Source organism: Mycobacterium sp. 1245801.1 (assembly GCF_001673055.1).
In the GTDB taxonomy this organism is placed as follows: domain Bacteria; phylum Actinomycetota; class Actinomycetes; order Mycobacteriales; family Mycobacteriaceae; genus Mycobacterium; species Mycobacterium europaeum_A.
The window spans coordinates 1-47,945 of record NZ_LZKY01000318.1 but is presented as its reverse complement, the minus strand read 5'-3'; the positions used below and the strand labels follow the sequence as shown (position 1 = coordinate 47,945).

Below are 47,945 nucleotides of genomic sequence, written 5' to 3'. Positions count from 1 at the left end.
GCCGGTCGCCGCGCTCGCTTAAGTGTCTACCCCCGACCGAGCGCCATCCAGCGTCGCGTCGTTCACAGCGTGTTACGCCGGCCCGCCAGGGAGGTGGCCAGCGACGCGTTGTCGAGCAGCCTGCGCAACACCTCGACCGCTTGCATCAGCACCTGACGGTCCGCGGAGTCGAGCAGCGCCAATTGCGGTTCGATCGCGGCGGCGCGGTCGGCCCGGACCGCGTTGAGCGTGCGCCTGCCCTCGGCCGTGATCCGGATCCGGACCGCACGCGCATCTCCTGGGTCGACCATCCGGGTGACCAGGCCCGCCTCCTCGAGCCGGCGCACCTGCGTGGTCATCGTCGGTTGCGAGCAATGATCGACCGAGGCCAGGTCACCGATTCGGGCTTCGCCGTGAGCTTCGATGGTGGCCAGCAGCCTGGCCTGCGCTGCGGGCAGCGGCATTTGGATGCGTTGGGTGGCCAGCCGGTTGAGCCGCGCGACCACGGCGAGCAGATCGGCTCCCAGTCCCTGCGCTCCCTCGAGCTTTGCGGTATCGACGACATTGTCCATGTCTCCATGGTTGCATAGCTTTGCTAAGCGAGGCCAAAACGACGACGCGTGGCGCGCCAAACCCGTCTTCAGGGGACACTCCTGCGCCAGGCTGGCAGAATCGCCCAAGTGACCTTGCTGCGTTTTCGGCGATCTGGGGAAGGGTCCCTGCGGCCGAACGAGTTGGCACAGGCCGCGGTCATGGGGGCCCTCTGCGCGGCGATCGAGATCCTCGCCTCGGTCATCCCCTTCGCTCAGGGTCTGGGCGTGTTGGGCACGGTGCCCATGGGATTGCTGGCCTACCGCTATCGCCCCCGCGCGCTGGTCGCCGCGACGGTCGCCGGCGGGGTGATCGCCTTTCTGATCGCCGGGCTGGGCAGCCTGTTCATGCTCATCGACTGCGCCTGGGTCGGCGGATTGTGCGGAATCGTCAAGCGCAAAGGACGGGGCTTGCCGACGGTCGCGGTGTTGTCGTTGATCGCCGGAGTGATGTGGGGCGCCGGGTGGGTCGCGGTGCTGGCGGTGCTGACCCGGTTGCGGCGCTTGTTCTTCGATGTCATCACCGCCAACGCCAATGGGGTCGCGGCGTTCCTGAATTGGGTGCACCTGCATGGCGTCGGCGTCGGGCTGAAGCGATACGTCGCCGACGGCATCCAGCACTGGCCGTTGCTGATCTTCCCGTACATGGTCCTGTTGGTCGTCATCGTCTCGTTCATCAGCTGGTCGGCGCTGTCTCGCCTGTTGGAGCGGATGCGCAAGATCCCCGACGTCCACAAGCTGGACGCCTCCGACGATGCGCGCACCCGGACCACGCCGGTTGGGCCGGTGCCGGTGCGGCTGGACAAGGTGCGGTTCCGCTACCCCGGCGCCGAGCGAGACGCGCTGCGTGAGGTCAGTCTCGATGTGCGGGCAGGTGAACACATCGCCGTGACCGGCGCCAACGGTTCGGGGAAGACCACCTTGATGCTGATCCTGGCCGGTCGGCCACCGACGGCTGGCAGCGTCGACCGCCCCGGAACCGTGGGCCTCGGCGAGATGGGCGGCACCGCGATTGTCTTGCAGCACCCCAAAAGTCAGGTGCTGGGCACCCGGGTGGCCGACGACGTGGTGTGGGGTTTGCCGCCGGATGCCGAGATCGACGTCGACCGATTGCTGCAGGAGGTCGGCCTCGAGGGGCTTGCCGAACGCGACACCGGGAGTCTGTCCGGCGGTGAACTGCAGCGCCTCGCGCTCGCGGCCGCGCTGGCGCGCGATCCCGCGCTGCTGATCGCCGACGAGGTCACCACCATGGTCGACCAGCAGGGTCGAGATGCCTTGCTGGGTGTGCTATCCGGTCTCGCCGCACGGCACCAGACGGCGTTGGTGCACATCACCCATTACGACAACGAGGCCGCTTCCGCCGATCGCATCATCAAACTCAGCGACTCGCCGGACAACACCGTGACTGCCGAGACCCCGGCCGCGCCGGCCCCGGTCGTTGCGGTCAATCACAGTTCCAGCACACCGGTGCTGGAACTCATCGATGTCGGCCATGAATACGCCAGTGGCACACCATGGTCCAAGGTCGCCCTACGCGATATCAGCTTCGTGGTGGAGCAGGGCGACGGCGTGCTGATCCACGGCGGCAACGGCTCGGGTAAATCGACCCTCGCGTGGATCATGGCCGGCCTGACGAACCCGACCAGCGGCGCCTGCCTGATCGATGGCGAGCCCACTCACGAGCACGTGGGTGAGGTGGCGCTGTCGTTCCAGTCCGCGCGCCTGCAGTTGATGCGCGATCACGTCGACGCCGAAGTCGCATCAGCAGCGGGCTTTTCGCACCTCGACAAGGACCGTATCGCCGAGGCGTTGATCTCGGTGGGGCTCGACCCGGCGATGGGCAAGCGACGCATCGACCAACTCAGCGGCGGCCAGATGCGCCGCGTGGTGCTGGCCGGACTGCTGGCCCGCTCGCCGCGGGCGCTGGTCCTGGACGAGCCGCTGGCAGGATTGGACGTCGGCAGCCAGCGCGGCCTGCTGCGGCTGCTGGAAAGCCTGCGCAAGGAACGAGGTCTGACGGTGGTGGTGATCTCCCACGACATCGTCGGGCTGGAGGACCTCTGCCCGCGAGCCCTGTTCCTGCGCGACGGCTCGCTGGAAACGGCGTCGACCGCGGCGGGAGGGATGCCATGACCGCGCCGGCGGACACCAAAGCGGCGCCGGAGCGCACCCGCCGCACCCACCGTCCGGTGGTGCTGCTGGTACCGGTACCCGGGACCTCGAAGATCCACGAACTGTGGGCCGGCACCAAGCTGCTTGTGGTGCTGGCGGTGTCGATACTGCTGACCTTCTACCCAGGCTGGGCCACCGTCGGGCTGATGCTGGTCTTGCTGATCACTGCGGCCCGGCTTGCCCACATTCCCCGCGGCGCGGTGCCCTCGCCGCGGCGCTGGATATGGATTGTCCTGGCGGTGGGTGGCATCACCGCCGCGCTCGGCGCCGGTAGCCCGGTGATCGAGATAGCCGGACTGCACATCGGGCTGGGCGGAACGCTGCATTTCGTGCGGGTCACCGCGCTGTCGATCGTGTTGATCGGGCTGGGCGCCATGCTGTCGTGGACCACCAACGTCGCCGAAATGGGGCCTGCGCTGGCAACTTTGGGCAGGCCGTTGCGGTGGCTGCGGATCCCGAGTGACGAATGGGCCGTCGCCCTGGCGCTTGCGCTGCGCGCCTTCCCCATGTTGATCGAAGAATTCCAGGTGCTCTACGCCGCCCGGCGGTTGCGCCCCACGCAGGAACCGCGCAGCCGGCGCGCACGCCGGCGCCAGCAGGCCCGCGACATGATCGACCTACTCACCGCGGCCATCGTCGTGACGCTGCGGCGGGCCGACGAGATGGGCGACGCGATCACCGCCCGCGGCGGCATCGGCCAGCTGGCGGCCGCGCCAGCGCGACCGAGACTGGCGGACTGGGTGGCGCTCGGCATCACCGCCGCCGCGGGCGCCACCGGAGTGGTCATCGACTCGATACTGCAATTCCACTGAGCAGATGAGCGGTATCCAACCGACGGGCTGCTTCATAATCAGCTGATCCGGCCACAGGAGGGGCACTTGCCAGCCACGACGATCAGCCTCAAGCAGCAGATGCTCCGGCGCCGCCCCGTGACGGGTGCACACGTCGCACCAGGGGCCGCGGACCACCTCAAGCGCGGCATCGGCACCTTCCAGCTGACCATGTTCGGGGTCGGCTCGACGGTCGGCACCGGGATCTTCTTCGTCATGTCGCAGGCAGTCCCAGAGGCCGGCCCGGGGGTGATCGTCTCCTTCCTGCTCGCCGGCCTCGCCGCCGGCCTCGCCGCGGTCTGCTACGCCGAATTGGCTTCGGCGGTGCCTGTTTCGGGATCGTCGTATTCCTACGCCTACACCACGCTGGGGGAGGTCGTGGCCGTGGCCGTGGCGGCCTGCCTGCTGCTGGAATACGGCGTGGCGACCGCCGCGGTCGCGGTCAACTGGAGCGGTTACCTGAACAAGCTGCTGAGCAACGTCCTGGGATTCCAACTGCCGCAAGCCGTTTCGGCCGCGCCGTGGGATGCGCAACCCGGCTATCTGAACGTACCGGCGGTCGTGCTGATCGTCTTGTGCGCGTTGTTACTCGTCCGCGGCGCCAGCGAGTCGGCCAAGGTCAACGCGATCATGGTGATGATCAAACTCGGCGTGCTCGTCGTCTTCGGTGTTGTCGCGTTCACGGCGTTCGACGCGAGCCATCTGCGTGACTTCGCGCCCTTCGGTGTTTCCGGCATCGGCTCGGCGGCCGGCACCATCTTCTTCTCCTATATCGGCCTGGACGCGGTGTCCACCGCCGGCGACGAGGTGAAGAACCCGCAGCAGACCATGCCGCGCGCACTCATCGGTGCATTGCTGACCGTCACCGGCGTCTACGTCTTCGTGGCGCTGGCCGCGCTGGGCACCCAGCCCTGGCAGAACTTCGCCGGCCAGCAGGAAGCCGGGCTCGCGACGATTCTTGACAACGTCACCCACGGCGGCTGGGCCAGCACGATTCTGGCTGCCGGAGCGGTCATTTCGATCTTCAGCGTCACACTGGTCACCATGTACGGGCTGACCCGCATCCTGTTCGCCATGGGCCGGGACGGCTTGTTGCCCGCGCGGTTCGCGACGGTGAACGCGCGCACCATGACCCCGGTGAACAACACGGTGATCGTCGCCATCGTGGCCTCGGCCCTGGCCGCGTTCATTCCGCTGCAGAAGCTGGCCGACATGGTGTCGATCGGCACGCTCACCGCGTTCGTCGTGGTATCCGTCGGAGTGATCGTCTTGCGGGTACGCGAACCCTACCTGCCAAGAGGGTTCAAGGTCCCGGGTTATCCCGTCACACCGGTCCTTTCGGTGGCGGCCTGCGGGTACATCCTGGCCAGCTTGCACTGGTACACCTGGATCGCGTTCAGCGGCTGGGTGTTACTGGCGCTGGTCTTCTACTTCGTCTGGGGCCGCCACCACAGCGCGCTCAACGACCCCGCGTCTCCGGAAGCGATCTAGGCCCTCACTGGCGCGCGGCGGCGGTGTTGGCCGCCGCCTGAGCCCGCTGCAGCGTCGTCGCCACATCGCCGCGGCCCAAGAACATTTCGGCGAAGTACGGCTGCAGCGCGTCGTTGCCGGCGGCAAAGCCCGCACCGCCGGGGGCCGCGATGCGCGGACCGTTCAGCACGGCGAAGAACGGCGTGACGTCCACCCCCTTGGCGGCCCAGTACCGGAAGTAGACCGGTTGCGCCGAGGACACCGCGGGGATGGCCGCACCGTAGCGGCCCAGAAATTCGTTGCCCTGCCTGCTGCCCATCCAGGCCAGCACGTGGCGCACCGCGTCGGGATGCTTCGTTGCCGCATTGCCCGCCGCGGCAATGCCGTTGGTCACGCTGACCCGGCCCACCGGGCCGGCGGGCATCATCGCCACCCCCCAGTGGAATCGGGCATCGCGGGCCACCGGCGCCAGGTTGTAGGTGCCGGACTGGAACAGCGCCATCCTGCCGGCCAGGAACTGGTTGCGGGAGAAGTCGCCGTTGTCGTTGGTGTCGGCGGCGGGCGGCGCGACGTGGTCGCGGTTGATCAGGTCGACCAGATAACGGAAGGCCGCCACGGCGGCGGGGTTGGCGAACGCGAACGTGTCGCCGCGTTGGAAGACGCCGCCGGCCGAGCCGATGTAGTTCAGGTAGATGCCCTGCGGGTCGTTGGCCGCGTTGTATGCCCATTGCCGCACCCGTCCCGCATCGAATCGTGGTGTGTCGCCGCGGTTTCCGTCGGCGTCGACGGTGAGCCTGCCCAGCAGGGGGCGCAAAGTGTCGTTCCCGTCGGGACCCCACCGCAGGGCGTTCAGGGCGGCGGGATCGACGCCGGCCGCGGCGAGCAGGTCGGCGTTGTAATACAACGCGATTCCCGCATCGGTCAGCTGCGGCACTCCCCACAACGTGCCGTTGCGGGTGAACTGCTCGACGACCGGACGCTCCCAATCCGAGGCGGCCTGCGGCCCGAGCGCTTCGCCGATGTTCAGCAGGCGGCCGCTGTCGGCGTACGCCGACAGGTAGGCGTTGGACAGCCAGAAGATGTCGTCGGCGCTGCCGCCGGCCACGTCGGTGCGCAGGGTGTTGAAGTAGGTGGAATAGGCCACCAGGTTGAGGTGCACGTCGATGTCGGGGTGGGTGCGGGTGAAGGCCTGGAACGATTCTCGGTAGGCCGCGCCGATCTGGTCGCCCCAGATCCGCACCGTGACGACCGTCTTGCCGCCGTGGGGTTGGCCGGCGTAATCCAGCAACACCGCCGCCGCGGCCAGCAGCACCGCGACGAGCGCGACCGCGGCCGCGGCCAGGGTGGAAAAGCGGGGCCGGGTCACTTCAGTCCCGAAACGACGATCGAGGCGACGATGTGACGCTGGAACACGACGAACAGGGCGATGAGCGGGGCGATCGCGAGCGTGGTCGCCGCCATCACCAGCGTCCACTGGGAATTGAACCGCGATTGCAGATCGGCCGTCGCGACGGTGAGCACCCGCCACTTGTGCCCGCTGGTGATCACCAACGGCCACATGAAGTTATTCCACTGCGAGACCACCGTGATCAACGCCAGCGCCGCCAGGACCGGGCGACTCGACGGGATCACTACATGCACGATCACGTCCAACGTGTTGGCCCCGTCCAGGCGGGCCGCGTTGATCAAGTCGTTCGGGATGATCCGAAAGTGCTCGCGCAGCAAGAAGATCGCGTACGGCGAGCCGAACATGAAAGGCAACACCAACGCCCAGAACGTGTTGCGCAGGCCGAGCTGGGCCAGCATGAGATACATCGGCACCACCGTGACCGTCGCGGGCACCATCAACGTCGCGATGTACACCCAGAACAGCGCGTCACGCCCGGGGAACTGCAACCGTGCGAAGGCGTATGCCGCGAGCACGGAGAAGGTCAACTGGCCCACCAGGATTACCGCCGTCATCAACGCCGTCACCGCGGCCGCCCGGCCGAACCCGGCCCCGGCCAGGTCGGCGAAATTGGCCAGCGTGGGTGGTCGCGGCAGCTGCAACGGCGTGCCCGTGACGAATTGATGCGCGGAGGTGAACGACGTCATCAGTCCAAGGGCGAACGGCGCCAGCGTGATCAACGCACCCAGCGAAAGCCCGGCGTAGATCACCACATTCGTGGGTCGACTAGGTGAGGTCATAGCTGATCCGTCGCCGAAAATACAGATGCTGGACCAGGGTGACGCCGATCAGGATCACGAACAGCACCACGGCCATCACCGACGCCCGGCCGATGGCCGCCGAGCCGAACGCCTCGGCGTAGATGCGATGGGCCACCAGGTCGGTGCTGCCGGCCGGTCCGCCGCCGGTCAGTGCGTACACCATGTCGAAAACCTGTGCGGCGCTGACGATCCCGGTCACCAGTACAAAGAAGGTCGTGGGGCGCAGCATGGGCATGGTGATGCGCCAGAACCGCTGCCACGCGGTGGCGCCGTCGGTGCGGGCGGCGGCGTGGATCTCGTCGGGGATGGCCAGCAGCCCCGCCAGGAACGACAACGAAACGTAGCCGACGTTGGTCCACACCACCACGGCCGACACCAGCGGCAGCGCGAAGCTGGGATCCGACAACCATTCAATGCTGTGTCCCAGCACCGTGCTCACGGCGCCGTCGGTGGGGGCCAAAATCCACCGCCACAGCACCGCGATGGCCAGCGGAGCGCAAATCCACGGCAGCACATACAGGGTGCGAAACAGCCCGGTGCCGGGGAGCTGGCGGGCCAGCATGGTGGCGGCCAGCAGTCCCAGCGCGGTCTGCGCCGGCACCACGATGGCCACGAAGACGATCGTGACGATCAGGGAGTTGCCGAAGCCCGCGTCGGTCAGCACCGACCGCCAATTGGACAGGCCGACGAAGTGCAGCGGGCCCAGCAGATCCCATCGGCACAGGCTCAGCCAGAGCACCACCAGGATGGGCAGCAGCAGAAAGGCGAGCACGCCGAACAGACTGGGCGCCAGCAACGCGTAGCCCAGGGCGGTGGATCGAGGGACAATCCCGCGTACCGCGCCGGCCATGGGCTAATTAAAGCGGGCGCCGCCGCGGTTTGGGGTGAGCGGCCGTTACGGTGGAGCCGTGACACCGAACCGGGGGATCGATGCCGACTTCCTGGACCTGCCGCGCCACGATCTGGCCGAAGCCGCGCTCTCGGCGGCCAAAGCGGCCGGGGCCACGCACGCCGACCTGCGGGTTCACCGCATCATCACCGAGATCATCCAGCTGCGCGACGGCGAGCTGGAGACCGCGGTGATCAACCGTGAGGTCGGCCTGGCGGTGCGGGTGATCGTCGACGGCACCTGGGGATTCGCCTCGCACGCGGAGCTGGTGCCGGCGGTGGCCGCCGAGACCGCCCGGCGCGCGGTGCATGTGGCCACCACGCTGGCGACGCTGAGCAGCGAGCGCGTCGAGCTGGCGCCCGAACCGGTCTACGCGGACGCGGCCTGGGTGTCGAACTACCGGATCGACCCGTTCGACATCTCGACCACCGACAAGATCGCCGTGCTGGAGGACTACTCCGGGCGGCTGCTGAGCGCCGACGGCATCAATCACGTGTCGGCGCTGCTGACGGCCGTCAAGGAGCAGACCTTCTACGCCGACACCTTCGGCTCCTCGATCACCCAGCAGCGGGTGCGGGTGCTGCCCTCACTGGAGGCGGTGACCGTCGACCCCGCAGCCGGCAGCTTCGATTCCATGCGCACGCTGGCCCCGCCGATGGGGCGGGGCTGGGAGGTCCTCGCGGGCGACGAGGTGTGGAATTGGACCGACGAGCTGGCGCAGCTGCCGTCGTTGCTGGCCGAAAAGATCAAGGCGCCCAGCGTTGTTCCCGGGCCCAAGGACCTGGTGATCGATCCGAGCAACCTGTGGCTGACGATTCACGAATCCATCGGGCACGCCACCGAATACGACCGCGCTATCGGCTACGAGGCCGCCTACGCCGGGACGTCGTTCGCCACGCCGGACAAGCTGGGCACCATGCGGTACGGCTCGCCGGTGATGAACGTGACAGCCGACCGCACCCTCGAATTCGGCTTGGCCACCATCGGTTACGACGACGAGGGGGTGGCCGCGCAGAGCTGGGACCTGGTGCGCGACGGGATCTTCACCGGCTATCAGCTCGATCGGGTCTTCGCGCGGCGACTGGGGCAGCCGCGGTCCAACGGGTGTTCGTATGCCGATTCGCCGCATCACGTACCGATCCAGCGCATGGCCAACGTGTCCTTGCAGCCGGCACCAGAGGACATCAGCACCGACGACCTGATCGGCCGGGTCGAGGACGGCATCTACATCGTCGGCGACAAATCGTGGTCAATCGACATGCAGCGGTACAACTTTCAGTTCACCGGCCAGCGGTTCTTCCGGATTCGTGACGGCCGCCTCGACGGCCAGCTGCGCGACGTCGCCTACCAGGCCACCACGACCGACTTCTGGAATTCGATGGAAGCCGTGGGCGGCGCGTCGACGTGGCGGCTGGGCGGGGCGTTCAACTGCGGCAAGGCCCAGCCCGGGCAGATCGCGGCGGTCAGCCACGGCTGCCCGTCGGCGTTGTTCCGCGGGGTCAACGTGCTCAACACCCGGACCGAGGGCGGCCGATGATCACCCCGCAGCATGTCGTCAACATCGTGCTGGACGAGGCGGCCAAGCTCGGCCGCGCCGACGAGACCATGGTGCTGGTCACCGACAAGGTCGAGGCGACCCTGCGCTGGGCGGGCAATTCGATGACCACCAACGGGGTTTCGGTGAGCCGCAGCGTGACCGTGATTTCCGTGGTGCGTCGCGGGTCGATCGCGCGCATCGGCACGGTGGTGTCCGCCGAGGCCGATCCGCGGGTGCTGCCCGGGCTGGTGGCGGCGTCGCAGGAGGCGGCCGGCGCGGCGCCGGAGGCCGGCGATGCGGCGCCGCTGCTCGCCGACAGCGGGGTGCCCGTCGATTGGGACGCGCCGGTGCCCGGCACCGGTCCCCTGATTTTCTCCGACGTCGCCGACTCGCTGAGCCGTGGCTTCCGCGGCGAGGATCGGCTGTACGGCTTTGCCCACCACAGTGTTTCGACGACGTTCCTGGCATCATCGACCGGCTTGCGGCGGCGGTTCACCCAACCCACCGGTGCGGTGGAGATCAACGCCAAACGCGGCGACGCCAGCGCCTGGGCGGGCGTCGGCACACCCGACTTCGTCGATGTGCCAACCGATTCGCTGCTCGAACAGCTGTCGACCCGGCTGGGCTGGGCGCAGCGCAGCGTCGAACTGCCGGCCGGGCGCTACGAGACGATCATGCCGCCGTCCACGGTGGCCGACATGATGATCTACATGGCGTGGTCGATGGCCGGTCGCGGCGCCCAGGAGGGCCGGACCGCGTTTTCGGCGCCCGGCGGCGGAACCCGGGTGGGGGAGCGGCTCACCGACCTGCCGCTGACGCTGTTCTCCGATCCGATGGCGCCCGGCCTGGCCTGCACGCCGTTCGTCGCGGTGAGCAGTTCCTCGGAGACGGTGTCGGCGTTTGACAACGGCATGGCGATCACCCAGGTGGACTGGATCCGCGAGGGGGTGATCAACGCGTTGGCCTATCCGCGGGCCACGGCCGCCAAATACGACGTCGACGTCGCGGTGGCCGCCGACAACCTGGTGATGACCGGCGGGACCGCCAGTCAGGACGACATGATCGCGGCCACCGAGCGGGGCCTGCTGCTGACGACGCTGTGGTACATCCGTGTCGTCGACCCCACCACCTTGTTGTTCACCGGCCTGACCCGTGACGGCGTCTATCTCATCGAGGACGGCCAGGTGACCGCTGCGGTCAACAACTTCCGGTTCAACGAGAGTCCGTTGGACCTCCTGCGACGGGCCACCGAGGCCGGCGTCAGCGAAAAGACGCTGCCGCGTGAATGGGGCGACTGGGCCACCCGCGCCGCCATGCCGTCGCTGCGGATACCGGACTTCCACATGTCCTCGGTGAGCCAGGCCCGGTAATCCATTGCCGCCGGGCGGCACGCGTTCTAGCGTGTGACGAATGGCGGCCCCGGTGTCGGTTCGAGAAGACCAGCTCACCCGGCTGGTGGCGTTGTTTCCCGGGTCCCCGGCTCCTGGTCGCCTCGCGGCGTTAGTCCGCCGGGTGTGCGCGCAGACGATGTCGCTGCCACCGTTGCCCGCCAGCGTCGAGGTGGGCGAGCCGGAATCGGAGGCGGAGGCCGCCGTCGCCGAATTCGCCGAACAATTCAGCGCCGACGTCTCGTCGATCACCGCCGAGCAGCGATCACGGTTGTGCAAGCACCTCGGGGAGGCCACCTTTGGTGTCGTCGTGCAGATGTATATCGCCGACTTCATCCCCAGGGTGCGCGCCGGGCTGGAGGCGCTCGGGGTCGGTGCGCCATATCTGGGCTGGGTGGACGGCCCGATCAGCTGGGATCATACGACCGATCCGGCGGATCTCGTGTTCAATGACTTTTTAATCGCGGTGGCGCGAATGCGTGCGCTCGACCCGGTCACCTCCGAATTGGTCCGGTTGCGCGGGGCGGCCCAGCACAATTGCCGGTTATGCAATTCGCTTCGCGAGGGCGGCGCGCTCGATGCCGGCGGTTCGGAGACCTTGTATGAGGAGATCGAGCACTACGAATCGTCGAGTTTGCTCGACGACCGCGCTAAAGCAGCGCTGCGGTACGCCGATGGGTTAATTTGGACCCCTGCGCACCTCGTCGCCGACGATGTCGTCGAGGTGCGCTCACGGTTCTCCGAGGTGCAGGCCGTCGAGCTCACCTTCGACATCATGCGCAATGCCAGCAACAAGGTGGCCGTGTCATTGGGCGCAGACGCTCCCCGGGTCGAAAACGGGACCGAGCGGTACTTGCTCGACGCGGACGGCCAGACGGTATTTAGCTGATATCTGTCGGCGCCAGCCGAGCCGCTAGGGCCTTAGCTGTCGAGCCGGCGACGTCGTCCGCTGGCGTGTGAGGGACGACGTGGTCGAGCGGTCGGTGGTCCGCCTGCCCGGCGCCAAGAGCACGAAATGTTAACCATTCGTACACGGACGCGCAAGCGTACGTTTCCGCTGTGTGCGGGGCTCATTCGCTAACTTAAGCGCGGTCACTGAGACTTATGTGAACAAATATGTGACGGTGACGAGATGGCAGCGTGGCCCGAGCCGGATGGCCATGGATCGTGCGTCAGTGGCCCGCGGTCCGGGTGGCTTTCCGTGTCAGTTGTTTTGCAGGATTTCTAGCTTGGTCGCGTCGGAACGACTGCGTTCCCGCGCAGAGGGAGGTTCGGAAATGACAACCACCGGTACGCGCTCGCGAGTTCGAGTGTCATCGGTCTGGGCTGCCGGCGTAGCGCTGGGCGCTTCGATGCTCGGTAGCGCCGTCCTGTCAGCTCCGCAAGCGTCGGCTACCTGCAATCTGACTCCGGCCGACGACCAGTACATCAACCTGCTCGCGCAGAACAAGATGGTGCACAACGCCGATTACAGCGATTGCCACGAGGCCGCCGAGGGCCGTTGGTTCGCCGACCAGGTTCGGTCCAACCCCAATCCGTTCGGTGAGGGCCAAGAGTTGGTCAACATGATCACCAGTACCACGCCGTTGACTCAGGCCCAGGCCGAGTGGGAGGTCGAGTCGGCCATCTACGTCTACGCGCCGGACCTGATCCCGAAGATCAAAGACCAAGCCGCGAAGGCGAACTGGCCGACCGCTTAGCGAGAGCTATTGCTGCGCAATCCCTTCTGAGTTTCAACCCCAAGCGGTCGTGAGGGCTTAGCCCTCCGGCCGCTTTCGGTTTAGTCGGCTAACTCGACGGCGCCGTTGACGGTGAGCCCCGGCAACACCTGCAAGGGGTTGCTCGCCTTGGGTTCGCCGCGTTACTTGTTTGGACCCGAATAGTTTCTCGCACAGTAATTTTAGCTAGGCGCTGTTCACGAGCTGTTCGCAGAGATCGTCGTTTGTCGCGCTGTTTACCGGTGGTACCCAATCGTTGCCGCGAAAGAAAAGCTAGGAAACTTCGTGATAAGGGGGTTCGGAGAAGTGGCAACGACACGATCGCGCGTGCAGGTGCTGGCCGCGGGGGCTGCCGGCATTGCGCTGGGAGCCGCGATGTTCGGTGGTGCTGTGGTGTCAGCGCCGCGGGCTGCGGCGGCCTGCAATTTGACTCCCGCCGACGACCAGTACGTCAAACTGCTGGCGCAGAACAAGATGGTGCACAACGCCGACTACAGCGATTGCCATGAGGCCGCCGAGGGCCGTTGGTTCGCCGATCAGGTTCGCGCCAACCCCAATCCGTACGGCGAGGGGCAGGAGCTCATCAACATGATCACCCGGACGACGCCGATGAGTCAGGCCCAGGCCGAATGGGAGGTGGAGTCGGCGATCTTCGTCTACGCGCCTGAGCTGATTCCCAAGATCAAGGCTCAAGCCGGGCAGCAAGGGCCTGGGCCCGCTTGATCGCGGGGACATAAAGGTGCCTTGCCGGTGGGTGCTCCCGCAGCGGGGCGCCCACCGAGCGCGTCGGCTCAGCGCCGGCTGCCCGACGAACACCGGCTTCGGTCTTCAGCTACGGTTTCCTACGGAACTATCCCGTCGGGGCGGTAGCTCAGTTGGTTAGAGCCGCGGACTCATAATCCGTTGGTCGCGGGTTCGAGCCCCGCCCGCCCCACAAGATAAAAGCGCTGGTGAGAGCTAGTTTGACGGTTTGCTGGTCGCCCATCAAACGCGGCGAAAAGCCCGTTCTGTCAACAACCTGTCAACATACCAACGTTTGTACCAAGCGCGAGGCGCAGCGACAGCAAACGCCGAGTTAAAGCGCTGGAAATGACCCGCATGGAACGAATCGAGCGGCTTCTGCGTCCGAAGCGGTACAGATGAGATTGAACGCGCCGCGATCCGATCCGAAGATAAGTCTGTTCAGAACATGAGGTCGTGAGCTTCTAGGTACCCGCGTGCTCGCTGACCTGCATCCACGGCTAGGTCTGCAAGCTCGGTCAACGGAACCGATACACCGAACGACGTAAACCTATGGTTATCTTCAGGTTTGGTATCGCCTGTTTCATCCAGGCTGAATTCGACACCTTGCTTGATTTGAGTCTCGACCTCTTCAGGAGAAGCTGGAGGATGGTCTAACAACATACTTTCCCACTCGGAATCAAAGTGTTCCAATACGTTTCGTGCTGAACGTCTTTCCAGAAGCTGCCATCGCTTACCGCGAATACGCAATAGTTTGCGCACCTCTTTTCGGTGCATGACGGCTAGGGCATGTCGTTCGGGGTCATCACGGTAACTTGTAGGATTCCAGAGCACTTTGGACACTAGCGCCGCAGTTGTAAGGATCGATTGAATACCGAGCAACATGTGGGGAATGTTGGCCCGCGTCTGCTGCGGCGATCCGTGACCTTGTGCTAATACGGTTACCGCGTCGGTATACCGCTGACGCGCAATCTGCATAACTTCCCCTTGCAGAACAAGTTGGACCATAAACCCCACAACCACGCGTTCATCCATGCTTCAAAGATGCCGGATCGAACGGGAACAGACCAACAGGGTTACGGATGGACATAAAGAGCATCCTCGCGCGGCCTATACGATTCTGGTCGCGGCCAAGATCGGCGCGCAAGGATTGCCGGTTGCCGGGGCTGAGCGGGCCGCTCGCCGACGTTGGCCGCTGGCCGGAACCTGCTGAGTGCCAACGGTGCTGATCGGCTCATTGTCTCTAAGCTTGACAGGTTGGCTCGAAACACGATTGTTGCGCTTCAAATCGATTTGGCGGCAAGTCAATGCGGTTGGGCAATTGTTTTCGGAGACTTCGACATTGACACTTCAACTGCTGTAGGCAAGATGACTTTGACCAACCTTGCTGCTGTCGCCACATTTGAGCGCGACCGAATCAGTGAGCGCACACGAGAAGCACTGGCAGTCAAACGCGCTCAAGGCGTTGTGCTCGGCAGGCCAGCGGTTTTGCCCGATGAGGTTGTTTCACGCATCTTTTCAGAGCGTAAGCGCGGCAAGTCGATTCGGGCGATAGCCGCTGATTTGACCGCTGATGAAGTTCCGACAGCTCGCGGCGGCAAAGTTTGGCGTGCCAGCACGATTCAAAGGGTTTTGCAGTCCCAACGTCCAACCGAAGGGATTAGATAGATGGCATCGGTTCGCAGGGTTTCCGAGGGTCGCTATAAAGTGTTGTGGCGCGAGCCGGTACGCGATGACTACGGCTGCGCTACGGGCAAGTTTCGCCAGACCAGCGAGACAATCAAACGCGACGGCGACCGCGAAGCTCGGATTGCAGCCGAACAGCGCGCCGATGTCATCGAACGTGAGCTTGCCACGACGGTCACCAATCCCAGCGATACGAAGGCTCTGGCAGATAGACCGCTCGGTGGCTATGCCCGCGATTATTTCGACTCCATGCGCGGCCTGATCGCCAAACGAACGGTAGAGGGCTATGAGGCGTTGTATCGTGTCCACGTTGGCCCGACGTTGGGTAACCGTCCGGTCGGTTCAATTCGGGTCGCTGATGTCAAACGGTTGCGGGCGGAGCTTCTGACAACCAACGGCATCGGTCGTAAATCGACCCGCTCGCCCAAAACCGCTGCCCAAGTGCTCGGCGTGCTTCGGCGCATCTTGGATACAAATACGCCGAACCAATCGACTGTTCCAACGTTTACAAGCGCTACCTTGCACCGGCATTGAAAGCGCATAAGTTGCCCGCTGCCCGCTGGCATGACTTACGGCACAGCTTCGCCGTAATGAGCTTGTCGAGCGGTGAACACTACATGCAAGTCTCTAAATGGTTGGGCCACAGCACTTTTACCCTGACTTTGGACGTCTACGGCGATTACATCTCTAGCGCCGAACGTGGTAAAGCTGCGCCGTTGGCGCGTCCGGTTGCGAAAGTGGCTGAAAACAATGTCGTACCGCTGGATTCCAAGCGCTCCGGCTAAAAAGGTTCGGTAGGTTTCGTAGCGCAATCGGGCCAATTGGCTTGCCGCACCGCGATGACTGATTGTTCGAGGCCGCGCAACATTGCGTACGCTCCGTTGGCTTCCTTCAAGTAATCTGCTGACGCTTGCCAAGGAAATCCAATTGCCGTACTTCCCGCGTGCAAGAACCGTTGGTCGAATTGGTCTTTGTCTAGTCGAATCCAGTCGTGCACCAGCTTATAGGATTGACTTACGTTGCCGTAAGCGGTGCCCACACCCTCATCATGTATGGCCGAAAATCGAACGAGCGGATTACTGGTGCCCGACAGACGATCTCGGATATCCGCGTGTATGTCGCTGTCGAACCAAGGAAGGCTGCGCTCCAAGCGTTGCAATCGCACGTACTGGTCGAGCGTACTCCAATCCGTAAGAACCGCAGACCACAGTAATTGAACGTTATCCTGCGATCCAATGCCGGCGCTTACTACGCTTAAGGACTGTTGCCACTTTGGTAATTGCTCGTCAAAGAACGATCTCAATTTGTGGAAATCCGTTTCGGCATGGCCGCTGCCGCGGTACGCGCTGAATACTGTAACGGCAGCCGTGTAATAGTCATTAACTTGGTTTGCATGAATGCTAAGCCCGAGCATCCTAGAGTTTGAGCACAAATTGTGAACGGCCTCACAAAATTCGTTCCAAGCAAGCAGAGTCAGTCGGTTCACTCGCTCAAGAGCGGTTCGTTCTTCGCGTTCAATGGTGAAGCTAGCCAATAAGACTAAGGCAACTGGCGCACCAATGAGAAAACCTGTCAAACCCGCAGCGATATTGGGAATGTACGAAAGACCATGCCACCATTCCGATTTGCTTAGATCCTCATCAACTAATGCGACGAGCAGAATCCAACCGGAGAAAAACATGACAGTTAGCGTCCACTTGCTAACCGGCCCAAAGCTTTTGAATGTTTTGACCGGGCCGAAAGATTGCAATCTTCTACTGATTGCGCGGTTCTCGCCATCTGACACGCGCAGATAGTAGCTACCACACCCCCGCCCTGGTGGATGGCGCGCGGGTTCAATCTTGGGTTTTGAATCAGCAAACTTGCTCAGCTCGGACCAGCCGTCAACATGCCGTCAACATGGCGTGTTGACCCAGCTAACACCGCTCTGGCCTGCAAGTTTGCTGGCCACAGGTGAGATTAGATGCCGGTATCCATTGAAAAGGACTTAATATCAAGGTATTTAACTCGTGAGAATGAATCTGCGAAAGATTCAATTTTGCTTGCTGAATCGCGGCCAGCAACGTCGGATACGGACTCATAATCCGTTGGTCGCGGGTTCGAGCCCCGCCCGCCCCACTCGTTTCTGTGTGTGACTTCGGTTGATGCTTGACGGCTGATGCCTGACGGTGTTTCGGCTGATGCTTGACAGTTGTTTCGGTTGATCCTCAACGCTCCCCGCGAGCCTTTTGGAGCTGCGGCGTTCGCGTCGGTATTGGGGCACCGCACCGGCCGGTGTCTGGACTGGGTAGTTGTGATCCCGAAGTCAGTGCGTGGAATCGGCCTTGGTCAACACCATCGCCGCTTGGTTGTACGGAAACAGGCGGTAGAACATCCCTGATGGCCCCGAAACGATCGCTGCGCCCTCCGCCTTACTCACAAGACGAGGATTGACCAGGGCGATACTACTGCCGCGCCTGCGCAATACCGCCTGTCCGCCGGCCAGAACATTCTTCACCCAGTCCGAATGCAGCCCGTACCCGATGAGGACGACGAAGCCGTCGGGTGTGGGGAAAACCAACAGCGGCGTTCGATAACGCCTGCCTGATTTGCGTCCGACATGTTCGAGTGTGCATAGGCCTGGCAGCCACGGCGCGATCGACCGAGCCGCTGGATTGGTGACTCGACGATTGAATTTGGCGACGGCCCTTGGTACCCGCATGGCTCCTCATCCTCAGTTAAGTTCGAATCATCGATGCGCCAACTCATGCGGTCGCGGGCACCAGGGCGCTGATGTCCTCGCCTTGAAGCAGCTTGATCGTCAGATTCAGGTCGAAGTAGTCGGTCCAGCGTGTGATTTTCCCGTCGCCATCGACGACGAAGGTCCCCATTACGGGGATGGCCGGCTTGCGTCCATCGGGAGTCTGGATGTAATCCAGCCGTTCGGTGAGCACCACGGAACCCTCGCTGGCGAGGTTCACGATCTCGAAGGCGTAGGCGTCCGGGAACATAGCGAACTGGGCCGCCAGGTTCTCCACGATGGCGTCCGGTCCGGTGAAGGCAGGCATTCCCACGTTCTGATAGACGGCCCCTTCGGCGAGGAGGGGACGTAACGCTTCGGCGTCTCGCGTCTCCATCAAAGCGCAAAAGTGGCGGACGACATCGGCTGGCGAAGACATGAAATGAATCCTTTCGCTGCGAGTAGGTGAATCAACTGCGCGGACTGGAAGACGATGCGGATCTGCCTTTCGACACATCAGTGCTCGTGGATGATCACCCCGCGAATGTTGCGGCCGGCGAGCATGTCGTCGTAGGCCTCGTTGATGTCGTCGAGCTTGTACTCGGTGGTGACGGCTTCGTCGAGCAATAGCTTGCCGCTTCGATAGAGGCTGACCAGTCGAGGGATGTCGGCCCGCGGGTTGGCTTCGCCGTACAGGCTGCCCAGCAGGCGCTTCTGGAACAGCGTGAACAACGTCAGCGGCAGCGTCGGCGTCACGTCGGACATCGATGCCAGGGCGGTCGCCACCACGGCACCGCCCTTCCGCACCGCGTTGAGCGCGTCGTTGATCATCGTGCCTTCGAGGACACCTGGCGTGAGGATGGCCGAGTCGGCCATGATCCCGCGCGTGAGCTCACCAACTAACTGGGTTGCTTCCTGCATCGAGGTGGCAAAGTGCGTGGCCCCGAACTCAAAAGCCTTGTCGCGCTTGCTCGGTTCGATATCCACCACGACGATATGCTCCGCTCCTGCCAGCCGCGCGCCCTGAATGGCACCGCTGCCGATCCCCCCGCAGCCGACCACGAGAACCACGTCGCCGGGACTGACGTTGGCGGTATTCACGGCCGAACCCCAGCCGGTGGTGATGCCGCAACCGAGAAGACATGCGCGCGACAGCGGCACATCGTCGTCGATCTTGACGACGGAAGCCTCCGACAACACACCCCACTGCGCGAAACTGCCGACGCCCGAGAGCGCTCCGATGCCCCGTCCTCTGGCTCGGCGCCGGAAGGTGCCGGCGGCCTGGACCCCCGCCAGGATGATCGCCCCGTAATCACAGAGGTTCTGACGGCCCGTCGCGCACCAGCGGCAGCGGCCGCACGCCGGCAGGAACGACGTGACCACGTGGTCTCCCACCGCCAGATCGCGGACTCCCGGACCAACCTCGTGAACGACGCCCGCCCCTTCGTGCCCACCTATCAAGGGGAAACTCACCCCGAACATGTCGCCGGTGCGGATGTGGTGGTCGGAGTGGCATAGACCGGTGGCTTCGAACTCGACGAGTAGCTCGCCTTCCTGTGGCGGATCGAGTTCGATCTCTTCCACCGACCACCTCTCGTTCAGCCCCCACAGAACTGCTCCCTTGGTCTTCATGGCGACTCCTCGAGGATATGTATGGCACGCTCCGGGCAGTTCGCGATTGCGTTGTGCGCCCGGTCTTCCCACCCGGACGGGATATCTTCCACAATCACGAAGGCGGTCCCTTCGTCGTCGATGTCGAACAATTCGGGATACGCCGCGTAACAACGGCTGTGGCCTTGGCACGTTTCCCTGTCCACATGAAGTTTCACGTTGTCTAGTCCAATCCGCCTGGCCTGGTCCCGATGACTCCTTTTTCTGTCAGCGCTGCAATCGATGCGGCGTCGAGGCCCAGTAGGTCGCCGAGGATGCTCGCGTTGTGCTGCCCTAAGGTCGGCGCTGCCGACCGATACCACGCCTCAACGCTGCGGTACCTGAAGGGAATCGCCGGCACGTGATGCCGTCCCACGACGGGATGGTCGAGGCTTTCGAAGAAGCCCCGTGCTGCCAGCTGGGGGTGCATCGAACCGACCCTGGCGTCTGCCAAATCCGCAGCCGGAACACCACATTCAACGAGTAACTGTGCGGCGGCCGTGGAATCGTATTGGGCAGCCCATTGCTCGAGGTGCTTATCGATCAGATCATGTGCCCGCACGCGCCCGTCATGAGTGTCCAACGCGGGGTCGTTTGCCCAGTCCGGTTCGCGCAGAGCCGACTTGAGTAGGCGCCACTGCTCGTCCGTGGCGACCGAGATCGCCAGCCATCGTTCGGTTCCCGCGCATGGATAGAGCCCTTGTGGGGCGGCGTCACGGCTGCGGTTTCCCAATCGCGATATCAGGTTCCCGTAGGCGGTGAATTCGACAACCTGCTCGGCGGCGGCGTTGAGCGCGGATTCAACCATCGATACTTCGATTAGCGACCCTTGGCCGGTTTCGTCGCGTCGCCGGAGTCCTGCCAGCATGGCGAATGCGGAGTGCATTCCCGCCAGTGGGTCACACGGGCCTCGGGGGATTCGCGGCTGGTCGTACTCGTGACCGGTCACCCACGCCATTCCGGTCATCTGCTCCATGGTTTGCGCGAAACCCACGTTGTTGCGCCACGGTCCGTCGAGCCCGAAGGCAGGCATGCGGACCATCACGATCCGGGGGTTGTGCTCACTGACGGCCTCCCACGTGATGGCGAAATTGTCGAAGACGCGGGGCGAGAAGTTCTCGACCAGAATGTCCGAGCATTGGACAAGGCCGAAAAGCAGCCCCCGGCCTTCGGGGGAAGACAGGTCGAGGGTCAGCCCTCGCTTGTTGGCGTTGGTCGCCAAGTACATCCCCGACCGCTCCCACCACTGAGGTTGGGCGGCGAACGCCGCGGCCGCCATCCGTGCGCCGTCAGGGTGGTCTGTCGACTCCAGGTGAATGACCTCAGCGCCCAGCGCGGCGAGAATGTGGGTGGAGGAGGGACCCGCCCACCACGCTGTCGCGTCGAGAATTCGTATGCCCTCCAGCGGAAGCCTGGGTGCACTGTCGGCTGCGGTCGTAATCCTGTTGTGAGCGCGTACTTTCGCCATTTCACCAAGCGGGGGAGCGCCGGCGGTGGGGGAGGGTCGTCGGCCATTGATCCGGTAGGGCGCCAACGGGTGGGTAAAGCTGTCGTCGGCATACCTGCCCCACACGCCGCGCGCCGCGAACTGCGGGTGGTCCAACACGGTCTGGCCATTGTTGACGGGTGAGACGGGGATCCGCAGATCGGAGGCCAACGCGACGATCTCGTCTGTGGAACGTTGCGTCGTCCATTCCCGCACAATCCGATTCCACTCGTCCCGGCGTTCCCACCGGGTCGTGGCGAGGGCCCAGGCTGGGTCCTCATCGAGTAGGTCGAGTCGGCCGATCATCGCTAGGAACGACTCGAATTGTTGGCGGGTATTGGTGTTGAAGCCCACCCAGCCGTCGGCGGTCGGTTCGATGGAAGGGATTTCAACCTGTCGCGCCGGCACGGTCAATGGCGGGCGACCGGCCAGTCCGTGATAGAGGTCGGCGAACCCGCTGGCGCTGAGGTGACACGCCTCCAGCAATGAGCAGTCCGCGAGTTCGCCTGCGCCGCCGAGTTGAACCCGCCGCAATGCGCCAAGCGCCGCGACGGCGGCGTAGCTGGCCATCACCCATTCGAAGACTCGGCCACCGGCTTGAATGGGCGGTTGGTCCGAACGACCTCGCAACGCCAGGGTTCCGCTCTCCGCCTGGATCGTGAACTCCGTCGAGGGTCGGTCCCGGTACGGTCCGGTCAACCCGTAAGGAGAGAGCGCCACGATCACCAGGTGTGGCGCTCGCCGTAGGAGGGCCTCGCGGTCGAGTGCCCCAGGGCCCAGAGAATCGACGAACACATCGGCGGAAACGATCAGAGGCTCCAGGTCGGCCAACGAAGTGCCCACGACTGAACGCTTGCCGGCGTTCAAGAATTTGAACAGCGCGCCGTCGTCGTGTCGATCGCCAAACATTCTGCGGCGGAACGGATCCCCGTCCGGATTCTCTATCTTGATGACCTCCGCTCCGAGGTCGGCGAACAACTTGGTGCAGTACGGGCCCGAAATTTCCGTCGCCCACTCGACGACACGAACCCCACGCAGAGCGATCATCGTGCGGCTTTCCGTGTCAATGTCTGCCGAAGTGAGTTACCCACCCCGATGAGTGCACACACGCCACTTCCTGTCCTCACGCTCGTGCCGATCGAGCAGAGTGTTCTGCATCCGCATGGCTGCGGCTTGGTTGCAACGACGCTAGCGACGCGAAAGCTGACGTGTCAAGTGTGACTCGATAACGCTGGCCGCGGTTGAGTCGTTAAGCTTTCAGTCGGCCGCACGCACCTTGGGGGCCCGTTCGCCCCGCCCGCTGCGTTTGGCGGGCGGCTTCGTAGTCGACGTGCTTACCCCTTTGGCGAGGATTTGCGAACCCAGTTCGATCTGCGCGCGGATGTCCGACTCAGCCGTACCAAACCAGCGTGGTCCGAGGCTCGTCGTGAAGATGATGAAATTGGCCAGCAGCTCGGCGAACAGGTCGGCGTCGACGTCGGCCCGGATCTGCCCCGCGGCCTGGTAGTGGCGAACGCCTTCGGCGATAACGGCCGTACGGCGTGCGTGATTGGGTTGCAGCACCCGCAGCGAGAAGTCTGGATCTGACAACGCCCGACCGGAAATGTCCCAGCCGGGAACGCCGCTGTCCCGGTCATCGATCCTCAATCTCGCAAAGAAAAGCCGCTCGATATAGTCCTCGAAACGCGTAGGCAGGTCCGCCACGACTTGCTCTTCTGCCTCACTGACCAGGTCCGCGATCTGTCGAGAAACGACTTGCTCGAAGATGCCTCGCTTGTCCCCGAAGTAGTGAAATAGCATCGCCTCCGAGCAGTCCGCGCGACGGGCGATCTCCTTCGTCGCCGCGGCCGCGTATCCCGCTTCGGCAAACACCTCAGCGGCCGCTTCAAGGAGGGCTCGTTGTTTGCCGTCCTTGTCGCGAACTCGCCGCCGCGCGCCTGTGGTCATCACACATACTTTAGCGAGCACCCGTCGGCTGAGCGGAAGCCTGCACGCGTGCCGCCCGTTCGCGCACACTGCGCGGGCGCGTCGATTCGAAGCGCTGTCAGATAGTTATCGAGTGCGACTTGACTCCGTGCATTCGACGATTTACTGTGCTGCGAAAGCAAATTTCGGCGTGTGCGAGAAATCAGAGGGCCGGCGCAGATGGCACGTGGACGGCGGTACGACTGCGGCGTGCCTGGACTGTGGTCGGCCCCTCGGTGGTGGCTGTCTGGCCGGGCTGACCGCTGGCGGTGTCTCGAGGTCGGCAGGGGCGGAAAGGACTACCCATGGTGAGCAAATCACCGGAGGAACACGCCCGGAACCTCGACCTTCGTCACGAGGATTTCAACGATCAAGAATTCCTCTACGAGGTCTACTCGGTGATGCGGGAGAACGGACCGTTCAGTCACCAGGACGTGCCATTCCTGGGCCCCACGCCGGGGGGCGCGTGGATCGCCACTCGCTACGACGACTGCTACGAGATTTTGCGGAACTGGCGCAGCTTCTCCAGCAAGCCCATGGGACTCGAGGGCAACCCGATGTCGTTCGGCGACATCGTGATCACCTTGGATCCCCCACGGCAGCAACAGCTTCGCAAGGTTCTCAATCCGTATTTCTCTCCGGGCCGGATGAAGGAGCTGGAACCCCAGGTGCGCGCGGTCACCGATGGGTTGATCGACAATTTTATCGAGCTGGGCAGCGGCGATCTCGCAGACGTTGCATGGCAGCAACCCGGGATCGTGTTCTTCCGGTACGTACTCGGCATGCCCGTTGAGGACGTGCCGCTCTACATCGAGACAGCCGACCTCGCGATCAATGGGGAGAGCGAAGACATCCGAAACGGTTCGATGACAAATCTCTACCTCCGCGTACGCGACGAGATCGACAAGCGTCGTGGTGAACCGCCGCGTGACGACCTGATCGACGTTCTACTCGCCGCCGAGATCGACGGCGAGAAATTGAGCTTCGACGACGTTGTCGCGAATGTGATGCTGCTGGTGCAAGCCGGGCTCGAAACAACCTCTAGCGCAATGTCATTCGCCTTCTTCTATCTTGGCACCCATCCCGAAGATCGCGACCGACTTGTACGCGAAGCCGGGTTGATGCCCGCGGCGATAGAGGAATTCATCCGGTTCGCCGGTTCGGTCCACGGACTGCATCGCTCAGTCGCGGAAGAGGTTGAACTAAGCGACCACAAGTTCTGTCCCGGTGAGACGGTCGTCGTGAACTATGCGGCCGCCAACCGCGACGCGCGCGAGTTCGACGAGCCGAACAAGTGCATTCTCGACCGGCAAACAAACCGCCACCTCGGGTTCGGAGCCGGCGTCCATCGCTGTCTGGGCTCCAATCTCGCCCGGCTCGAGTTTCGGGTGGGCGTCGAACAGACCCTGAATCGGATACCCGACTACGCCATCCCCCCTAGGGCAAAAGTTGATTTTCACGGGAACTCGGTCACCCGGGGCTACCGCGCCCTGCCCGTCGTCTTCACGCCGGGCGCCCGCATCGGCCGGTGAGAGGCGGCATGCGACCGCCGATCCGTCTCGCAGCCAACGTAATAGCGACATCAGGGAGGAACCCGTGGACAAGCAAGATCTTCAGTGGATGATCTCCGTCGATGACCACATCATCGAGCCCCCGAACCTATGGGTCGACCGCGCATCGGCCGCCGACCGCGATCGAGTGCCACACGTGGAGCGCATCGACGGCGTCGATACGTGGATATACGACCAAGCGCGTGCGTCGGTGATGGGCATCCTGGTCGCGGCTCACCAGCGGCCGCCCGAATACTCGCCGCTGCCAGTGAATTACGACGAGATGCCTCGTGCCTACTTCGACCCGGTCGCCCGCATCCCTGACATGGACGAGGACCATGTGATCGCGGGACTGAACTTTCCGTTCTTCCCACGGTTCTGTGGTCAGATGTTCGCACACCTCGGTGACCGCGACCTTGCTCTCAAGTGCGTGCGGGCCTATAACGACTTCGTCATCGATGAGTGGTGCGCGGCGGCGCCTGGTCGCTACATCCCAATGGTCATCGTCCCGTTGTGGGATACCCGACTTGCCGTCGAGGAGACGCTGCGGTGCGCCGGCAAGGGCGCGAAAGCCATTGCCTTCTCGGAGAACTTGCACCCGCTGGGATTTCCGTCCATCCACTCGGGAGTCTGGGATGATTTCTTCGCGGTGGTGAACGAAACGAAGATGCCGCTGTGCACACACATCGGCTCGTCGTCGGTTAGTCCCACTACGTCGCCTGACGCACCTTTCGGGGTTCAGGCGGTCAACATCAATCTCAATCTGGCGAACTCAACCACGGACTGGTTGTTCTCGGGCAAGCTGCAGAAATACCCCGATCTGAAGATCGTGCTGGCCGAGGGCGGCATCGGCTGGATCCCTTACCTCATCGAGCGTGCTGAACATGTCGCCGCCGACTACCAATACCTGCGCGCCAACAACTGGGCGGTTGACCCCGCCACGATGCGCTTGACCCCGGTGCCAACCGATCCTGAAATTTTCCCGAAGGCTCCGCGCCAGCTCTTCCGCGACCACATGTACGGCTGTTTCATCGAGGACGACTTCGGGGCGGCCAATCTCGACTTCATCGGCGTCGACAATGTGATGATCGAAACGGACTATCCGCACACCGACAGCCTTTGGCCCAACTCCCTTCAGGCCGCTCACAAGGCACTCGACGGTCGGTCCGACCTCGACAAGTACAAGGTGCTGCAGGGCAATGCCCGACGGGTTTTCGACTTTGAGCCCGCCCCGTATCCGGCGCTGGCGTAGTCAATCCCTTTCACTGGCCGACGGATTCGTTTGATGCGGGAGTACCAGAGCTTCATCGACGGTAAGTGGTTGAGCGACAATGCCCTCGGCACCATCGACGTCATCGATCCGGCCACCGAGGAGTTGATCGGACGAGTCGTCGAGGGTGGACAAAAGCAGGCGGCCATGGCGATCGAGGCTGCCAGGCGGGCTTTCGACGAAGGGCCATGGCCATGGATGTCCGTCCGGGAACGGGCAAAGATCATCAAGCGGTTCGCTGAGATCCTCGACGAGCGCAAAGCGGAGCTTCGGGAGCTGATCGTCGCCGAGATCGGCTCGACCGGCTTCATCACGGACCTGATTCAGGTTGGCGGTGCCATCGAGGCGGCCCACTACTACGGCGAGTTCGTCGAACATGATGTGACGTGGGTGGAGACACCGGGCGGCCCCGTGGTTTCGCCGACCGGCCTGGGCGGCGTGACAGTGGTCCGCGAACCGGTCGGGGTGGTCGGAGTCATCACGCCGTTCAACTTTCCTTTCTCGATCAACATTCAGAAGTGCCTGGCTGCCTTGGCTGTCGGCTGCACTGTGGTACTCAAGCCACACCCATGGACTCCGATGAACGCCCTGGAGCTGGCCAAGGTTGGCGAGGAAGCGGGCCTCCCGCCCGGGGCGTTCAACGTGGTCGTGGGCGGTGCCGACGTGGGAGAGGAGCTGTGCACGCACCGAGGCGTTGACATGATCGGGTTCACCGGTTCGACGGCGACCGGTCGGCGCATCCGCGAACTATCGGCGGCAACGATGAAACGCGCACAGCTGGAGCTGGGCGGCAAGAGTGCGCACCTCGTTCTCAGCGATGTCACCGAAAGTGACGTTGCGGGAATAGGATTCGGTCAGGTGCTGATGCATGCCGGACAGGCATGCACCGTCACGTCGCGACTTCTGTTGCCCGAGCACCTGCTCGAAGCGTATGTCGAGGGCCTCAAAGCGATGGCTCCGATGATTACCGTCGGCGATCCGCGTGATCCCGCAACTGTCGTCGGTCCGCTGATCAGGGATCAGCAGCGTCAGCGAGTTGAATCCTTCGTTCAGGCGGGCTTACAAGACGGCGCGCGGCTGGTGGTCGGCGGCAAACGTCCCGAACATCTCGAACGCGGCTTCTACTACGAACCGACGGCATTTGTCGACTGCCGCAGCGACATGCGCCTATGCCAGGAGGAGGTGTTCGGGCCTGTGCTGGCGGTGATGACCTATCGCTCCGAAGACGAAGCCATCCGCATCGCGAACGACTCCATCTACGGTCTGGCAGGCCTGGTGATGACTCGCAACGCCGCAAGGGGTTTCAACGTCGCGAGGCAGGTCAGAACCGGCACCATCATGGTGCAGACTGTGGCGCCCGGCGCCGACCTGGGAGCCAATCCGGGGGGAGGGCAGGGCCCCGGCTGGTCTCTACCGGCGCGTGGCATGTTCAACGGCGGGGGGCCGTTCGGCGGCTTCAAACAAAGTGGGCTCGGCCGCGAGCAGGGTCGCTGGGGCTTCGAGGAATACACCGAGCTGAAATCGATCACCATGATGTAGCCGCACCGCATTCTGAAAGGTCGCGTATTGGAATTTCTCAAAGACGTCCGTGTCCTTGAAGTGTCACTGTTCTCCGCGGATGCGCTGGGCGGGCATCTGGCTGACCTCGGCGCAGAGGTGATCAAGGTGGAGCCGCCTGGCGGCGGTGGTTTCCGCGGCGCGGTGGTTTCCGGCGGCGAGTTGCAGGACTCGCATTGGAATCGCGGCAAAAAGAGTGTGGCGATAAACCTGAAAACGCCTGAGGGTCAAGAGGCGTTTCGCCGCCTGGCCGCGACATCGGCGGTGGTGATCGACGGGCTTCGGTACGGAACCGCGCACCGGCTCGGCTTCGGCTACGACGACATCGTCGCCGTCAACCCGTCGGTTGTGTACTGCGTTCTCAACGGAATGGGCAGCTTCGGGCCCTATACCCGGTTAGCCACCCACGGGCTGTCCTTCGACTGTTTCGCGGGGTTGAGTCCGCCGATCATCGATGCGGATGGAACGCCACGCCTTTCGGGGGCGGCGACAGGGACGACGGGAGTTCTGGCGGGACCGCTGTACGCAGCGATGGGCGTACTCGCCGCGTTGCATGCCGCCCGGCGCGACGGCAAGCCGCAGTACGTCGAAGTAGCGCAGGTCGATGCGGCGATCAATTGGAACTTTCAACACCTCACAGCGCTGGCGAACGGTCAACCGGCCTACGGTGAGGGAATCCGAGCTTCGCTTCGCTACCAGTACTACGCCACGAGCGACGGCAACTACGTGGTGTTCAACGCCCTGGAGGACAAGTTCTGGCGCAGATTCTGCGAGTCACTCGACAGGATGGATCTCTATGAACCGGGGCGCCGGAAGCCGGGGGAGGATGTCGAGGCAGGGGCCCGGCTGCGCGACGAACTGACGGCAATATTCAAGTCCCGCACACGCAGGGAATGGACCGACTTCTTCATCGCGACTGACATCGCAGGGGCACCAGCGTTTTTGGGAGCAGACCTGTTCGACGACGACCACGCGAAGGCTCGCCGACTCGTCTACGAGCAGGCTCAGCCGGACGGGACGTCGCAGCGATTGATTGGGACGTGCATCAAGACCAAACCCGATGAACGATTTGCACCGCCAGCGGCGCCGCGCGTTGGGCAGCATACGGAAGAGTTACTCGGCGCCCTGGCGGGCTACGACGCGGCCGAAATGGAGCGCCTTCGTTCGTCGGGTGCAATCTGAGGTTTCATCTTCGGGTGATGCCTGATGGCGTTTCGGCTGATGGTTGACAGCTATGCGTCGGCGAGCGTGGCGGCGATCCGTTTGACAGCGATGAGCGATAAGTGTCGACGTCGAGGGTCGCTCACCAAATCAGGCCAGTAACGAAGCCGCGGCGTTCGAGGGGTGGTCCGGTCGCGTTGACCGATGACTTGCCCACGGGAGCCTTGAAAAGACAACGCATGTTGGCCTACGCTTGTTGTCACTATGATCGATTTTCCGCAAAGCGCTGCTTCCGCGATGACGATGCGAGCGAACGGCACCGATGACTAACCTGCAGATGATCTCTGATCGTCTCGAAATCGAGAGGCGTTGCGAAGTGATTTCACCGACGCAGGGGTGGCTCGTGACTATGACCGTTTCGCCTCGTTGTTCACGTCCGACGGTGCTTGGCGAATGCCGCACATCAACGCATTGTTCGTTGGTATGTGCGAGATACGGGCCGCGGTCGAACGCGGGCAGAGCCTGTTTGAGTTCTTCGTCCAAACGGTGCACTCAGGCCCGATCACCCTCGATGGCGATGAGGCCACCGGACGGGCCTACGTTGCAGAGTTCGGCCGGCTTATTGGTGGGGGTTCGCACTCCAACTATGGCGTGTACCACGATCGTTATGGCCGAACACGAGAGGGCTGGCGGTTCACCTCGCGCACATACGAACTGATCTACGTTGACACGACTCCGCTGCAAGGCGCTGCACCACCGCTAGCTTCGGACGGTTGGCTTTCACGGTGAGGATGAGCCACGGCTCTCAGCGCTGCGACCCTAGCCGCTGTATCCGTGTGCGGCACCTGAAGGATGAAACATCTGCCATTCCTGGTCGTCATTTGCCTTATCTCTTTCGGCGGCGCCGCGTCGCCGAACGTCCATGTTGAAAGGAACGGTATGTGGCGAAACGCTGCAACTCCCGGCGGCGGATTCGGTCGACGTCTGCGCAGGTCGGTCACGGTGCTGGTCGCGGCGGCGCTGACCGCAGCCGCCTGGCTGGTCGGCCGGGTTGCCGGAGTGGACTACATCGCTGAAACACCGCTGGGCACTGGACAAGTGACGTTGGTACAGACGATTGCGGCAACGATCTTGGTTGGGCTTGCCGGCTGGGGTGTTGCGACTCTGCTGGATCGCTTCACAGCGTCGGCGCGGACAATCTGGACATCACTGGGCATCATTGTGCTGGCCATGTCGATTGTTCCGCTGTTCGCTGTTCGCGGTGATGCATCCAGCCAGATCGCACTCAGTGTCCTGCACTGCGTTGCCGCGGCCGTCCTGATTCCCGGACTTCTTCCGGCGCGTCCGCCCCTGGGCCATCAGCGGTTAGAAGCCTAGCCGCACGCAAGCGGCACGGCGCCGCGGTGGATGCCGTGCTCGGCGTCACCGTGTTTCGGAAAAGATCGGCAGCACATGTCGCGCCAAGGTGCGCATCTGATCGCGCAGTTCGTCGACGGTGTTGGCAACGAATAACAGTGCGGTCAGGTGGTCGAGGCCGGCTGACCGGTATGCGTCGACCTTTTCGATCACCTGATCTATCGATCCCACCAGATTCATCTCGAGATAATCGTCGATATCGACTCCCCTGGTCATGGTGGACGACAACGACTTTCGGAAGACGTCGAATGACGAGTTGAAGAACTTGTCTCGCGCCTCTTCCTCCGTGTTGCCGATACATACCACCGACTGCAGTGCCGTGATGATCGTGTCGGAAGGACGGTCGACGGATTCGGCGTATCGAGTGATCTTGGCTCGGCCCTCGGCAATCTTGCCGGGGCCGATCTTCGCGGGCAGCCACCCCTGACACAGCTCTGCTGCGCGGCGCAACGATCCTTCGGCATTGCCGCCGGAATAGATGGGCAACGGGTTCTGAACCGGTTTGGGATAGCTTTCGACGTCTTCGAAATGCACGTACTTCCCGCGGTAGCTGACGCGTGGCCGCTCCCACAGTTCGCGTATCGATTCGATTATCTCTCGGGTGAGATCGGCGCGGTTGGCGTTAGCGGCATCTGGGCGCACCGCCTCGAACTCATCGCGGTAACCGCCCACCGCGACTCCCAAAGTCACCCGGCCTTGGCTGAGTTGGTCCAGCGTAGCCACTTGTTTGGCCAACAGCACCGGATCCCGCAAGGGGAGCACCATGATTCCGGTCGTCAAACGCAGCGTCGAGGTTCTCGCAGCGATGTTGGCGAGCGTCATCAGCGGTTCGAAGTAATCCGGGGGGTGCGGCCACGCCCTGCGAACGAAAGCCATGGTGCTCAAGTGGTCGTTGCCGCCGGCGTCGTGGTAGCCCAGCTGTTCGGCTTCCATCGCGATATCGATCACATCTTTGGCTGTGGCGAATGGCACCGGATGCATCATCCCTGCGGTACAGGTGGGCAGTTCTACGCCGAATCTCATGAAAGCTTCCGTCCATCAATGCAATTAATGCCTACAACTGTAGGCCAACGTCCGTTGGTATTTCAAGGGTCGGCCGTGTGCCTCATCGTGAACAGCGGTCATCACCGCGTGCGACGAGCTGTCTGCGTTTTGGTCTTTTTAACTTCGCCGCCGGTCACCGGCGCGTCGAGGTCGCCGACGAGATAGTGCTGAAGCACGGGCCCCAGTGTGGAAGCGAGCGTCTCGCCATCCAACTCGGTCACCGCCGGCAACTCGAGGATGTAGCGGCAGTACGCCACGCCCAACACCTGCGTGCTCACCATCGCCGCGCGCCGACGAGCCTGACGCCCCCGGCCGACCAAGCCCTGGACGAATGTGAGCAGCTGCTGCTCAAAAATCAACCGGAACTGCTCTGCCGCGGCGCTATTCGTTCCAGCGGAGCGGAGCAGCAAGGTGATGAACTCATCAGATAGCGCGCCTTCCCAGCGCGAGATGACATGGTGAGCAAGAAGTTTTCCCACCTGCTCCCGCGGCAGTGCCGCGGCGTCGGGCAGGTGCAAATCGACGTCTACCGCAGCGGCGAACAAACCTTCCTTGTTCCCGTAGTACCGCATAACCATCGACGGATCGATGCCGGCCGCGGCGGCGACGGCCCGAATCGTAGTGGCCTCGTAACCGCGACTAGCCAGCATTTGCCGTGCTGCAGTAAGTATCGCGTTTCTGGTCTTTTCGGATCGCTGAGTGAACGCCATGCGAACAAGTGTAGGCCAACATCGTTGGCACTCATCGATCCGTGGAACGGCGCCGACCGAGCAGTGGACGTCGGGTCCGCCCCCGGCGGTCCCTATGCGCCGCTCGAACTGGCGGCTATGCCGCTGTGCGCGTTGAGGATCCCATGCAACGACCTGAAGGCCCGCCATGCCTTCGCGATGCCGAACTCAGCCACCTGCAAGATGACAGCGCGAACCTGCTCTTCGGTGGCGCCGTTGTTCAGCGCGAGCCCTACGTGCAGCCGCAGGGAGTCATCAAGCGTGCCATTGAGCACGTCGGTCGCAATGGTCGCGAGCGCCCGTTCGCGAACGGATAGTTCGGAACGCCCCCAACGTGCCTCGAACTGCTTGCTGTAGAAGGCCGCGAAGCGGTCGTCGAGGTGGGCTAGCTGTGCGGCGGCGGTTTCGTCGAAATCGACCGGCGAGTTCGGTGTCGGCGGATCGGTTACAGCCTCGTGGGAACCTTCTACTTCAGCCAGCGTCATCAAGGCCTCAGCCGCTGTGGGATAACCCGCGTAAGGAGCCAGATGACGGACGGCCTCCCGCAGGGCTGCCAAGCTGACGCCCTGTGACAGCGCCATTTGCACATGGGTCTGCAGCGGGAACCCGAGACAGTGCCCACACAAGTCTGCAGCGAGAAATACAAAAGCTTTCTCACGCATCGTCAATTCCGACAAGCCCCATGCGTGCTGCCCCACCTCGACGGCCATCTTGGCGAAATCCGCGTCGAGCTCGGCGATAGCCTCCTGGTTGGTTAAATTCATTGTGCAGCTCCTAGTACTGGCTGGGCGGCCGCGCCGAACTTCGTCGGCAAGCCGAATAGGCGAATGCGCATAGCGTCGAAGAGCCGGTCGGGAGCCCAGCCGGCCAACAAGGCCAGCAGCCGCCCATCCTTACCAACCACGTAACGGGTGCGTGGACGCTTTTTTCCTAACGCACGCAGCACGGCGCGGGCGACGACATCGGGATCGCTGCCCGATCTCTCGCGTGCAAGCGCGCGATCGGTCATGGCTTGGTAGGTATCGCCATACAGTTCTAGATGCGCCAAGCTCATCTTGGACATCACTCGCTTGGCGTCTTCCTCGACTTTTGTCACCGCGTCGGTGTGAATCGACGCCGGTTCGATGAGGACGACGTGAATTCCCCAGGGGCGCAATTCCATCCGCAGGGACTCGGTGATCGAGGCGAAGGCCCACTTTGACGACGCCAACGGCGCGCCGAATGGCAGGCTGAGCCGATCACCGATCGATCCGATGTTGACGATCCGTCCTGCACCAGCGCGCAGTAGTGGGAGAAACGCCTGAGTGACCGCGACTTGCCCGAAAACATTCACTTCATAGATACGCCGTAGATCGTCCAGCGGGATTGCTTCCATCGGCCACGTCATCCCGATCCCGGCGTTATTCACTAACGCGGCGATCCCGTAGTCGCCCACCGAAACGGCTACTTCGGCGACGGCGGCGCCGATGGAGGTCTCGTCGGTGACGTCGATGAGCACGGGCACCAGTTGCCCGTCAGTACGGCTGGCTTCCTGGACCAAGGCATGCCCATCTTGCCTGCGCCGCACGCCGGCGAAGACACAGTACCCGTGCGCAGCCAGTCGCAGGGCGCACGCCCTGCCGATGCCGGAGGAGGTTCCGGTCACCACCGCCGTTGGGCGCTGAACCTGTGAATGTATGGGTCGTGTGCCACCTCGTATCGCCATGTCAACAACTGTAGACCAACGTACGTTGGCCATCAAGTGTTGGCTTTGGTCCGCGATCTGTGGGTTAAGAGCGTCCCAGAAGGTGCACGCGGCGACGTGGGCTCCCCTTCAACAGCGCAATCCTCAACGGGTAGGAGACGTGTTCCGGCCCAAAGCGTTTCGGGATTCGCGGAGACCGTGAGAGCCGCTCATCCCCACCAGAACGACGTGGCGATCGCCACGTAGAGCGCGATGAGCACTGCTCCCTCGAACCAGGTCGACTCGCCGTCGAAGGTCACCAGCACCGCGACCAGCGCCGACATGATCATCGACGCCAACAGCAGTGGCGAAAACACCAGATCGAAACCGGGCTGGCCGAGCCATACCGCCGCCAGGCAGACGATGGGGGCGATGGTGAGTGCGATCTGGACGGGCGACTGGAGGACCACCTGAACCGCGTAGTCCATCTGGTTCTTGGCCGCCAGCTGAATGCCGACAAAATTCTCCACCGCGTTGCCGGCAATGGCCACGATCACCAGACCGGCGAACACCTCGTTGATGCCCACTGTATGCATCGCTGGCTCTAGGGCGGCGACGAACCATTCCGACACGAAGGCCGCACCGATACCGGCGAGGGCCAGCACGCCGATGGCCATCGCCAACGGCCACTCGCCGTGTGCCGTCGCGGCGCTGGCAGCTTCGGCCGAATCGGGGCTGGCCACTATGGGAGAGGTCGCTCTCGAGGGTTTATCACCAGCTTGCAGCGCCGAATCGGCGGCCCGCTTTCCGAGCGTGGCGGGCAGCGAGAGTGCGAAAAGCGCGAGCATGACGATGGAGACGACGACCGACACCGCCCTTTCGTGGTGTTGCGCCGGGGTGTGTATCGCAGCGGTCAACGAGGGGACGGCCAGGATGAACACCGCGAGGGTGAACATCAGTCCGAGCGTGCGTCCGTCGTCGGCGGCGAAGCGCTGACGGCCGTGCCTGATCCCGCCGGCCACGAATGCCAGCCCGAGCACCAGCAGGGCGTTGGAGAGAATCGAGCCGACGATGGTGGCCTTCACCACGCCGTAAAGACCTGCCTTGAGCGCGAACAGGATGACGAACAACTCGGGCAGGTTTCCCAGCGCCGTCTGCAATATCCCAGTGGCGTTGGGCCCGAGCCGGTCTCCGACCGCCTCCACCGAACGGCCGACCAGAGATGCCAGTGTGGCCAACGCGAGTGCGGAGATGGTGAACGCCAGCAATGCATTGGCGTGGGTAAAGTTGAGAACCCCGGCTGCCATGGACGCGATCACGGTGAGGGTGATCATGATGCGGTCGCGCCGGGTCAGCAGCGGTAGCCGTTCGGGATGGGTGGTCGTCACGCGCCTCTCCTCTGATCGCGCTGAAGTTTTCCACACCGAATGGTCGCGCCGAAACCACGCTGGTTCCGCTGCCGCGACCTCGACATACTGCCGAATCCGGGGGTCAACGCCATTCGCGGCGCGACGATGTGCCGCTTCCACGGTGGCGCAGCCGCCCACGTAAAGCGCGAGGCGCGCGAACGGCATGAGCGTGCCGCTGACCGGATGGCCAAGGCACTTCTAGGGATCGCCACTGACGGTCTCGCCTAACCGCGAGCGCAGCGAAAAGAGACTCATAATCCGTCGGTCGCGGGTTCGAGGCCCGCCCGCCCCACCGCAATGCGTTGTATGGCGTAGGCAGATGGCTGGCACATCATCACCGGCCGGCGGACGCATTCATCGGCACGCCGGAGCAGCTCGCCGATCATGTCGTCGCGTGGCAGGACGCAGGCGCGGCCGACGAGTTCGCGAGCGTGGGATCGACGCTGTCGCAGAAGGTTACGACGTTCATCGACCAGGTCGTGCCTGTCCTGCAGCGGCGGGACCGAGTCCGTACCGAGTGCGCCGGGTCCACATTGCGCGATCACCGTGGGCATGAACGGCCGGCTAAATGGTCTGTTCCTTAGAACTCGTCGCGATCAACAACGAAGCGAACTTGACAGGCTTTGTGAATGTTGCCGGGGCGGAAGCCCACGACGTCGGTATCGACGACCCGGAGGCCCAGGCTATTGAATATTGATTGCCACTCGCTCACCCGTTTGAACTGGCAACCGAAATTCATATCGACAAGCCCTTGGGCGACAGCGTTACCAAAGAAATCGATAAGCACGAGCGTCTGAAATTGATCGCGTACATCCAGCTTATTAAATTCGGTTAGCTCGATCTGCTCCGCTGCGACCCCTGGGGGCGCTGCGGGAACAGCATACGTGTCTTCCTCGATAATCAACCGCCGTGCCACACGCCGCAAATTTGTCAGCAATGGAATCAAGTCGGGTTCATCAACATGATGAAGGACGGTTTTGACGATCGCACTGTCGAACGCGTCGTCCGCATAGGGGACGTCAACGGGCGAAGCCATCTGCCGAAACGGCAGATGTGCGGCCTCAGCGCCGCGGTAGTCCAGCACGTCGGTGGTGTAGCAGTCGAAGCCGGCGCGCGCGATCAGCGCAGCTAAATGACCGCGGCCGCTGCCGAAATCGAGTACTGTGCTGCCGTTGATGGCGTCTGCGAAATTGTTGAAGTCCTGCACCGGCTTACGCTGTGACTTATACGCCGAGTAGCCCTCGCTGAACCAGGAGCCGTCTCCCTCCGATGCGAAGAATCGTTCGTGCACCTCTTCGGCTGCTTGATAGAGTTCACACCCGTTAGCGGCTGCCAGTAAATACTTACGTGCGTCCTCCAGGGTTGAACGCACGTCGCCGGAATAATCTGGAAAATGGGATTTGTAACTTCTTTCCAGCACTGACAAAGTGAAGTTCAGGGCCGTGGTTCCGTGCTGTAAAGTGTCGTGAATGAACTCGTATTGAGCACGTTTGGTGGCTGTTGACACCAACAATCCTTTCGTCACGCATGCTTCAAACGCCTGACGCGGCATCGTCGGGTAGCGGCAGGCGGAGGCCAAAGCAACTAATTCAACGCCTTGTATCAGTACAACGCAAATTGAAGGTATTTAGCTAAAAGCTGACCCGATTCGGCTTTACAGCAGTGCTAAACACGCGTAGGGCAAAGAAAGCCGGCCTAATGGTGAGCCGCATTCTTTGCGCATGCCGCTTTAGCGAAAGCCGTTTGACGTGCGGTTCTCATCGCCGGCGACCCAAGTGCTTCGTCCGCCGCGGCCTGTCCAACGTCGAGCACCCTCGTTGACGGCAAACCTCGCGCGTGCCCGGGTACCTTGCGTCGCCGAGTACTAGGCCCTGGGATGCAATGGTTGAAACGAAGTGTCATGTGAGCCAGCGCATTCCGGAGAATGAATGTGGGCAGCGACACACCCTCCCGATGCTTGGACCCTGACCCTACTAGGGTGCTGCCTATGGCGGTGCTGCACGGCAGAAGAATCTTGTTCGACATCGATGGCACCCTGGTTGACTCAACCGCCACAGTCGAACGGTCCTGGGGGACGTGGGCCGAGGAATACGGCGTCGACTATGAAGAGGTACTCAAGGTCTGTCATGGCAGGCGGACCGAGGACACCGTCGCGCAATTCGTCGTACCGCACGACCGACTCGCAGCGACAGCCCGGCTACTCGCTCTGCAAGAGCAGGCTGATCTCGATGGTGTCCTGGCGCTACCGGGAGCACGCCGATTGCTTGATGCCCTGCCGCATAGTCACTGGGCTGCAGTGACTTCGGGGCCGCGCTCGTTGATGGCTGCCCGACTGGCGGCAGCGCGGCTCCCCGCTCCGAAATTGCTGATCGGTGCAGAGGATGTATCGGACGGCAAACCGAATCCCGAGAGCTACCTTAAAGCGGCCGCCGCGCTGGGCCTCGACGCCCGGGAATGCGTCGTCGTGGAGGATGCGCCCGCGGGCGTCGGCGCTGGGCGGGCAGCGGGGGCCCAAGTGCTCGCCGTCACGACCACTCACCACGCGACCCAACTGACAGACGCCGACATCGTCGTGGCCGATCTATCCTGCGTCGATGTCGAGGTCACCGAGATCGGTGTCGCCTTGCGGATCAACTAAAGCGGTAACGGCCCGCGCCGCAACGCAGGTTTAAGAACCGAGGCCGTCACTGCCGAGCCCGTAGGCAAAGCCTGACGAGAAGGACAGCAGCCAGCCTGAACGGTCTCACCTAATCCGACCACGAGGTGGAGGACGCGGGCCGGGTGAAATAGTGACTACGGATCGCGGGTATTCGGCTAGCAAGATGACGCAACTGTCCGATCGAAGTACCGACGAAATCGACCCATGCGTGCGTGTTTACGGGGCGCGGGTCCACAATCTGCGGGGAGTCGACCTCGTGGCGCCGCGCGACGCGCTCGTCGCGTTCACCGGCATCTCCGGATCCGGCAAATCGTCGTTGGCCTTCGGCACCATCTATGCCGAAGCCCAGCGCCGCTATTTCGAATCGGTCGCCCCGTACGCCCGTCGCCTGCTATTGCCCACCGGCGCGCCGAAGGTGGATGACATCACCGGGCTACCCCCCGCCGTCGCGCTGCAGCAGCGCCGCGGTTCGTCGACGTCGCGGTCGACGGTCGGCACCGTCACCACCCTGTCGAACCTGTTGAGGATGCTGTTCTCCCGCGCGGGGACCTACCCGCGGGGAGCCACGGAACGACTGGACTCCGATGCGTTCTCGCCGAACACCGCCGTGGGGGCGTGCCCGGAATGCCACGGGCTTGGCCGAATTCATCGGGTGACCGAACAGACGCTGGTGCCGGACCCGTCGCTGACCATCCGCGAAGGCGCCGTGGCCGCATGGCCCGGCGCGTGGCAAGGCCAGAACCTGCGCGACATCCTCGTCACGCTGGGGTATGACATCGACAAGCCATGGCACAAACTCCCCAAGCGGCAACGCAATTGGATTCTGTTCACCGATGAACAACCAACGGTCGAAATCGATCCGGGCCAACACCCCGTGCAGGCCGATTATTACTACAACGGCACTTTCTCCAGCGCCGAACGTCATGTCCGCCACACGTTGGCCAACTCCCATAGCGCGATGATGCGTCGGCGCGTGTTGCAATTCGTCGACACCGTCGAGTGCCCGGTATGCGACGGTTCGGGGTTGCGGCCCGAGGCGCTGCGGGTGACTTTCGCCGGGCGCACCATCGCCGACTACACGGCGATGCCGTTGGCCGACCTCGCTGATACGTTGCGCCCGACGGCTTCTCGGACCGACGCCGCCGCCGCGTACGAGTCCACGCAATCCGGTGAGCTGACCGAAGTGGCGACCATGATCGCCGCCGACCTCGTTGCCCGCCTGCAGGTACTCATGGATCTCGGCCTCGGCTACCTGACGCTCAGTCGCCGCACGCCGACGGTGTCACCCGGCGAACTGCAGCGGTTGCGGCTGGCCACTCAGCTGCGCGCCGGCTTGTTCGGCGTCCTCTATGTGCTCGATGAGCCGTCGGCCGGACTGCACCCGGCCGACGCCGAACCGCTGCTCGACGTGCTCGATCGCCTACGTCGCGCAGGCAATTCGGTATTTGTGGTCGAGCACGACATGGATGTTGTGCGCCGTGCCGACTGGATCGTCGACGTGGGCCCGGGGGCCGGCGAGCTGGGCGGGGGTGTGCTCTACAGCGGGCCGGTGCCGGGTCTTGCCGACGTCGAGGAATCGGTCACCCGTCACTACCTTTTCGAGAACGCCGGCCCGGCGCCTCGCCAACCGCGCACGCCGTCCGGGCGGCTGCGGCTGGGCGGAATCTGCTTCCACAATCTGAGAGACCTCGACGTGGACCTGCCGCTCGGCGTATACACCGCGGTCACCGGAGTGTCCGGTTCAGGCAAGTCGACACTTGTCGTCAAGGTCCTCGGTGACGTCGTGCACAGCCAGCTCGGCACCGGACGAGCGGCCGACCCGGCCGAATCCGATGACGACGAAACCGACAGCGGCGTAGTCGATCTCGATCACGATGCGAGTGCCGGTGTGACGGTAGAAGGCGCCGAGCAGATCAACCGGCTGGTCTCCGTGGACCAGCGCCCGATCGGACGCACACCGCGCTCGACGCTGGCGACCTACACCGGCTTGTTCGACGCCGTGCGCCGTGAATTTGCCGCGACCCCAAAGGCGCGTCGCCGCGGTTGGACGGCGGGCAGGTTTTCCTTCAACGTGGCTGAAGGTCGCTGCCCCACCTGTCAGGGGGAGGGGTTCGTTTCGGTCGAATTGTTGTTCCTGCCAGGCACATACGGCACCTGCCCGGCGTGTCAAGGAGCACGTTACTCCGACGAGACACTCGAGGTGCGCTATCGCGACCGGACGATCGCCGACGTGCTCGCGATGACCGTCGATCAGGCCGCGAAGTTTTTTGCCGACGTCGCCAGTGCCGCGCGGAGCTTGACCACGCTGCAAGAGGTCGGACTGGGGTACCTGCGTCTCGGACAGCCCGCGACCGAGCTCTCGGGTGGCGAGGCGCAGCGGATCAAGCTCGCCGCCGAACTGCAGAGACCTCGCCGAGGGCATACCCTCTACGTCCTCGACGAGCCGACCACCGGGCTGCATCCCGCCGACGTCGATCTGCTCGACCGTCAGCTGCACCGCCTGGTCGACGCGGGCAACACCGTCGTGGTGGCCGAGCACGACATGCGGATGGTCGCGGGCGCCGACTGGGTGATCGACCTGGGGCCGGGGGCCGGCAGCGACGGCGGTCGGGTCGTCGCGGCGGGGCCGCCGCAGAAGGTGGCCCGCGCAAAACACAGTCGCACGGCGCCCTACCTCGCGAAGCGGTTGGCGCCGTCCGTTACTTGCTGACGAAGTTATCGACGGGTTCAGGCAATCTGGACAGCCGCTTGTTCGAAGTATTGGTTGTCGGCAAGGTAGACCGGTTTCTTCCCGGTCCGCTCTAGAAACTCCTGGAATGCCCTGAACTCATGTTCCTGGGCGCCCGGATAGTTATAAAACTCATCAAACACGATGACGGTACCTGACACGATATTGTCGCCCAACAGGCTGAAATCTCTTGCGTCGATGCGTAAATATCGCAATCTATATGCAGGAAAGCGATGGGAGTGTTTTTCAGAATTCGCTTTTTGAATTCCGGAAGGGTTTCGTGGAACATGCCCTTGACCAGAGCTACGTTATGGAGCACGGGCGGCATCCACCCCTCGGCGTTGGCCCGGAAAGTACCTTGGGGAACCGTGATATCGGTGCGGGTCCATCGTTCCGGAAGGCCGTCGAACGAATCGAATCCCCAGATGCGCTGTCCGGGGGTGAGCGCGGCAATGAAGTTGATGGTTCTTCCGGTGCACACGCCCATCTCCAAGAATGCGCCTCGCAGCGTCACGTGGTCAGAGCCGTATTTGAGCAATTCCGCATCGGTGTCGAGAGCTTCGGCATCGCCGAAGTGCTCGGCTACCATCGTCCGCGCTGTCGGCGATTCTCGATAGTCCTTGTCCATCGGGTAGAAGTCCAGGATTTGATGGCCGTGGTGCCATTCCTCGCTGACTATCGGCATTTTTACCAATTTGGCCCAATCGAATCCGCTGCTACACGGGTAATCTGACGCCACCGACGGCTCCATGCGCTCGACCTCCTCGCCGGAAGACGCAGCGTGATTTATCGGCAGCGTAGAGGCTTGGCAATCAATTCACGACGGATTGTGGAATCCCATCGGCCACCCGCGGATGGTCTCGATCCACGCGCTCGACGGCGAAACCCACGCTCGGCATCGCCGCGAACTGCCGTCACCGCCCACGACGCGCGGTCTCACGACCGCCGTGTGGCGACATTGCTGACGAGACACGAAAAATTTGATCCACCGTTGCGACCGTTAGCGCAGTACTCTTTTTGTGCCAGCATCTCCGTGAAGGAGAGGGATCGTGGGATCTCAGAGAGTCGTCGGTAGTCAGGCGGATCGGCTCCCGTTGGCCGCGCGGGCCTCAGCAGTGCCCGCGACGATCCTCGAACTAGGCGGTCGGTATCCGGGGGCCGCGGTGTTGTTCGCGGCGCCGCTGACGGTTGCCGGCATTTGGGGGATGGTCACGCGCCCGTCGTTGGCATTGCCGCTGGTGCTGCTGGCCGGCGTGGCCTTGGTGTTGATCGATTTCCTGGCGGGCCCGTACCGGGTGGCCGAGCAAAAGGCGCGGGTCGCCGGCGCCCAGAAGCCGAGCCGTCAGCCGATACTGAACCAGCCCAGGATGCAGTTCACACAGACGCCGCCGCGGCAGAAGGTAGAACCCCAGGCAGGGGTGCAGGCAGAAGCCGCCGCCGCTCAGGCGCTGGCCGCGGAAGCCGAAGCGGTGGCCGCCGAGGCGCGGGCCCGCGCCGACGCTGCCGCAGCCGAAGCCCTGGCCGCGGAAGCCGAAGCGCTGGCCGCGGAAGCCGAAGCCCTGGCCGCCGAGGCGCGGGCGCAGGAAGAAGCGGCCGCGGCCGAAGCGCTGGCGGCCGAACCCGAGGCGGTGGCCGCCGAGGCGCGGGCGCAGGCCGAGATCGCCGCGGCGGAAGCGCTGGCCGGCGAGGCGCGCCAGCGGGAGCGGGCGCGCGCGGAAGCCATCGCTGCCGAAGCGCTGGCCGCGGAGGCGCGCAAGCGGGCCGAAGTCGCCGAGGCCCACGCGCTGGCCGCCGAGGCCCGCAAGCAGGCGAAGGCCGCCGAAGCGCACGCGCTGGCCGCCGAAGCCCGCAAACGGGCCAAAGCCGCCGAACCGGAAGCCTTGGCCGCCGAGGCCCGGGCGCATGCGGAAGCCACCGAGACCCAGGCCCTGATCGCGGAGGCCCGGGCGCGGGAGCTGGCGCGCGCGAAGGCCGCCGAAGCCGAAGCGGCGGCCATCGAGGCGCGCAAGCAAGCCGAAGCCGCGGAAGCGCAAGCGCTGGCCGCGGCGGCGCGCAAGCGGGCCGAAGCCGCCGAAACCGAGGCCCTGGCGGCCGAAGCGCGAAATCGGGCAAAGGCCGCCGAGGCCGAAGCGCTGGTAGCCGAGTCGCGGGCGCGCGCCGAAGCCGCCGAGACGCAGGCCGCGGCTGCCGAGGCCCGGGTACGGGAGCGGGCGCGGGCCGAAGCCGCCGAGGCCGAGGCCCTGGCCGCCGAGTCGCGCGCACGCGCCGAAGCCGCCGAAACGCGAGCCCGGGCCGCCGAGGTCTGGGCGGGAGCCGAAGCCGCCGAGGCCCAAGCTCGGGCCGCCGAGGCGCGGGCGCGGGCAATCCGGCTGCGGCTGGAAGCTGATGCCAAAGCCAAGCGGCAAGGGAACAAACCGTAGGCGAAAGTGCTGTCCTGTCCGCCCGCGGGTCGAAAGATTTGGGATCGGTAGCGAACCCGAGCCGGTGCGATTGCCCATGCAACGACAACGCAGACGACAGCGACCAGGAGAACCCACCATGAAGCGAACACTCACCGGAGCACTGCTGTCGGGCACCGTGGTCCTGGGAAGTCTCGGGCTGGGCACCGGTGTCGCCCAGGCCGACCCGGGAACGGGCATCTGTAATCAGTTGGCCATGTGCAGCTACATCTGGTGTCCCGGGAGTCCGCTGCCGATGCCGGACGTTGTATGGGACATGAACACGTGCCACCACTACTACGGCGGGAGCCTCGGACATCCGGGGACCGAGGGGGGCATTCAAGTCGGCGCGCACATTCTGGAGGGGGACCCGTCCCCGGCGAACACCTGTAACGGATCCCCCATCTGCTTGCCCGGTCTGTAAGAGGCCCTGACCTGTCGACGTGTGGAAAGCCGGCGCCTGGGTATCTTGGCGAGCGTATGTCTACAGCTCGAACGCAACCGGATCAGCGCGAACTCGACGGCGTCCTGGGGACCATCGACGCCATCTCCCAGGCCTTCGCGGCCAAGATCGTCGGGCAGCGCGAACTACGCGAGTCGCTGCTGATCGGCCTGCTTGCCGGCGGCCACATCCTGCTCGAAAGCGTGCCGGGCCTGGCCAAAACCACCGCCGCCAAGGTGCTCGCCGAGTCGATTCACGGCCGGTTCCAACGTATCCAGTGCACGCCCGACCTGCTGCCCAGCGACATCATCGGCACCCAGCTCTACGACTCGGCGACCAACTCGTTCGTCACCCAGCTCGGTCCGGTGCACGCCAACATCGTGCTGCTCGACGAGATCAACCGGTCCAGTGCGAAGACGCAGAGCGCGATGCTCGAGGCGATGGAGGAGCGGCAGACCACGATCGCCGGGCAGGTGCACCCGCTGGCGGATCCCTTTCTGGTCATCGCCACCCAGAACCCCGTCGACCAGGAGGGCACCTATCCGCTCTCCGAGGCGCAGACCGACCGCTTCCTGCTCAAGGAGATCGTGCGCTATCCCTCCCCGCAGGAGGAGGTGGAAGTCATGATGCGGATCGACGCCGGCGTCTACGACAAGGGGCGCCCGGCCCCGCCGGTGGTCAGCCTCGACGACGTGCTGCGCCTGCAGGACGTGGTGCGCCACGTCCACATGGACCGCGCGCTCATGCTCTACGCCAGCCAGCTTGTCGACGCGACGCGTCACCCCGAGCGTGCGTTGCCCAAGCAGATCGCGCGCCTGGTCGAATACGGCGCCAGCCCACGCGCCACGATCGCGTTCTGCAAGGCGGCCCGCGCGCAGGCCGTGCTATCCGGGCGCGCACACGTGCTGCCCGAGGACATCGCAAAACTCGCCCACCGGGTGCTGCGGCACCGACTGATCCTCGGATTCGAAGCGGCCAGCGCCGATATCACCGCCGAGGTCGTGGTCGACGCCGCGCTGCGGGCCGTCCGGGTCCCCTAGGGGCCACAGGGCCATCGTGGGCAAACACCTCAACCGGGCGAAAGCCCACTTCGGCACCGACACCCGCGGTCTGCTCGAAGGTGGGCGCTACGCGCTATTGCATACGCGCAGCATGGAATTCGACGACCTGCGCCCATACGTTCCCGGCGACGACGTCCGCGACATCGACTGGAAGGCGTCCGCGCGCTCGGGCGGCGTGCTCATCAAGCGGTTCGTCTCCGAAAAGCACCACAAGATCCTGCTCGTCGCCGACGCCGGCCGCAACATGTCGGCGCTCGCCCCGAGCGGAGAGTGCAAACGCGATGTCGCCGCGCACATCATGGGCGCGGTGGGATTGATCGGCCTACGGCGATCCGATCAGATCGGCATGGTTTACGGTGACCGCCGCGGCTGTGTGAACATCCCGCAGCGGCGCGGCGAGTCGCACATCGAGGGGCTGCTGCACCGCTGGTATCAGCACACGACGGCCGGCCCCGGCCGCAGCGACATCGCCGCCCAACTCGATTACGTCGCAACGCATTACCGGCACACCATGCTGATCATCGTGGTGTCGGACGAACCCGAGGTCGACGACCGACTCGGTGAAATGCTTACCAGGCTGACCGGGCGCCACGACATCATGTGGGCGATGGTGTCGGACATGCCCGCCGTGGGACCCGACGACACCGACGGATATGACGTGGCCACCGGACGCTTCGTCTTGAACGGCGCCGACCTCGGACCGCGCGTCGTTGCCGCCTACCGCCGCGCGGAGCGGGCCCGCCGCGCCCGCCTCGATGCCTTCCTGACCGCGCACGCGATCCCGCACGCAATTGTCGCGGGCAGCAACGACATTCGGCGCGAACTCGTCCGCCTGACCGAGGTGGCCGCTCGTGCCGGATGATCTGCTGCGCCATCTGTTCGGTCCACAGCCCTACTCGCCGTGGTGGCTGTGGCTGGCCGTCCTAATGCTCCTCGCCGTCATCGGTTGGTATGCGGGTGTCTTCGTGTGGACGCTGCCGTCGCAGCGGTTGCGGCGCATCCCCGTCGTGCGGCGGATGCATGCCCGGGTGATCCGCCGCCGGTTCGCCCGTCGCGTACAGGGCATCGCCGAGGAGCACGACGCCGGGCAGATCTCGGCGCCGGCGGCGTGCGCCGCGATCAGCCGAACGGTGCGCAGCTTTCTGCATCAGACGACCGGGGTGCGGGCCCAATACCTGCAAGTCGGTGCCATGGCCGACGCGAACCTCGCCGGGGCCGCACCGCTGTTGACCCGGCTCGGTGATGCGCAGTTCAACGCCGAGTCACGAGTCGACGTCGCCGACGTGAGCGCGCGGGCGCAGGAGTTGATCCGGTCGTGGACCTGAGGTGGTGGCCGGTAGCGGCCATCGGCGCGGCCACCGTTGCCGCGGTGGTCGCGCTGGCGGCGCTGCTTCCGATGACCGCGGCTCGCCGGCGGCTACGGCCGCTGGCCAACATCGCACGGCTGACCCGGTTGCCCGAGTACGCCAAAATCGCTCGGCTGCGGTCCCTCTCGACGATCGTGACCCTGGTGGTGCTGACGGTCATGTTCGGCGCCGCAACGTGGGCCGCGGCCCGTCCGAGCGTGGCGCGCAACGACTTCGACGCCGCTCACCCCGAAGACATCATGGTGTGCGTCGGGCAACCGGTGGCCGATGCGGCCACCGCCGAACTGCTCGACTACTTCGCGCGCCAGGCCGCGGCGTCACCTCAGGCGCAACGCATCGGCCTGACATCGGTCAACCGCCGCGTGGTGCCACTGACCCGCGACCATCAGTACGCCGCGGCGCAATTCGCCGACTACCTCGGCGCCCATCAGGCCCACCCGTCATTCGCCCCGCCGGTGCCGTACTCGGACTACGCCGCCAGCGTGAATGACGTTCTGGCGCTGTGCCTCTCAGGATTTCCGTCCACCGAGCATCCCAATACGCACCGGCGCTCGGTGATCTACCTTGGACCGTCGGATCTACGTGCCGCGGCGGAGCAGCGCGCCGTACTGTTCGCCGATGGCAGCGTTCGGGCCCTGGCCCAACGGACCGGGGCGCAGATCAATGTGATCGACACCGCCCCGTCGCCGGCGAGCGGTTCCCTGGCCGCGCTCACCCGGCAGACCGGCGGCGGGTACGCCGCGGCGGGCACGACGTCGGTGACCACGGCGCTCAACGGGATTCGGGCGCACGCCCCGCCGGCGCGCACGGCCGACGGCGCCGTGGTGACGGCGGACTTCCGGGACGCGCCGGCGGTGCCTCTGGCGATCGCGCTGCTGTCGGCGGCCGTGCTCTCGGTGGCTCTGTTGGTGTTGCGCCGATGACGTTTCAACCCCTGCTGCCCGGGCCGATCCTCGCGGTCGTCGCCGGTGCCCTTGCCCTGGCCCGCCTGGTGGCGCTGTGGCGGGTGCTAGCGTCGGCGGGAAGCCGCCGCCGCCGCGCGGTGCTGCGCTGGACGGGCGTGACCCTGGCGGTGCTGCTGCTCATCATCGCGACCACCCGCCCGGCGCTGCTGAACGACAACCGCCAAGACGCGACGCCGGCGGCCGGCGCGGCTCTCAACGTGTTCCTCGTCGTGGATCGGTCGGCAGACTCGAATATCGAGGACTACGGCAACGGCGAACCGCGGATCGCGGGGATGCGCGACGACATCGCGGCATTGACCAAGCAATACCCCGCGGCGCGGTTCGCGCTGATCACCTTCGATTCGAAGGCCTCCCTCGATTGGCCGCTGTCCGAGGATGTTTGGAGTCTACGACCGACCGTCGCGGCGCTCGGTTCGAGTAACGCAGGTCGCGACGCGAACGCTGGAGCGGCGGACAACGTGCTGCGCTACCAACTGATCCAGGCGACGCAGCAATATCCGGGGTCGCGAAACGTGGTGCTCTACTTCGGTTCGGGTGCGCCCGGATCCCAGGCGCCGCAGGACGACTTCACCGTCACGCGGGGGACGGTGAGCGGGGGAGCGGTGCTGGGATACGGCCGCAGCGACGCAATCGACGAAGCCGAATTGCGCAGGCTGGCAGCACAACTCGACATTCCCTACGTCCAGCGGGATCGTGGACAGCCCTTCCGGCCGGACCTGCCCGATTCACCGCGCCGCGTCGAGGCCGACCGGATCGAGCTGTACTGGTTGCCCGCGCTGCTGGCGGCGGGGCTGCTGCTCGCCGAGATCTACCTTTCGGTCCGAGAGTTCCGGCGCGGCCGGATCGCCCGACGGGACTTGGTGTCATGACGCGCAGACCGGCGCGCTTGCGGCTGCGACGACGCCTTGTCATCTACTCGGCCCCGCTGACCGTCCTGGCGCTCTTGATCGCCGTCAAACTGATCTCGGTTGCCGTGGTGGGGCATTGGGCCGCCTCCTCGTTCGCCCGCGGCGATGGGAGCGCGGTGCGAGCCGACGCAGCGATTCTCGGCGCGGCCAACCTGGTGGAACCGGCGAAGGCGCCGTTCGCCGCGGGCGCCGCCGCCGTGCTCGACGGCCGACTCGAGGACGCCGACGCCCACTTCGCCGACGCGCTGGCCCGCAGCGGCACCGCCCGCTCATGCCCGGTGCGGGTCAACCTCGAACTGGTCCGCGAAACTCAGGGCGACCGGGCAGCGGCGGCGGGGGACCGCGTACGCGCCGACGAACGCTACGCGAGTGCGCTGGCCGTCGTCGACGCCGCGCCGGGCGGCTGCTTTTCCGGCAACGCCGACCCGGACCCGCAACGGCGCGCCATCCGTGACGACGCGGCAAACAGGTTGGCGGTTAAGAGAAGTGCGCTCAACGCGCCGCCGGAAGCGCCGCCACCCCCGCCACCATCGCCGACAACGGCGGCGCCC

At 64.3% G+C, this 47,945-nt stretch carries 47 protein-coding genes and 1 tRNA gene; 28 read left to right on the top strand and 20 right to left on the bottom strand.

The window, feature by feature from the left end:
- Positions 1–62: 62 nt before the first annotated feature.
- Positions 63–551: a MarR family winged helix-turn-helix transcriptional regulator gene (locus tag A5622_RS20350; protein WP_066872644.1), complete on the bottom strand. Its 489-nt coding sequence runs from the start codon at positions 549–551 to the stop codon at positions 63–65.
- 108 nt (positions 552–659) lie between these two features.
- Here A5622_RS20350 and A5622_RS20345 point away from each other — a divergent pair, with 108 nt between their 5' ends.
- From A5622_RS20345 to A5622_RS20335, 3 genes are all read left to right on the top strand, one after another.
- Positions 660–2,702 carry an ATP-binding cassette domain-containing protein gene (locus A5622_RS20345; protein ID WP_197508055.1) on the top strand — a complete coding sequence of 681 codons (2,043 nt, stop codon included), beginning with the start codon at positions 660–662 and terminating at the stop codon, positions 2,700–2,702.
- Positions 2,699–3,553: an energy-coupling factor transporter transmembrane protein EcfT gene (locus A5622_RS20340; protein ID WP_066880841.1), complete on the top strand. Its 855-nt coding sequence runs from the start codon at positions 2,699–2,701 to the stop codon at positions 3,551–3,553. The genes A5622_RS20345 and A5622_RS20340 overlap by 4 nt, the downstream gene beginning before the upstream one ends.
- 66 nt (positions 3,554–3,619) lie before the next feature.
- Positions 3,620–5,062, top strand: coding sequence for an amino acid permease (locus tag A5622_RS20335; RefSeq protein ID WP_066880839.1), 1,443 nt, complete (start codon positions 3,620–3,622; stop codon positions 5,060–5,062).
- A 4-nt stretch (positions 5,063–5,066) separates the two neighbouring features.
- Here the strand turns inward: A5622_RS20335 and A5622_RS20330 are convergent, their stop codons facing one another.
- The 3 genes from A5622_RS20330 to A5622_RS20320 are packed head-to-tail and all read right to left on the bottom strand — an operon-like array spanning position 5,067 to position 8,099.
- Positions 5,067–6,407 carry an extracellular solute-binding protein gene (locus A5622_RS20330; protein ID WP_066880837.1) on the bottom strand — a complete coding sequence of 447 codons (1,341 nt, stop codon included), beginning with the start codon at positions 6,405–6,407 and terminating at the stop codon, positions 5,067–5,069.
- The gene (locus A5622_RS20325; RefSeq protein ID WP_066880835.1) at positions 6,404–7,228 is read right to left on the bottom strand and encodes a carbohydrate ABC transporter permease; all 825 of its coding nucleotides are present in this window, start codon (positions 7,226–7,228) and stop codon (positions 6,404–6,406) included. Before A5622_RS20325 ends, A5622_RS20330 begins: the two co-directional genes overlap by 4 nt.
- The gene (locus tag A5622_RS20320; RefSeq protein ID WP_066880833.1) at positions 7,215–8,099 is read right to left on the bottom strand and encodes a carbohydrate ABC transporter permease; all 885 of its coding nucleotides are present in this window, start codon (positions 8,097–8,099) and stop codon (positions 7,215–7,217) included. The genes A5622_RS20325 and A5622_RS20320 overlap by 14 nt, the downstream gene beginning before the upstream one ends.
- A 58-nt stretch (positions 8,100–8,157) precedes the next feature.
- Here A5622_RS20320 and A5622_RS20315 point away from each other — a divergent pair, with 58 nt between their 5' ends.
- The 6 genes from A5622_RS20315 (at position 8,158) to A5622_RS20290 (ending at position 13,715) form a co-directional block, all read left to right on the top strand.
- Positions 8,158–9,675 carry a TldD/PmbA family protein gene (locus A5622_RS20315; protein ID WP_066880849.1) on the top strand — a complete coding sequence of 506 codons (1,518 nt, stop codon included), beginning with the start codon at positions 8,158–8,160 and terminating at the stop codon, positions 9,673–9,675.
- The gene (locus A5622_RS20310) at positions 9,672–11,045 is read left to right on the top strand and encodes a TldD/PmbA family protein (RefSeq protein WP_066880831.1); all 1,374 of its coding nucleotides are present in this window, start codon (positions 9,672–9,674) and stop codon (positions 11,043–11,045) included. The genes A5622_RS20315 and A5622_RS20310 overlap by 4 nt, the downstream gene beginning before the upstream one ends.
- Before the next feature lie 40 nt (positions 11,046–11,085).
- A complete protein-coding gene (locus A5622_RS20305) occupies positions 11,086–11,952 on the top strand; it encodes a carboxymuconolactone decarboxylase family protein (protein WP_066880829.1) in 867 nt (288 codons plus the stop codon).
- Between the two features lie 388 nt (positions 11,953–12,340).
- Positions 12,341–12,763: a hypothetical protein gene (locus A5622_RS20300; RefSeq protein WP_066872617.1), complete on the top strand. Its 423-nt coding sequence runs from the start codon at positions 12,341–12,343 to the stop codon at positions 12,761–12,763.
- 393 nt (positions 12,764–13,156) lie between these two features.
- Positions 13,157–13,504, top strand: coding sequence for a hypothetical protein (locus tag A5622_RS20295; protein WP_066872647.1), 348 nt, complete (start codon positions 13,157–13,159; stop codon positions 13,502–13,504).
- 137 nt (positions 13,505–13,641) lie between these two features.
- Positions 13,642–13,715, top strand: a tRNA-Ile gene (locus tag A5622_RS20290).
- Positions 13,716–13,963: 248 nt separating this feature from the next.
- On the opposite strand, the gene A5622_RS29325 is transcribed toward A5622_RS20290, so the two are convergent.
- On the bottom strand, positions 13,964–14,557 hold the full coding sequence (locus A5622_RS29325; protein WP_156753031.1) for a hypothetical protein: 594 nt from the start codon (positions 14,555–14,557) through the stop codon (positions 13,964–13,966).
- A 153-nt stretch (positions 14,558–14,710) separates the two neighbouring features.
- Here A5622_RS29325 and A5622_RS28510 point away from each other — a divergent pair, with 153 nt between their 5' ends.
- Genes A5622_RS28510 through A5622_RS29315 form a run of 3 tightly spaced genes read left to right on the top strand, consistent with a single transcriptional unit; the run spans position 14,711 to position 15,993 of the window.
- Complete coding sequence (locus tag A5622_RS28510; RefSeq protein WP_082994644.1) at positions 14,711–15,190, top strand: recombinase family protein; 480 nt, start codon at positions 14,711–14,713, stop codon at positions 15,188–15,190.
- Entirely contained in the window at positions 15,191–15,742 is a 552-nt protein-coding gene (locus A5622_RS29320; protein WP_156753030.1) for a hypothetical protein, read from the top strand.
- Between the two features lie 56 nt (positions 15,743–15,798).
- Entirely contained in the window at positions 15,799–15,993 is a 195-nt protein-coding gene (locus A5622_RS29315; protein WP_156753029.1) for a hypothetical protein, read from the top strand.
- Here the strand turns inward: A5622_RS29315 and A5622_RS29310 are convergent.
- From A5622_RS29310 to A5622_RS20255, 7 genes are all read right to left on the bottom strand, one after another.
- On the bottom strand, positions 15,990–16,994 hold the full coding sequence (locus A5622_RS29310; RefSeq protein WP_156753028.1) for a hypothetical protein: 1,005 nt from the start codon (positions 16,992–16,994) through the stop codon (positions 15,990–15,992). The two genes, A5622_RS29315 and A5622_RS29310, sit on opposite strands and share 4 nt — an antisense overlap.
- A gap of 519 nt (positions 16,995–17,513) precedes the next feature.
- A complete protein-coding gene (locus tag A5622_RS20280) occupies positions 17,514–17,909 on the bottom strand; it encodes a nitroreductase family deazaflavin-dependent oxidoreductase (RefSeq protein WP_066880825.1) in 396 nt (131 codons plus the stop codon).
- Between the two features lie 43 nt (positions 17,910–17,952).
- The gene (locus tag A5622_RS20275) at positions 17,953–18,366 is read right to left on the bottom strand and encodes a limonene-1,2-epoxide hydrolase family protein (RefSeq protein WP_066872611.1); all 414 of its coding nucleotides are present in this window, start codon (positions 18,364–18,366) and stop codon (positions 17,953–17,955) included.
- Positions 18,367–18,443: 77 nt separating this feature from the next.
- On the bottom strand, positions 18,444–19,559 hold the full coding sequence (locus tag A5622_RS20270; protein WP_066880823.1) for an NDMA-dependent alcohol dehydrogenase: 1,116 nt from the start codon (positions 19,557–19,559) through the stop codon (positions 18,444–18,446).
- Positions 19,556–19,744: a ferredoxin gene (locus A5622_RS20265; RefSeq protein ID WP_232003014.1), complete on the bottom strand. Its 189-nt coding sequence runs from the start codon at positions 19,742–19,744 to the stop codon at positions 19,556–19,558. Before A5622_RS20265 ends, A5622_RS20270 begins: the two co-directional genes overlap by 4 nt.
- 17 nt (positions 19,745–19,761) lie before the next feature.
- Positions 19,762–22,110, bottom strand: coding sequence for a CaiB/BaiF CoA-transferase family protein (locus A5622_RS20260; protein WP_066880821.1), 2,349 nt, complete (start codon positions 22,108–22,110; stop codon positions 19,762–19,764).
- Positions 22,111–22,320: 210 nt separating this feature from the next.
- The gene (locus tag A5622_RS20255) at positions 22,321–23,010 is read right to left on the bottom strand and encodes a TetR/AcrR family transcriptional regulator (RefSeq protein ID WP_066880819.1); all 690 of its coding nucleotides are present in this window, start codon (positions 23,008–23,010) and stop codon (positions 22,321–22,323) included.
- A 323-nt stretch (positions 23,011–23,333) separates the two neighbouring features.
- On the opposite strand from A5622_RS20255, the gene A5622_RS20250 reads away from it, so the two are divergent.
- From A5622_RS20250 to A5622_RS20230, 6 genes are all read left to right on the top strand, one after another.
- Entirely contained in the window at positions 23,334–24,560 is a 1,227-nt protein-coding gene (locus A5622_RS20250) for a cytochrome P450 (protein WP_197498204.1), read from the top strand.
- Between the two features lie 64 nt (positions 24,561–24,624).
- Entirely contained in the window at positions 24,625–25,830 is a 1,206-nt protein-coding gene (locus A5622_RS20245) for an amidohydrolase family protein (RefSeq protein ID WP_082994643.1), read from the top strand.
- 33 nt (positions 25,831–25,863) lie between these two features.
- Positions 25,864–27,387: an aldehyde dehydrogenase family protein gene (locus A5622_RS20240; RefSeq protein ID WP_066880817.1), complete on the top strand. Its 1,524-nt coding sequence runs from the start codon at positions 25,864–25,866 to the stop codon at positions 27,385–27,387.
- Positions 27,388–27,414: 27 nt separating this feature from the next.
- Complete coding sequence (locus A5622_RS20235; protein WP_066880815.1) at positions 27,415–28,587, top strand: CaiB/BaiF CoA-transferase family protein; 1,173 nt, start codon at positions 27,415–27,417, stop codon at positions 28,585–28,587.
- Between the two features lie 375 nt (positions 28,588–28,962).
- The gene (locus tag A5622_RS28505; protein ID WP_255361712.1) at positions 28,963–29,355 is read left to right on the top strand and encodes a nuclear transport factor 2 family protein; all 393 of its coding nucleotides are present in this window, start codon (positions 28,963–28,965) and stop codon (positions 29,353–29,355) included.
- A gap of 63 nt (positions 29,356–29,418) precedes the next feature.
- The gene (locus A5622_RS20230; RefSeq protein ID WP_156753027.1) at positions 29,419–29,943 is read left to right on the top strand and encodes a DUF6069 family protein; all 525 of its coding nucleotides are present in this window, start codon (positions 29,419–29,421) and stop codon (positions 29,941–29,943) included.
- A 45-nt stretch (positions 29,944–29,988) separates the two neighbouring features.
- Here A5622_RS20230 and A5622_RS20225 read toward each other — a convergent pair whose 3' ends face one another.
- The 7 genes from A5622_RS20225 to A5622_RS20195 all read right to left on the bottom strand — a co-directional run bounded on the left by A5622_RS20225 (position 29,989) and on the right by A5622_RS20195 (position 36,333).
- Entirely contained in the window at positions 29,989–31,005 is a 1,017-nt protein-coding gene (locus tag A5622_RS20225; RefSeq protein ID WP_066868980.1) for an LLM class flavin-dependent oxidoreductase, read from the bottom strand.
- A 101-nt stretch (positions 31,006–31,106) separates the two neighbouring features.
- On the bottom strand, positions 31,107–31,736 hold the full coding sequence (locus A5622_RS20220; RefSeq protein WP_066880812.1) for a TetR family transcriptional regulator: 630 nt from the start codon (positions 31,734–31,736) through the stop codon (positions 31,107–31,109).
- A gap of 92 nt (positions 31,737–31,828) precedes the next feature.
- Positions 31,829–32,518: a carboxymuconolactone decarboxylase family protein gene (locus tag A5622_RS20215; RefSeq protein ID WP_066880810.1), complete on the bottom strand. Its 690-nt coding sequence runs from the start codon at positions 32,516–32,518 to the stop codon at positions 31,829–31,831.
- Entirely contained in the window at positions 32,515–33,459 is a 945-nt protein-coding gene (locus tag A5622_RS20210) for an SDR family oxidoreductase (RefSeq protein WP_066880809.1), read from the bottom strand. The genes A5622_RS20215 and A5622_RS20210 overlap by 4 nt, the downstream gene beginning before the upstream one ends.
- Before the next feature lie 188 nt (positions 33,460–33,647).
- Positions 33,648–34,991 (bottom strand): calcium/proton exchanger, encoded by a 1,344-nt coding sequence (gene cax, locus A5622_RS20205; RefSeq protein ID WP_232003010.1) that lies wholly within the window; start codon positions 34,989–34,991, stop codon positions 33,648–33,650.
- An 86-nt stretch (positions 34,992–35,077) separates the two neighbouring features.
- Positions 35,078–35,380, bottom strand: coding sequence for a hypothetical protein (locus A5622_RS20200; protein ID WP_066880807.1), 303 nt, complete (start codon positions 35,378–35,380; stop codon positions 35,078–35,080).
- Positions 35,381–35,406: 26 nt separating this feature from the next.
- Positions 35,407–36,333, bottom strand: a complete 927-nt coding sequence (locus A5622_RS20195) for a bifunctional 2-polyprenyl-6-hydroxyphenol methylase/3-demethylubiquinol 3-O-methyltransferase UbiG (protein WP_197508053.1) — start codon at positions 36,331–36,333, stop codon at positions 35,407–35,409.
- Between the two features lie 480 nt (positions 36,334–36,813).
- Between A5622_RS20195 and A5622_RS20190 the strand changes: the two genes are divergently transcribed.
- Both A5622_RS20190 and A5622_RS20185 read left to right on the top strand, forming a co-directional pair.
- Positions 36,814–37,464, top strand: a complete 651-nt coding sequence (locus A5622_RS20190) for an HAD-IA family hydrolase (protein WP_066880804.1) — start codon at positions 36,814–36,816, stop codon at positions 37,462–37,464.
- Positions 37,465–37,648: 184 nt separating this feature from the next.
- Positions 37,649–40,195, top strand: coding sequence for an excinuclease ABC subunit UvrA (locus A5622_RS20185; protein ID WP_066880802.1), 2,547 nt, complete (start codon positions 37,649–37,651; stop codon positions 40,193–40,195).
- Positions 40,196–40,286: 91 nt separating this feature from the next.
- Here the strand turns inward: A5622_RS20185 and A5622_RS20180 are convergent, their stop codons facing one another.
- Positions 40,287–40,964: a TylF/MycF/NovP-related O-methyltransferase gene (locus A5622_RS20180; RefSeq protein WP_156753025.1), complete on the bottom strand. Its 678-nt coding sequence runs from the start codon at positions 40,962–40,964 to the stop codon at positions 40,287–40,289.
- 298 nt (positions 40,965–41,262) lie between these two features.
- Between A5622_RS20180 and A5622_RS20175 the strand changes: the two genes are divergently transcribed.
- From A5622_RS20175 to A5622_RS20140, 8 genes are all read left to right on the top strand, one after another.
- Positions 41,263–42,633, top strand: a complete 1,371-nt coding sequence (locus A5622_RS20175; protein ID WP_156749077.1) for a hypothetical protein — start codon at positions 41,263–41,265, stop codon at positions 42,631–42,633.
- Between the two features lie 118 nt (positions 42,634–42,751).
- Positions 42,752–43,075, top strand: coding sequence for a hypothetical protein (locus tag A5622_RS20170; RefSeq protein WP_066869013.1), 324 nt, complete (start codon positions 42,752–42,754; stop codon positions 43,073–43,075).
- Between the two features lie 56 nt (positions 43,076–43,131).
- Positions 43,132–44,133: a MoxR family ATPase gene (locus A5622_RS20165; RefSeq protein WP_066869016.1), complete on the top strand. Its 1,002-nt coding sequence runs from the start codon at positions 43,132–43,134 to the stop codon at positions 44,131–44,133.
- Between the two features lie 16 nt (positions 44,134–44,149).
- Entirely contained in the window at positions 44,150–45,016 is an 867-nt protein-coding gene (locus tag A5622_RS20160; protein WP_066869019.1) for a DUF58 domain-containing protein, read from the top strand.
- Complete coding sequence (locus A5622_RS20155; protein ID WP_066869022.1) at positions 45,006–45,479, top strand: hypothetical protein; 474 nt, start codon at positions 45,006–45,008, stop codon at positions 45,477–45,479. Before A5622_RS20160 ends, A5622_RS20155 begins: the two co-directional genes overlap by 11 nt.
- The gene (locus A5622_RS20150; RefSeq protein ID WP_066869025.1) at positions 45,470–46,444 is read left to right on the top strand and encodes a hypothetical protein; all 975 of its coding nucleotides are present in this window, start codon (positions 45,470–45,472) and stop codon (positions 46,442–46,444) included. Before A5622_RS20155 ends, A5622_RS20150 begins: the two co-directional genes overlap by 10 nt.
- Positions 46,441–47,355 carry a vWA domain-containing protein gene (locus tag A5622_RS20145; protein ID WP_066880798.1) on the top strand — a complete coding sequence of 305 codons (915 nt, stop codon included), beginning with the start codon at positions 46,441–46,443 and terminating at the stop codon, positions 47,353–47,355. The genes A5622_RS20150 and A5622_RS20145 overlap by 4 nt, the downstream gene beginning before the upstream one ends.
- Positions 47,352–47,945, top strand: a 594-nt coding sequence (locus tag A5622_RS20140) for a hypothetical protein (RefSeq protein WP_197508052.1), incomplete at its 3' end; no start/stop codon positions are given. The genes A5622_RS20145 and A5622_RS20140, both read left to right, overlap by 4 nt.

Excerpts from the sequence above, each read along its gene's own strand:
- A5622_RS20350 (WP_066872644.1), bottom strand. The coding sequence starts at position 551 with ATGGACAATGTCGTCGATACCGCAAAGCTCGAGGGAGCGCAGGGACTG.
- A5622_RS20340 (WP_066880841.1), top strand. The coding sequence starts at position 2,699 with ATGACCGCGCCGGCGGACACCAAAGCGGCGCCGGAGCGCACCCGCCGC.
- A5622_RS20325 (WP_066880835.1), bottom strand. The coding sequence starts at position 7,228 with ATGACCTCACCTAGTCGACCCACGAATGTGGTGATCTACGCCGGGCTT.
- A5622_RS20320 (WP_066880833.1), bottom strand. The coding sequence starts at position 8,099 with ATGGCCGGCGCGGTACGCGGGATTGTCCCTCGATCCACCGCCCTGGGC.
- A5622_RS20310 (WP_066880831.1), top strand. The coding sequence starts at position 9,672 with ATGATCACCCCGCAGCATGTCGTCAACATCGTGCTGGACGAGGCGGCC.
- A5622_RS20305 (WP_066880829.1), top strand. The coding sequence starts at position 11,086 with ATGGCGGCCCCGGTGTCGGTTCGAGAAGACCAGCTCACCCGGCTGGTG.
- A5622_RS20300 (WP_066872617.1), top strand. The coding sequence starts at position 12,341 with ATGACAACCACCGGTACGCGCTCGCGAGTTCGAGTGTCATCGGTCTGG.
- A5622_RS20295 (WP_066872647.1), top strand. The coding sequence starts at position 13,157 with ATGTTCGGTGGTGCTGTGGTGTCAGCGCCGCGGGCTGCGGCGGCCTGC.
- A5622_RS29325 (WP_156753031.1), bottom strand. The coding sequence starts at position 14,557 with ATGGATGAACGCGTGGTTGTGGGGTTTATGGTCCAACTTGTTCTGCAA.
- A5622_RS29320 (WP_156753030.1), top strand. The coding sequence starts at position 15,191 with ATGGCATCGGTTCGCAGGGTTTCCGAGGGTCGCTATAAAGTGTTGTGG.
- A5622_RS29315 (WP_156753029.1), top strand. The coding sequence starts at position 15,799 with ATGAGCTTGTCGAGCGGTGAACACTACATGCAAGTCTCTAAATGGTTG.
- A5622_RS20280 (WP_066880825.1), bottom strand. The coding sequence starts at position 17,909 with ATGCGGGTACCAAGGGCCGTCGCCAAATTCAATCGTCGAGTCACCAAT.
- A5622_RS20275 (WP_066872611.1), bottom strand. The coding sequence starts at position 18,366 with ATGTCTTCGCCAGCCGATGTCGTCCGCCACTTTTGCGCTTTGATGGAG.
- A5622_RS20270 (WP_066880823.1), bottom strand. The coding sequence starts at position 19,559 with ATGAAGACCAAGGGAGCAGTTCTGTGGGGGCTGAACGAGAGGTGGTCG.
- A5622_RS20260 (WP_066880821.1), bottom strand. The coding sequence starts at position 22,110 with ATGATCGCTCTGCGTGGGGTTCGTGTCGTCGAGTGGGCGACGGAAATT.
- A5622_RS20255 (WP_066880819.1), bottom strand. The coding sequence starts at position 23,010 with ATGACCACAGGCGCGCGGCGGCGAGTTCGCGACAAGGACGGCAAACAA.
- A5622_RS20250 (WP_197498204.1), top strand. The coding sequence starts at position 23,334 with ATGGTGAGCAAATCACCGGAGGAACACGCCCGGAACCTCGACCTTCGT.
- A5622_RS20240 (WP_066880817.1), top strand. The coding sequence starts at position 25,864 with ATGCGGGAGTACCAGAGCTTCATCGACGGTAAGTGGTTGAGCGACAAT.
- A5622_RS20230 (WP_156753027.1), top strand. The coding sequence starts at position 29,419 with ATGAAACATCTGCCATTCCTGGTCGTCATTTGCCTTATCTCTTTCGGC.
- A5622_RS20225 (WP_066868980.1), bottom strand. The coding sequence starts at position 31,005 with ATGAGATTCGGCGTAGAACTGCCCACCTGTACCGCAGGGATGATGCAT.
- A5622_RS20220 (WP_066880812.1), bottom strand. The coding sequence starts at position 31,736 with ATGGCGTTCACTCAGCGATCCGAAAAGACCAGAAACGCGATACTTACT.
- A5622_RS20215 (WP_066880810.1), bottom strand. The coding sequence starts at position 32,518 with ATGAATTTAACCAACCAGGAGGCTATCGCCGAGCTCGACGCGGATTTC.
- A5622_RS20210 (WP_066880809.1), bottom strand. The coding sequence starts at position 33,459 with ATGGCGATACGAGGTGGCACACGACCCATACATTCACAGGTTCAGCGC.
- cax (WP_232003010.1), bottom strand. The coding sequence starts at position 34,991 with ATGCCGTTCGCGCGCCTCGCGCTTTACGTGGGCGGCTGCGCCACCGTG.
- A5622_RS20200 (WP_066880807.1), bottom strand. The coding sequence starts at position 35,380 with ATGCCCACGGTGATCGCGCAATGTGGACCCGGCGCACTCGGTACGGAC.
- A5622_RS20190 (WP_066880804.1), top strand. The coding sequence starts at position 36,814 with ATGGCGGTGCTGCACGGCAGAAGAATCTTGTTCGACATCGATGGCACC.
- A5622_RS20185 (WP_066880802.1), top strand. The coding sequence starts at position 37,649 with ATGACGCAACTGTCCGATCGAAGTACCGACGAAATCGACCCATGCGTG.
- A5622_RS20180 (WP_156753025.1), bottom strand. The coding sequence starts at position 40,964 with ATGGAGCCGTCGGTGGCGTCAGATTACCCGTGTAGCAGCGGATTCGAT.
- A5622_RS20170 (WP_066869013.1), top strand. The coding sequence starts at position 42,752 with ATGAAGCGAACACTCACCGGAGCACTGCTGTCGGGCACCGTGGTCCTG.
- A5622_RS20165 (WP_066869016.1), top strand. The coding sequence starts at position 43,132 with ATGTCTACAGCTCGAACGCAACCGGATCAGCGCGAACTCGACGGCGTC.
- A5622_RS20145 (WP_066880798.1), top strand. The coding sequence starts at position 46,441 with ATGACGTTTCAACCCCTGCTGCCCGGGCCGATCCTCGCGGTCGTCGCC.